Here is a 55,277-nt window from a genome sequence, read left to right as displayed (position 1 = left end):
TTTCCATCCAGATAGTTGGCCGCGCGAAACGGGTCGATGAACGCCATGGTTGCTGCCATATTGAAGCTGGGCGCAACTATCACCAGCACGCGCGTCGAAACCTGCATCTCCTGTGTCATCGATCCTGATTCCAAGCTTGCATCACCACATCCCAGAAAATGTCTTTTGATTGCGAGACACAAGGTTTCTTGGGACTTGGCTGAAGCTGATAAACTCGTCTCACCAGCGCGTGACATGGGATGTCAGGCAATTGCATGTTGGTTCAAGTCAGGTCACCTTGGATCTGAAAGGAGACCTGACATGACACGGACTGCTTACCTCGACACGCTTAAACCAGCCCTTCTGTTCACGCTGATCGGCTTGGCGGCGATGCTGCGCGCTTTGCCTGCGCCGGCGGCGGGAACAGAAACACTGACAGTAGCCGGAGGATGTTTCTGGTGCGTTGAATCTGATTTTGAGTCGGTCCCCGGGGTCATCGAGGCGATTTCAGGTTACACTGGTGGCAACTCAGAAAATCCCACATATGATCAGGTCACAAAAGGAGGAACCGGCCATTACGAGGCGGTTCAGATCACGTTCAATCCGGCTCAGGTCTCGCGTGAAACACTTTTGAACATGTTCTTCCGCTCAGTCGACCCCACAGATGCCGGGGGGCAATTCTGCGATCGCGGCGACAGTTACCGCACGGCAATTTTCGTCTCTAACACAGGGGAAAAAGCTTTGGCCGAAAAAGCAAAAGCAGATGCGCAGCGGGCTTTGGGCCAGACAGTTGTAACGCCCATCCTGAATGAAAGCACTTTTTACCCAGCCGAGGCGTATCATCAGGATTACTACAAGGGGAACAAACTGATCTTCACCCGCTTTGGGCCCAAGCGACAGCACAGCGCGTACAAAGCTTACCGCAAAGCTTGCGGCCGTGACGCACGCGTCAAACAGCTTTGGGGTTCCGACGCTCCGTTTGTCGGATCTTAATCGAAAGACGCGTCGCGCACCTCTTTCAGGTCAGGAATAACATCAGCCGTCCCGTGCCGCGTAACCATCAGGGCCGCGGCGCGGTTTGCTTGCAGAATAGCCTGTTCCATAGGCATCCCACGATCCATGCCCGCCAAAACATAGCCGGTGAAGGTATCGCCTGCCCCTGTGGTGTCGACAGCCTGCACCTTGTGCGCTTCAAACTCGACCGGATCACTGCCATTCTGCAAATACCGCGCGCCTTTTGAACCCAGCGTGACAATCACGTGCCGCACTGGCAGATCAGCCGCGCTTAACCCGGTTTCCTGACGCAGCTGTTCAGCCTCGATCTCGTTGAGGATCAGGAAGTCCAGATATGGCAGAACCGCCTTTACCGCCTGGGCCTGAAACGGTGCAGCGGCATAGCACACGGTTAATCCCATCCGGTGCCCCAACTGCGCGGCTTCAACCTGTGCGTTGGTTTCATTCTGCAGGATCAGCAGGTCACCCGTGCTTGCCGATGACAGCGCTTGTCCCAGATCGCTGACCTCTAACGCATGATTGGCACCGGGATACAGGATGATCAGGTTTTCGCCCTCAGCATCCACGGCAATAATTGCGTGCCCGGTCGGTACATCTGCCTCTGAAATGTAACGCGTATCCACGCCATATTCCGTCAATCGGTCTTTCGCCCAGCGCCCATCATGGCCGACAGCGCCGATATGGCTGACACGCGCCCCGGCCCGTGCCGCTGCCACCGACATATTGGCCCCCTTGCCGCCCAGAAACCGGTCCAGCCCAAGGGCGGCCAGAGTTTCCCCCGGCGCAGGCAAATGCGGCAGGTCATAAACCATATCCGCGTTGATCGAGCCGAGGTTCCAGATCGTCATGACTTATCCAATATCGCATGAGGCCAGAATGGCCATGTTGAGAATGTCGTTCGCGGTCGAAACGGTGGAACAGATCTGAATCGGCTTATCCACGCCCGACAGGATCGGGCCAATGACGGTCGCGCCGCCCATCTCCTGCATCAGCTTGGTCGAGATCGAGGCAGAGTGCCGCGCCGGAACGATCAAGATGTTCGCCGGACCTGTCAGACGCTGGAAAGGATAAGTGGCCTGCTGATCCACGTTCAGGGCCACATCAACCGTCATCTCGCCTTCATACTCGAAATCAACGCCGCGCTGGTCCAGAACTGCGGGCGCGCGGTGCATTTTCTCGGCGCGTTCCGAGACCGGATAGCCAAATGTCGAGAAACTGACAAACGCAACCCGAGGCTCCAGACCCATGTGTCGGGCGACGGCTGCAGAGCGCTCGGCGATATTGGCCAGATCGTTTTCGTCCGGCCATTCATGCACCAGAGTGTCCCCAATCAAGACAATCCGACCTTTGTGCAAAAGGGCCGTCACACCAGCAGCCCCATGCGCAGCATCGGCGTCAAAGACGTGATTGATCCGATCCAGCACATGAGCCGACTTGCGCGTCGCGCCCGTGACCAGCCCATCCCCGTGACCATGGGCCAGCATCAATGACGAGAACACGTGCCGATCCCGCGCAGCAAGGCGGTGAATGTCCTTGCGGTCAAAACCCTTACGTTGCAGGCGCTCATAAAGGAAGTTCGAATAAGTCTCGAGATGGGTGGTATTGGCGGCGTTCACAACTTCGATTTCTCGTACCGCATCCCCAAGACCCGTGGCTTCCAGCTTTTCTTTGACATCATCCGCGCGTCCGACCACAAGCGCTTTACCAAAGCCTGAACGCTGATACATGACCGCAGCGCGCAGCACCCGTGGATCATCGCCCTCGGCAAAGATCATCCGGCTTTGCGCCTGACGCGCACGGGCGTTCAAACCGCGCAGGATGCTTGCGGTCGGATCCATGCGGGATTTCAGGCTTAGTTCATACGCGTCCATATCAATGATCGGGCGACGTGCTGCACCAGTATCCATTCCGGCCTTGGCAACGGCTGGTGGAATACGGTGGATCAGCCGCGGGTCGAACGGTGTCGGGATGATATAATCGCGCCCGAAAGTCAGCGATTTGCCATAGGCCATCGCGACCTCATCCGGCACATCCTCGCGCGCCAGATTGGCCAGCGCGTGGGCGCAGGCAATCTTCATCTCGTCATTGATGGCGCGGGCATGGATGTCCAATGCACCCCGGAACAGGTAGGGGAAGCCAAGTACGTTATTGACCTGATTGGGATAATCGCTGCGCCCGGTGGCGACGATGGCATCAACGCGCACCTCATGTGCTTCTTCCGGCGTGATCTCGGGGTCAGGGTTCGCCATCGCAAAAATCACCGGGTTGTCCGCCATGCTTGCGACCATTTCTTGTGTGACCGCACCTTTGACCGACACGCCAAGAAACACATCCGCGTCCTTCATCGCATCTTCCAGCGTACGCAAATCCGTGGAGATGGCGTGGGCGGACTTCCACTGGTTCATACCTTCGGTCCGGCCCTGATAAATCACGCCTTTGGTGTCACAGACAATGCAATTCTCGTGCCGTGCGCCCATCGCTTTCAGCAATTCGATACAAGCGATCCCTGCCGCGCCCGCACCGTTCAACACGATCTTCACATCCTCGATCTTCTTACCCGAAATATGCAGCGCGTTCAGCAAACCCGCGGCACAGATCACCGCCGTCCCGTGCTGATCGTCGTGGAAGACAGGGATATCCATCTCTTCTTTCAGACGCTGTTCGATGATGAAACACTCGGGCGCTTTGATGTCTTCCAGATTGATGCCGCCAAAAGTCGGCCCCATAAGGCGTACAGCACGGCAGAACTCATCCGGGTCTTCGGTGTCCAATTCAATATCGATCGAGTTCACATCGGCGAACCGCTTGAACAGAACAGATTTCCCTTCCATCACAGGTTTTGAGCCCAGCGCGCCAAGGTTTCCCAAACCAAGTACCGCCGTCCCGTTCGAGATCACAGCCACCAGGTTGCCCTTGTTGGTGTAGTCATAAGCAGTCTCAGGCGCTTCGGCGATGGCTTCACACGGAACGGCCACGCCGGGGCTGTATGCCAGTGACAGGTCTCGCTGCGTGGTCATGGGAACAGTGGCTTGCACTTCCCATTTGCCGGGGGTGGGGTCCAGGTGAAAGGCCAGTGCCTCTTCTTTGGTGATCTTCGCTTTGGGCATGGGAAATGTCGTTTCTTTGCATCTGTTGGGCTGTTGCCTCATAACGCAGGCAACGGCGCGCCTCAACGACAATACGTTTTCGCCTTTCGTCGCAGGGGCCGGGTTTGTAAGGTCACGCCCGGAAACGCCAAAAGGGGGCCGCCTTTGTCCACAGTCACGCCGATGATGGCGCAATACCTCGAGATCAAAGAGGCCCACGCCGATGCATTGCTGTTTTATCGCATGGGCGATTTCTACGAAATGTTCTTCGAAGATGCTGTCAATGCCGCCGAAGCGCTGGATATCGCCCTGACCAAGCGCGGCAAGCACAATGGTAACGATATTCCCATGTGCGGTGTGCCAGTGCATTCGGCCGAAGGGTATTTGCTAACCCTGATCCGGAAAGGCTTTCGCGTCGCTGTTTGCGAACAAATGGAAAGCCCTGCCGAAGCGAAGAAAAGAGGCTCTAAATCGGTCGTAAAGCGCGATGTTGTGCGTCTGGTGACACCCGGAACACTGACCGAGGACGCCCTGCTTGAGGCCCGCCGTCACAACTTTCTGGCCGCCTATGCCGAGGTTCGGGATGAGGCCGCTCTGGCCTGGGCCGACATCTCGACCGGTGCGTTTCACGTGATGCCGTTGACCTCTGTGCGCCTCAGCCCGGAACTGGCCCGTCTGGCCCCGTCCGAGTTGATCGTGGCAGACGGGGCGCAAGACAGGTTGCACGAAACGGTTCGCGATCTTGGGATATCGCTGACGCCGGTGGGACGCGCCAGTTTTGACAGCACGGCAGCGGAAAAGCGCATCTGCGGTTTGTTTAACGTCGGCGCGCTGGACGCATTTGGAAGTTTCGGTCGTGCCGAAGTGTCGGCGATGGGTGCGCTGATCGACTATCTGGAAATCACGCAAAAGGGTAAACTGCCTCTGTTGCAAACCCCGCTCAGGGAATCTGAAGACCGCGTCGTTCAGATCGATGCTGCCACGCGTCGCAATCTTGAACTGACACGGTCGCTTTCTGGTGGACGCGCCGGTTCGCTTTTGTCCGTGGTGGATCGCACCGTCACTCCGGGCGGTGCGCGGTTGCTGGAGCAGCGCCTTTCCAGCGCGTCCCGAAACCTGGACATAATCCATGCGCGTCTGGATGCAGTCAGCTTTGCAGCCGCAGACAGCCTGATCACGACAGACTTGCGTGAAGCGCTGCGCAAAACACCGGATCTGGACCGCGCCCTGTCACGGTTGTCCCTCGAACGAGGAGGCCCGCGCGATCTGGCCGCCATTCGCAACGGACTGGCGCAAGCCGCTAAAATTGCAGAAATGTGCGAAACCCAAGATTTGCCAGTTTTATTGTCGACCGCAGTCCAAAACCTGACCGGGTTTGACGACCTTCTCAGCCTGCTTGACGAAGCGCTTGTCGCCGAACCACCCTTGCTGGCGCGCGATGGTGGTTTCATCGCCCCTGGCTTTGACACCGAATTGGATGAGGCCCGCACGCTACGCGATGAAGGCCGCTCGGTCATCGCCGGATTTCAGCAAAAATACGCGGAACACACGGGCATCACCTCGCTGAAGATCAAGCACAACAACGTGCTGGGGTATTTCATCGAAACCACCGCGACCCATGCCGAGAAGATGCTGAACCCGCCGTTCAGCGAAACCTATATTCACCGTCAGACTACCGCCAATCAGGTGCGATTCACCACCGTCGAACTCTCGGAAATCGAAACTCGCATCCTGAACGCCGGGAATCTGGCGCTTGAGATTGAAAAGCGGCTCTATCAAAGGCTTTCTGATGAAATTTTGGCCCTTGCCGCCCGACTTAACCAGGCCGCACGGGGGCTGGCTGAACTGGATTTAACAACGGCATTGGCCGATCTGGCACGTGGTGAAAACTGGTGCCGGCCACAGGTCGACAGCTCTCGCACCTTCGACATTCAAGGTGGCCGCCATCCGGTTGTAGAACACGCCCTGCGCCAGCAAAGCGGTGATGCCTTTGTCGCCAATGACTGCAACCTCAGCGCTGATCAGGGTGCGGCCATCTGGTTGTTAACCGGTCCAAACATGGCCGGTAAATCGACCTTCCTGCGCCAAAACGCCCTGATCGCTCTGCTCGCCCAAATGGGCAGCTACGTGCCTGCTGAACGGGCCCATATTGGCGTCGTCAGCCAACTCTTCAGTCGGGTCGGCGCGTCGGACGATCTGGCCCGCGGTCGATCAACCTTTATGGTTGAAATGGTCGAAACAGCTGCGATCCTGAACCAGGCCGACGACCGTGCGCTGGTTATTCTGGACGAAATCGGCCGCGGCACCGCCACTTATGACGGCCTCTCAATCGCGTGGGCCACACTGGAATATCTACACGCCTCCAACAAATGCCGCGCTCTTTTTGCCACGCACTATCATGAACTCACAGCTCTGGCTGGCAAACTTGAAGGTGTCGAAAACGCAACCGTTGCGGTCAAAGAATGGGAAGGTGAAGTGATCTTCCTGCACGAGGTTCACAAAGGTGCCGCCGACCGATCTTATGGTGTGCAAGTCGCCCAACTTGCTGGCCTGCCAGCATCGGTTGTCGAACGCGCCCGTGTCGTTCTGGATCAATTGGAGAAAACCGAACGCGAAGGTGGAAAGCAAAAAGCTCTGATCGACGATCTGCCATTGTTTTCAGCCGCGCCACTACCTCCGCCACCTGCCCCAATGACCTCGCCTGTCACGGATATTCTGGACGATGTCTTGCCGGACGAGCTTACCCCTCGTGAAGCACTCGACCTGATCTACAAACTGAAAGAGGCGGCCAGAACCTGACCGCCCCTTCATCTTTTCAAAAATACTCTCGCCGAAGGCTTGGCTTTGGAAAAGCCAATCAGCTTGCCGGCGTCGAAGACACGCCAACCTGCGCCGGGCGCAGCAAACGGTCGTGCAGCATGAACCCTTCGGCAGATACCTGAATGATGTCCCCCGCTTTGGTGCCCGGCACCGGCGCTTCGAACATCGCCTCGTGCACGTTTGGATCGAACCGGTCTCCGACCTCAGGTGTGATCACCTCAATCCCGTGCTTCTGGAACACATCCTTCAGCGCACGCATGGTTAGTTCGACGCCTTCCAGCAACCCAGCAGCCACTTCTTTCTGCTCATCGGTGGCGGCCTCAAGCGCACGCTTCATGTTGTCGTAAACCGGCAGCATGTCGCGGGCCAGCTTCGACCCGCCATACTGTTCCGCATCCCGGCGTGCCTTGTCGCCACGCTTACGCGCATTCTCAGCATCCGCGAGCGCGCGCATGAACTTGTCTTTATAGTCATCCCGCTCGGCGCGCAGCTCGTCGAGCTCCAGCGCTTCGTCGCTGATCTCTGCAAACTCTTCGGCCAGCTCTTCCGCTTCCGCAGCCATGATATCGTCCAGAAAATCTTCGTTCTTGGGCTCTGCCATCTCTTACCCTCTAGCTCCGGTCGGATATCAACTTGCCGACCAGTTGCGCCGTATAATCCACGATCGGCACGATCCGTCCATAATTCAGACGCGTGGGCCCGATGACCCCGACCGCACCGATTATCTTACGATCAGCGTTCATATATGGAGACACCACCAAAGAGGAACCCGAAAGTGAGAAAAGTTTGTTCTCAGACCCAATAAAAATGCGCACACCTTCGCCATCTTCGGTCAATTCAAGAAATTCCGCGATGTCACGTTTGCGTTCCAGATCGTCAAACAGGGTCCGAATCCGGTCAAGTTCTTCGGCCTGACCCGGTTCGTTCAACAGATTCGCCCGTCCACGCACGATCAAACGGGCCGAGTCGCTGCCATCTCCGTCCCAGGCGGCTATTCCACTTTCCACCATCTCACGCGCCAGAACGTCAATTTCCTGCTTGCGCGCGTCGATCTGCGTTTGCATCTGTCGACGCACTTCGCTCAGCGTCCGCCCCTCGATAAGCGCATTGAGGAAATTCGCAGCCTCGCGCATTGAACTGGGGGTTTGCCCCGGCGGCGGGGTAAACAGACGGTTTTCCACATGACCATCCGAGAAAACCAGAACCACCAATGCCCGGTCATGACCCAGTGAAACAAATTCAATGTGCTTGATTTCCGATTCATGCTTGGGCGTCAAAACCAGCGAGGCGCCTTGTGTCACGTGTGACAAAGCAGACCCCACACGGTCCAGCATTCCACCCACATCACCTGTGTTAGAGCCTAATGTCTGTTCCAGTTTCTGCCGATCATCGGCACCCAGATCGCCGACCTCAAGCAATCCATCCACAAACATCCGCAGGCCCTGCTGCGTTGGAATTCGACCGGCGCTGACATGGGGACTGTCCAGAAGGCCCAAAAATTCCAGATCCTGCATCACATTGCGAACGGTCGCGGCACTCACTTTTTCGGACAGGGTGCGCGTCAATGTACGGCTGCCAACGGGCTCACCGCTTTCCAGATAGCTTTCGACAATCAACCGGAATACTTCACGCGACCGGTCGTTCATCTCATCCAGAATTTTGCTCGCTTCGCTCATGCATCTTCCCCTGCTCGTTTGTCATTAAATCGCAGGCAAATGAAAGGTCAATCGGGGTTGCATCGTAACGCTGCGGGGCGTTATCCCCAACCCAGCAAACAAAGGAATTCCGATGCGACCCTCTGGAAGAGATTTAAGCGAAATGCGCGCCGTTTCAATCGAGACGGGGTTTACCAAACATGCCGAAGGTTCCTGCCTGATCAAAATGGGCGACACGCACGTTTTGTGCACTGCAACGATCGAAGATCGCGTGCCGCCCTTTATCAAAGGCTCGGGCCTGGGTTGGGTCACAGCCGAATACGGTATGCTGCCCCGCGCCACCAATACCCGGATGCGGCGTGAAGCTGCCAGCGGCAAGCAAGGCGGTCGCACCGTGGAAATCCAACGCCTGATCGGTCGCGCCCTGCGCGCGGGTGTGGATCGGGTCGCGCTGGGTGAGCGTCAGATCACCGTGGACTGCGATGTGATTCAGGCGGATGGCGGCACCCGCTGCGCCTCGATCACCGGCGGTTGGGTTGCCCTGCGTCTGGCCGTGAACAAGCTGATGAAAGCGGGCGACGTCATCTCGGACCCCTTGGTGGACCCAGTCGCTGCTGTGTCTTGCGGAATTTACGCCGGTCAACCGGTTCTTGATCTGGATTACCCGGAAGACAGCGAAGCCGGCGTCGACGGAAACTTCATCATGACCGGATCCGGCAAACTGATCGAAGTGCAGATGAGCGCCGAAGGCTCAGTCTTCAGCCGCGCGCAAATGGATCAACTGATGGATTTGGCCGAAAAAGGCGTCGGCGAACTGGCGGTTGCGCAAAAGGCCGCAACCGCATGACCCGCAAGTTCGATGGGGACAGGCTGCTGGTCGCCACCCATAACAAAGGCAAGCTCGAGGAGGTGGCGCATCTTCTCGAACCTTTTGGCGTCACTGTTGTGGGTGCGGGCGACATGAACCTGGCTGAGCCTGATGAGACCGAGGACACTTTCGTCGGTAACGCCCGGATTAAGGCCCATGCCGCCGCCAAAGCCACCGGCCTGCCTGCCCTGTCGGACGATTCCGGGATCACCATCGACGCGCTGGATGGTGCGCCGGGGGTTTACACGGCTGATTGGGCGGAAACGGGGAATGGTCGCGATTTCCTTATGGCGATGACTCGCGCCCACAATGAGCTAGAGGCTAAAAACGCCCCTCACCCGCGCACCGCGCAATTCCGTTGTACACTGGTTCTGGCCTGGCCCGACGGACATGATGAAGTGTTCGAAGGCATCGCCCCCGGCCACCTGGTCTGGCCGATCCGCGGCAAGGACGGCTTCGGCTACGACCCGATGTTTGTCCCCGATGGCCATGACATTACCTTTGCCGAAATGGATCGCTGGGAAAAGAACAAGATCAGCCACCGCGGCCGCGCGGTTGAGAAGTTCGTGAAAGGCTGCTTTGGCGGATGATTGGCGCAACGGGGGCTTTGGCCTGTATGTGCATTGGCCATTTTGCGAGGCCAAATGCCCCTATTGCGACTTCAACAGCCATGTTTCAAATAATATTAATCAAAAACAATGGCTTGCTGCTTATCTGAGCGAGCTGCGCCGCTCTGCCTCTGAAACGCCGGGTCGCGTCCTGAACACGATCTTTTTTGGCGGTGGCACCCCGTCTCTGATGGACCCGGAAACCGTTGCCGCCGTAATTGATGAGGCGCGCGCACTCTGGCATCCCTCCAACGACATGGAAATCACGCTCGAGGCTAACCCTGGCTCGGTTGAGGCTGGCCGGTTCGCGGCTTATCGGGATGCAGGCGTCAATCGAATCTCGATGGGCGTTCAGGCCCTGAATGACGAAGATCTGCGTCGACTGGGCCGTATCCATACGGTCGCCGAGGCGCGAGCCGCTTTTGACATTGCACGTGCCTGCTTTGATCGTGTGAGTTTTGACCTGATCTATGCCAGACAGCACCAAACACCCGAAGCCTGGCAGGCGGAACTGAACGAAGCCCTGTCAATGGCTGTAGATCACCTGTCGCTGTACCAATTGACGATTGAAGACGGAACGGCTTTTAGTGATCGCTATGCCGTTGGAAAACTGCGCGGCTTGCCCGAAGATGACAGCGCCGCCGACATGTATCTGATCACGCAGGACATTTGCGAAGCCCACGGTTTGCCTGCTTATGAAGTGTCCAACCATGCTCGCGCAGGTGCGGAGTCCCAGCACAACCTGACCTATTGGCGTTACGGAGACTATGTCGGCATCGGTCCCGGTGCGCATGGACGGGTTACTCTGAACGCCCAAAAATACGCAACCGAGACATACCTGAATCCGCAACGTTGGCTTGACGCAGCCGAGCGCGGCAGTGGAGAAAAAGGCAGAACCTTGTTATCCGAAGAAGATCAGGGGAACGAGTACCTTATGATGGGTATGAGGATCGCCGAGGGGCTAGATATAGATAGATGGGAGAAGTTGTCCGGTCGAAAACTTCCAAAGAACTCTGTTGATCATCTCTCTGAAATAAAAATGGTTGAACATGAAAACGGCAGGCTGCGCGCCACTGCGGCCGGTCGCGCCGTACTGAATGCCGTCATCCGGGAACTTTTGAGCTAACCATGCATTACCTTTGGGCCGGTCTGGGATTATTATGTGTTGCCCTGGCGATGGTTGGGATTGTGCTTCCCCTATTACCAACCGTGCCGTTCCTGTTGTTGGCAGCGTTTTTCTTTGCCAGATCATCCTCGCGGCTTCACACTTGGCTGCTGACCCATCGACTGTTCGGGCCGATGATACAGGATTGGCAAAGTTCGGGTGCTATTAGACCTGCAGCAAAAAAAGCGGCGACCGTTTCAATCGCCGCCGTTTTTGGCGTTTCGATTTGGATGTCCGCCCCGATTTTTGTTTTGGCCATTCAGGCCGTCGTTCTGGGCGGCGTTCTGATATTTATCTGGACACGGCCTAACGGCTGAGTTTGGCACACAGATCGTCTAGCTGGTCCAGATTCTCGTAAGTCAGAACAACTTGACCCGTTTCTGTTCCGGCCTTGTGATTGATCGCAACTTTCATAGCCAGAATCGCAGACAGGTCTTTTTCCAGCGCACGCGTATCAGCGTCTTTGCCCGCATCCAGATTTCTGGACCGGGATGAAGGCCGATCATCGCCACTTTGTTGTTGCTTCTTGACCAATGCTTCGGTTGCGCGCACCGACAATCCGTCTTTGACGACCTGTTTCGCCAGTTCTGACGGATTTTCGGCCGTAATTAAGGCGCGTGCATGCCCTGCGGATAATTTTCCTTCAATAACAAGGGTTTGCACATCAATTGGCAGGGATAACAGGCGCAAGAGGTTCGCAATGTGGCTACGGCTCTTGCCCAAAGCCTCAGCGAGCTTTTCCTGCGTATGGCCAAAACGATCCATCAGCTGCTTGTAACCAGCTGCCTCTTCCACTGCGTTCAGGTCCGCGCGCTGGATGTTTTCAATGATCGCAACTTCCAGAACTTCGGTGTCGTCAAAATCCCGCACAATGACCGGAATATCATGCAGCTGCGCCATTTGCGCCGCTCGCCAACGACGCTCCCCTGCAACGATTTCGTATTCATCCGCCCCGATCGACCGGACAATCAAAGGCTGGATAATGCCCTTTTCCTTAACCGAGGCGGCCAATTCGTCCAGCTGCTCGGGCAGGAACGTGCGGCGCGGCTGATTTGGGTTCGCTTTCAGCTTTTCGATTGGAACTTTCAGATCAGGTCGGCGCGCTTCGGCTGGCGCCCGTCCTTCTGCTTCGGGGTTCACATCCGCCATAAGGGCAGACAGACCGCGCCCCAACCCTCTGGATTTTGCCTTCTTGGCGCTCATGTCGCCCTCCTCATTTCCGCCTAAGCAGCGGTTTTATTGTTCTTGTGCATGATCTCGCGGGCCAGATGCCGGTAAGCCATCGCACCAAGCGAACCCGAGTCATATTGCAAGACCGGCAACGCATATGACGGAGCCTCACTGACCCGCACATTTCTGGGTATCTTTGTCTTAAAGACCATCTCACCCAGATTGTCACGCGCATCCTTTTCAACCTGACGGGACAAGTTGTTGCGGTTGTCATACATGGTCAACACAACACCTTCGATTCTCAGGTCGGGATTTGCGGTTTGGCGAACCTCCCGGATCGTCAACATCAACTGAGAAAGACCCTCGAGAGCAAAGAACTCACTTTGCAGCGGAACAAGCACGGAATGTGCCGCAACCATGGCGTTGACGGTCAACAAGTTCAACGAAGGTGGGCAATCTATAAGGATGAAATCCAGGTTAAAGGCGTCAACCGCAGTCTGCCGCAGCGCATCGTGCAATAAATAACTGCGCTTTTCATTCGAAATAAGTTCTATGTCAGCAGAGCTCAAATCCACTGTGGCAGGAACAACCAAAAGGTTTTCGATCTCTGTTTCCTGAACGACAGCCTCCAGCGGGGCATCATCAAGTATGAGGTCATAGGTTGTCCAATCCCGATCTTCGACACCCAATCCGGTGGACGCATTTCCCTGGGGATCCAAATCAACCACCAACACCCTGCAACCAGATTCAGCCAAACCGGCCGCCAGGTTGATTGCCGTTGTTGTCTTTCCCACTCCACCCTTCTGATTGGCGACCGCAATAATACGAGGTCCTGAAGGTCGGGACAGATCAACCACGTGATACTCCTTTAATTTTAAGGATAACGGCCTGAAGTTCAGTTAAACTTGTAATCGGCTCGGCGCAGAATTTCCATTCCTCTTGCGCCTCGGACAGTTCTTTTTTCCAGTTTACGCCTTTGGGCAACAAGGCCGTGCCACTCTTGCTTAAATGCCTGTCGCAAAAGGACAATAACGTTCGTAAATCTGCTAATGCGCGGGCGGAAAGGATATCCGCGCCCAAAGGATCAACACTTTCGATTCGTTTAGAAATCACTCGGCACGTTGTTCCACACTCCCGAGCAACACTGCGTAAGAAGGCAGATTTCCGTTGATCGCTTTCAACAAAAGTAAATTGCGACTTTGGTGATTGATCTGCGGCAATCAAGGCGCATACCATACCTGGAAATCCACCCCCACTGCCTAAATCCACCCAGCTCTGAAACTGTTCCGCGCAGCCATAAACTTGCACGGAGTCAAGGATGTGGCGCTCCCAAATGTGTTCAAGGCTATTGCGGGACACAAGATTGATCTTGGGATTCCAGCGCCGCACCATTTCCACGTAGACTTCCAAGCGCTCGAATGTTTCACGTGAAACATTCAATCGTTCAAATACAGAATAGTCGGGTGTCATGCCTGTCGAAGCCTTTGGTCCCGACGGAGTTTTGCAAGAACAAGGGTCAGCGCGGCAGGCGTAACACCTTCTACGCGACTCGCCTGAGCAATGTTTTCAGGTTTGGCCTGGGAGAGCTTTTGTTTCATTTCCGCGGACAGACCATCTAAGGCGAAATAGTCGAAATTCCGGGGAATTACGTAAGATTCATCTCGTTTCATTGCTTCCACATCACGCTTCTGGCGCGCTATGTAGTTTGCGTAAAGTGCGTCGCGTTCAATCTGCAGCCTGATTTTCTGGTCTACATTTTGCAGATCTGGGATCAATGGCAACAAATTATCGAAGGATACGTCCGGAAATGCCAAGATCGCCATTCCATCCCTGCGATTGCCATCCTGGTTGACGTTTATTCCAGCGGAAAGCACTTCTTTCGGTGTATAGGTGCGCTCTGTCAATTTGGTTTTTACAGCATCAAGCTGAGCCATCTTTTCTTCGAAGTGCACCCGCCGGTTGGATTCAACGCATCCAAGATCAATACCAATCGGCGTCAAACGCTGGTCTGCGTTGTCTGCGCGCAAGGAAAGACGGAATTCAGCTCGTGACGTAAACATACGATAGGGTTCAGCCACGCCGCGCGTGGTCAAATCATCTATCATCACACCGATGTAGCTGTCAGATCTGGTGAAGTGCACAGGATCACGGCCTTGCACCTCTAGCGCCGCGTTGAGGCCAGCGACCATTCCCTGCGCGGCCGCCTCCTCATAACCCGTAGTACCATTGATCTGGCCTGCCAAATACAATCCGGGAACATCGGGCAGCGACAGGGTTGCAGTCAAGACACGAGGATCGACGTAGTCGTACTCAATAGCATATCCGGGCTGTAGGATCTCTGCATTTTCAAGACCTTTAATGGATCGAACGTACTGCAGCTGCACATCTTGCGGCAATGAAGTCGAGATACCGTTCGGGTAGATCGTATGATCGTTGACGCCTTCTGGCTCCAGAAAAATCTGATGCGATTCCTTGTCAGCAAACCGCACAATTTTGTCCTCAATAGAAGGGCAATACCGAGGACCTATGCCATCAATATGACCGCCGTACATGCCGGATTTCGAAAGATTGGCCTCAATAATCTCGTGCGTTTTCGCGTTGGTATGCGTGATTCCACAAGAAATCTGAGGAGCAACCACGTCTGTCGATAGAAATGAAAACAGTGTTGGCTCTTCGTCCCCGTCTTGACGCTCGAGATCAGACCAATCGATTGTCCGCCCATCCAAACGCGGGGGCGTGCCTGTTTTCAACCGACCCAGTGGCAGATCATAACTGTCCAAACGTTCCGCAAGCTTGATGGAAGGGCGATCGCCCATGCGACCACCGGGGCGAGATACATCGCCGATATGGATGACACCGCGCAAAAACGTGCCAGAGGTCAGAATGACAGCGCGTGCAGAAATCTCTGAGCCGTCTGCAAGCGAAACTCCGGAAACGCGGGGGCCGTCCATAACAAAATCAACGACCTCTCCGACAATAACGGACAGGTTGGGCTGACTCTGTGTTTCTTTCTGCATTGCTGCCCGGTAAAAGGCCCGGTCTGCTTGTGTCCTGGGCCCCTGCACCGCAGGACCCTTTCGCCGATTCAGCAGACGGAACTGAATACCAGCTTGATCCGCAACACGTCCCATAACGCCATCCAGGGCGTCAATCTCGCGTACCAGATGGCCTTTTCCTAAACCACCAATTGCCGGATTGCAGGACATTACTCCGATATCTGATGCAGACAGCGTTACCAACGCGGTATCAGCCCCCATCCTGGCAGACGCGTGCGCAGCCTCGGTACCGGCGTGTCCAGCTCCAATAACGATCACATCAAACTTCGAATGTTTCACGTGAAACACTCCTTACTTTCCCAAACAGAAGCTAGAGAAGATTTCATCCAGCAGTGTTTCGACATCTATTCTACCAACCAGAGATTCAAGAGCTCGAATGGCAGTTCTCAGCTCTTCTGCCGCGATATCATACAGGTCCGGACCTGATTCCAGAACCGCGATTGCAGACTGAAGCGAATCCAATGCCCGGTTAATCGCTATGCGATGGCGTTCCCGCGTAGCGATACCATGGGTGGTAGTTCTTTCACTTAGAACACGCGATATCTGGTTTACAAGCGTATCAACTCCCTGCCCTGTCTTCCCGGATACTCCCAGACCTTCTTCACCTCGAAGATCAGCTTTTGGCAAAACATGAATGTCACCAGCTTGCATCTCAACACCCAATTCTTCCGGCTTTTCCGATAGAAAAACACGAAGGTCGGCAGCTTCCGCTCTGCCGCGTGCCAGCTCGATGCCCAGGTTTTCAACGTGATCTTCAGTTTCTCTCAACCCCGCCGTATCCAACAAGGTTACTGGCAATCCGGCCAGATCCATTCGCACTTCAATCACGTCCCGCGTGGTTCCCGCGTATTCCGAGGTAATGGCCGCCTTCCGACCAGCCAACGCGTTTAGAAGAGTGGACTTACCTGCATTCGGAAGACCAACAATAGCGACTTCAAACCCTGTCCGGATGCGTTCAGCGATTTTCACACCCTCTGCCTCACGGCGAAGATCGGACATGACACCGGTGATCAAGTCGCGAACTTCAGGTGTTACATCAGTTGGCACCTCTTCATCGGCAAAGTCGATGACAGCTTCCAACAAAGACGCAGCCCGTATCAAATCCCGGCGCCACCGTTCTGCCAGTGTACCCAGTTCGCCAGCCAGAATGGTTTGGGCCTGCTTACGCTGAGCTTCGGTTTCCGCGTCTATCAGATCCGCCAGGCCTTCAACCTGAGTCAGGTCCATCTTACCGTTTTCAAGCGCCCGGCGCGTAAACTCACCCGGTTCCGCAATGCGCAAGCCGTCCATATCCGACAAACACCGCAGCACAGCGTTCACAGATGCGGTGCTGCCATGAATCTGCAACTCCGCCACATCCTCTCCGGTGAAGCTGGCCGGGGCCTGGAATGTCAGAACCAACCCGTCATCCAGACGCGCACCACTCTCATCCCGCAACGTGCGCAGGACCATGCCACGTTTGGGAAGCGCATTTCCTGTAAGGCGCGCCGCTGCGAAATGAGAGTCAGGGCCAGAGAGGCGGATCACAGCCACTCCAGCTTTACCTTGCGCGCTGGCCAAGGCGAATATCGTATCCATTCGAAGGCCTCGCTTGGGTCAAAGACCAGTGTCAGGTGTTCATCGAATCGAAGAACTCGCCGTTTGTCTTGGTCTGTTTCAACTTGGACAGCAGGAACTCGATTGCGTCGGTGGTGCCCATCGGGTTGAGGATACGGCGCAGAACGAAGGTCTTGGCCAGATCGCCCTTGTCGACCAACAGGTCCTCTTTCCGGGTACCGGACTTGAGGATGTCGATGGCCGGGAACACGCGCTTGTCTGCGATCTTGCGATCCAGAACGATTTCCGAGTTACCGGTGCCTTTGAATTCTTCAAAGATCACCTCGTCCATCCGGCTACCAGTGTCGATCAGCGCGGTGGCGATGATGGTCAGCGATCCACCCTCTTCAATGTTCCGTGCCGCACCAAAGAACCGCTTGGGCCGTTGCAGAGCGTTTGCATCCACACCACCGGTCAGAACTTTACCCGAGGATGGGACCACAGTGTTAAAGGCCCTACCAAGTCTTGTGATCGAGTCGAGAAGAATAACAACATCTCGTTTATGTTCGACCAAACGCTTGGCTTTTTCGATCACCATTTCCGATACAGCCACGTGACGCGTTGCCGGTTCATCGAAGGTCGAGGATACAACCTCACCCTTCACCGAGCGCTGCATGTCGGTCACTTCTTCCGGGCGTTCATCGATCAGCAGAACGATCAGGTAACACTCCGGGTGGTTTTGTTCGATCGAGTGCGCGATGTTCTGCAGGATCACCGTCTTACCCGTCCGCGGCGGCGCCACGATCAGCGACCGCTGGCCTTTACCGATGGGCGACACAAGGTCGATCACTCGGGCCGACTTGTCCTTGATGGTGGGATCCTCGATCTCCATCTTAAGACGCTCATCCGGGTACAGCGGCGTCAGATTGTCGAACAGGATCTTGTGCTTGGCCTTTTCCGGATCTTCGAAGTTGATCTTGGTGACCTTGGTCAGCGCAAAGTAACGCTCGTTATCGTCGGGGGCTTTGATCTCACCTTCGACCGTGTCACCGGTCCGCAGCGAGTGCTGGCGGATCATGTCGGGCGATACATAGATGTCGTCCGGACCCGGCAGATAGTTCGCTTCGGGTGAACGCAGAAAGCCGAAGCCATCCTGCAGCACTTCAAGTACGCCGTCGCCACCAACGGTCCAGCCCTCATCCGCGCGTTCGCGCAGGATCTGGAACATCATCTCGCCTTTACGCATGGTCGAGGCGTTTTCGATTTCCAACTCTTCGGCCATCGCCAGAAGGTCTTTGGGGCTTTTGGCTTTCAGGTCGGCCAGATTCAGGGCTTCAGTTGTCATGATATATACCTTCACCGCGATCAGCGCGGCACGAAGTGGAATTTCAGTACGGAAGATACGCCGCCCGGACGGGCGTGTTGATCCCTACATAAGCGCGACTGCTTTCGGAGTCAAACGGGCCTTCAGAACTTCAGAATGACCGCCAGAACGATGATAACCATCAAAACGGTCGGAACCTCGTTCATCATGCGATATTGCCGCCCAGTGAGCTTATTTCGCCCTTCCAGGAAATCCTTGCGCCGGGCCATCAGCCAGTGATGGAACCAGGTCATGCCGATCACGGCTGCACCTTTGACCCAGGGCCAGGACCAATCCCATCCAACAATGCCCGGCGTGAACACCATGATCAGGCCGCATACCCAAGCCACGATCATCGCTGGGCGCATAATCACACGCAGCAGCTTTTCTTCCATTTCAAAGAAGATCTCTTGTGCCCCGTCGACAGCCTGAGCTTTTTCAACGTGATAGACAAACAAGCGTGGTAGATAGAACAGACCCGCCATCCAAGAGATCATAGCCATGATATGGAGAGACTTCACCCATGGGTACAGCGTGAAAAGAAGATCGGTCATCTTGACTCCGAGCGTTGTTCGGAACTCTCCCTAATAAAAAAATAAGAAAAGAAAAAGGAAGATGGTTTTGTAGGGTGTTCAAAAACCGTGGATTACTGTTTTACCCATTTGTTTTCCCCAAGGTGGACAGAACAATCTCAGCTTCCAATGATTCTGTTGAAATAAAAAATTTCACAATAAAAACAATTAATTATATATACATGACAGACGGGTGAACTGGGGATAAGTCTTTGGGTATCGTGGGATGATTCAGTTATCCCTGTGATCAGACTTATCCTTGTCCCGGCTGGATGGGATTTGAGCGACTCGGGGATCTTTGACGCGGTTTTCCCGGGGTTGCGTGTCAACCGGAAAACCATACAAAGCACCCCAGAACTCTCATCGACTTGCACACGGGGTTTTCCACATGTCTGTCCCCATTCTTCTGGCATCGGGATCTGCGATACGGGCGCAGCTGCTTGAGAATGCAGGTGTACCATTCACCGTTCAAACCGCGCGCGTGGATGAAGAAACAGCCAAGCGCGCCTTGCTGGCTGAAAACGCGTCACCACGGGATATTGCCGACACGCTTGCTGAAATGAAAGCCCGCAAGGTCAGCGACAAGAACCCAGGCGCTATGGTACTGGGGTGTGATCAGGTTCTGGATTTTGACGGTCAGCTGCTGTCAAAACCTGAAACCCCGGAACAGGCGTTGGCTCATTTAAAAGCGATGCGCGGCAAACGGCACATGCTTTTGTCTGCGGCCGTGATCTATCAGGATGGAGAGCCGATTTGGCGGCATGTGGGACAGGTACGGTTGCGGATGCGGGCCAGTTCTGATGCTTATCTGAAAGACTATGTCTCAAGGAACTGGGACAGTATCCGCCATGCGGTCGGAGCCTATAAGCTGGAAGAAGAAGGTGTCCGCCTGTTCGCCAGTATTGACGGGGACTATTTTAATGTTTTGGGTATGCCCTTGTTGGAGCTTCTCAATTTTCTGGCTGTCAAAGGGGTGATCGATCAATGACGGACTACCGGGTTCCACTGGCCGGGGTGATCGGACATCCCATCGGGCATTCACGTTCCCCGAAACTGCATGGCCATTGGCTGAAGACGTATGGCCTTGCCGGGCATTACATCCCGATGGATGTTGCCCCTGCCGATCTGGAAACCGTGCTACGTACGCTGCCCAAAGCGGGTTTTGTTGGGGCTAATGTGACTGTTCCACACAAGGAAGCAGCGTTGAAGATTGCGGATCACGTATCCGACCGCGCAACGGTGATCGGCGCTGCGAATACATTGGTGTTTCGTGAAGATGGCTCGATCCACGCGGACAATACTGATGGGTATGGTTTCATGGAAAACCTGCGCAGCGGCGCGCCGGACTGGAATGCCAAAGACGGCCCGGCTGTAGTGTTCGGGGCCGGCGGCGCAGCGCGTGCGGTTCTGCAAGCCTTGTCCGATGCAGGCGTACCCGAAATCCTGTTGACCAATCGAACGCGCGCCCGTGCGGATCATCTGAAGGAGGAATTTGGCCAGCGTATTCGCGTTGTAGATTGGGTTCAGGCCGGGAATGTCATCGAAAACGCAGAACTGGTGGTCAATACAACCTCGTTGGGGATGCAGGGCCAGCCTGAGTTGCGGGTTCCACTGGATGGGTTGCAACCCGGTGCCGTGGTCACCGATCTGGTCTATGCTCCGTTAAAGACAAACCTTCTGAAAACCGCGGAAGAGGCTGGCTGCACCACGGTTGATGGTTTGGGCATGCTATTGCACCAGGCGGTTCCTGGGTTTGAGCGGTGGTTTGGCGTGCGCCCCGAAGTGGATGCAGAGACGCGCGCGGCGGCTTTGGCATGAGTTTTGCCCTTGGCCTGACCGGTTCCATCGGCATGGGGAAAAGCACCACAGCACAGATGTTTGTCGAAGAAGGCTGTGCTTTGTGGGATGCGGACGCGGCAGTGCACCGGTTGTACACGTCCAGAGGTGCTGCGGTTGAACCAATGCGAGCAGCCTTCCCTGCCGCGATTGTCGACGGAGCTGTAAGCCGGGACGCGTTAAAGCAGATCATTGCGGCCGATCCCGAAGCGTTGAAAGCAATCGAAGCGATTGTGCATCCTCTGGTCGCGAAAGACCGTGCAGTATTTCGCGAAAACGCAACAAGCGACATTCTGGTGTTCGACATTCCACTTCTTTTTGAAACAGGTGGAGACGCAGCGATGGACGCCGTCGCTTGCGTTTCGATCCCCGCTGACGAACAAAAGCGCCGTGTTATGGAACGGGGAACCATGTCCGAGGCGCAGTTCAAACAGATCCGCGCCAAGCAGATGCCGAATGCAGAGAAATGTGCGCGGTCGGATTTTGTAATCGTAACAGACACGCTGGACCATGCCCGCCAGCAGGTGCAGGATGTGGTCAGGGAGATACGGGCGGGGATGAAAGATGCGTGAGATCGTACTCGATACCGAAACCACCGGGTTCGATCCCGAAAGCGGGGACCGGATTGTTGAGATTGGTGCCGTTGAGCTGTGGAACCACGTCGCGACGGGTGAAACCTATCACGTCTATATCAACCCTGAACGCGGTATGCCGGATGAGGCGTTTGGCGTGCATGGCATCGGCCCGGATCTGTTGGACAACCCGCGTCCCCCAGAAAAAGGTGAGGTGACGCTGAAAGACAAACCGGTGTTTGCCAAAGTGGGTCACGGGTTTCGTGAATTTGTGGGGGATGCCCGGTTGGTGATCCACAACGCGTCGTTCGACATGAAGTTCCTGAACGCGGAACTAAAATGGATGGGCGCACCGTTGATCCCGATGGAACAAGCGCTGGATACGCTGGCAATCGCCCGCAAGCGCTTTCCCGGTTCTCCGGCTTCCCTGGATGCGCTCTGCCGACGTTTCAACATCGATAACTCGAACCGCGTTCTGCACGGCGCTTTGCTCGACTCTGAAATCCTGGCCGAGGTTTATCTTGAACTGATCGGTGGGCGGCAGCCTGATTTTGGCCTGTCCACGTCCGCATCATCCGCATCCGGTGGCGGTGAAGACTGGCGACCGACACCGCGCAGCACACCGTTGCCATCCCGGATCACCGAAGATGAACGCGCTGCACATGAAGCGTTTGTAGAGAAGCTGGGTGAAAGCACCCTGTGGACCCGCGCCTGATCCTTTCAGGCACGGGTCAAAGCCTTAGGCGTCGGTTTTCTGGGCCTGCTCGGCCTGACGACGCATCAACTCGTTGCGATACAGCGCCACGAAATCGATATTGTCCAGATTCACCGGCGGGAAGCCGCCATCACGGGTGATGTCGCTGACAATGCGGCGCAGGAACGGGAACAGCATCCGCGGGCACTCGATCATCAGGAACGGGTGCATCTGATCTTCTGGCACGCCCTCAATGTGGAACAAACCACAATAGTCCAGTTCGCACATGAACAGGACATCATCCATGCCTTTGGCTTTGGATGTCAGGTTCAGCTTGATGGACACTTCGAACTGATGTTCAGCGCTGCGCTTTTTCGCGTCCAGGTTCACCTGAACCGCGATTTCCGGCTGCACGTCGCCTGATACACCCTTTTGCGCCATCACGTTTTCAAAGGACATGTCACGGATGAACTGCCCCAGAACCCGCATTTGAACCTGTGGGGTGGCTTGGGCCGCAGTGTTTTCTGCAGCGTTTTCTTCGGCCATGGATCTACTCCAAAAATGAATTTCGCCACTGCTTAGCAAGTTGGGCGCGGCACCTCAATGCTGGTGGGGGCCTTCCACCCATTTCGACGGCTTTGAAGGGTCTTTTTTCGGGCGAACTTCGCTGAATTCACCGTCAATGATGTCCCCCTGCTCGAAAGGATTGTGTCGCGACTGAAATCCTGTGCCCTGTCCCATCTGGAAATGTGCCACGGTGACTTTCGACTTCAGATAGCGAAAAACAGCGACACGAACACCCGGTACCAGCAATGCAAACCCTATGGCATCGGTGAAAAAACCCGGTGTCAGCAGCAATGCACCGGACAAAAGGATCATTGCACCATGGGCCAAAGGTTCAGTCGGGTCGTCCAGTTCAGCGAACGAACGCTGCAAATTTACCAATGCCATGCGACCTTGTGTCCTCACCAGAACTGTGCCCAGAACGGCGGTCAAAACGACGATGGCAAGAGTTGGCCAAAGTCCAATCAGACCACCTACCTGAATAAACAGGGCGATCTCGATGATGGGCACCAATAAAAATGCCAAGAACAGATACATTTGCGCTATCCTTTCCCTAAGGCCGGGCTGTGGACTTGCCACCCACGCTCACCTACATAGTGGCATGAGGCCGCGTATACAAAGTCGCGGTTCTGAAAAGAGGATGAAATGAACGAACCCATGATCCAGCTACTGGTCCTGGCCGGAATTGCCGTTTTCCTGATCCTGCGCCTCAAAAGCGTGTTGGGTACGCGTGAAGGTTTTGAGAAACCGCCTTTGCAGCAACAGCCTGAAGCGCATAAATCGCGTCGCGATTTCGAGGTGATCGAAGGCGGCCCGGATCATGACATCACTGACCATGTCGCCGAAGACAGCGAACAGGCGCAAACCCTGGCCGCGATGAAACGGGTTGAGCCCGGCTTTTCTGTCAACGAATTTGTTCAGGGCGCACGCGGCGCCTATGAAATGATTGTGATGGGGTTCGAAAAAGGCAATCTCGACGAGATCCAGCCGTTCCTGTCGGAAGAGGTGTTTGAAACATTCGTCTCGGTTGTGGCCGCGCGCGAAGATCAGGGCCTGACCATCGAGGCCGAATTTATCGGCGTGCGGGAAACCACCCTGTCGGATGTCAAGTTCGACAAAAACACCAACGAAGCCGAGATCACCATGAAGTTTGTGGGTGAACTGACCTCGGTCGTGCGGGATCGCGGCGGTGATATTGTCGAGGGCAACCCCAACACCGTGAAACGCCAAAAGGACAGCTGGACCTTTGCCCGTGTGATGGGCAAGGACGATCCGAACTGGCTGCTTGTTGCCACGGACGCATGATTGCCACGCTCCGGTCGCTTTTTCTGGCGGGTGCAATGACCGCCGCCAGCGCTGCCGGAGCCGAGGCAACGCGATCCATTCTGTCGTTTGACGACCTTCAGGGCTGGGCCGAAGATGACCACGGCGCGGCCCTTTCCGTTTTCCTGAACACCTGCGGTGATCTGAAGGACCCGGACTGGCGTGCGCTATGCGGAGTTGCGGGAACCTATGAAGCGGATGCCGCGCGGGCGTTTTTTGAGCTCTTTTTCCGCCCCGTCCTGGTCGAAGATGGCAAGGACGCCCTGTTCACGGGGTATTTTGAACCTGAACTTGATGGTGCGCGCAGCCGGACTGATCGTTTCAAGTACCCCATCTACAAAATGCCGCCTGAAGCGCGGGATGGGCCATGGCTTAGCCGTCGCGAAATTCTGACTGGTGATGTGATGCAGGGTCGCGGGCTTGAGATTGCCTGGGTCGATGACCCGGTCGAGCTGTTTTTCCTGCAAATCCAGGGTTCGGGACGTGTACGGTTGCCTGATGGTGGTGCCTTGCGTGTGGGATACGGGGGCGCAAATGGTCATCCTTACAGATCCATAGGTGTTGAACTGGTTCGGCGCGGAATTTTGGGCGCGCATGAAGTCAGTGCTCAGATGATCCGGGCGTGGGTCCGCAAGAACCCTGAGGCCGGAACCGAGCTGTTGTTCCACAACCCGTCCTATGTGTTCTTTCGTGAAGTCTCGCGCGTGGCGCCCGAACTTGGGCCATTGGGGGCCATGAACCGATCCATTACAACGATGCGCAGCATTGCGGCGGACCCGGCCTATACGCCATTGGGGGCGCCGGTCTGGGTTGAGAAGGACGGCAAAAACCCGATGCGTCGCCTGATGATCGCGCAGGACACTGGGGCCGCCATCAAGGGTGCCCAGCGGGCAGACATCTTTTTTGGAACGGGTGACGAAGCCGGGCAAGCTGCGGGCAGGTTAAAAGATCCGGGTCGGATGGTCGTTTTGTTGCCGATTCAGCGGGCCTATGCCCTGCTGCCGGACGAATTCTGATGACCCGGCGCAAACTGACGACTGAAGAGATCGAGCTTTGGCGCAAGGTCGCCAAACAAGCCGAACGGATGCATCCGGAAATTCCACAGACGGTGCATCCGACCTCATTGCCGAAACCCAAGCCGAAAAAAACGCCGAGACCTCGGTTCGAAGCGTTTGAAATTGGTGAGACTCATCAGACAAAACCAAAGCTAAATGATTTGAAGCCATCGGTCACAGATGCGCTGCGCCGGACGCCGGTTCAGATGGACAACAAAGCCTTTGGCCGGATGAAGCGCGGTAAGCTCAAACCGGAAAGCAAACTGGACTTGCACGGCATGCGGGTCGACACGGCGCATCCCGCGCTGATCCGTTTTGTCCTGACAGCGCAGGCACAAGGCAAACGTTTGGTTTTGGTTGTGACCGGCAAAGGAAAGGATCGGGACGAACCCGGCCCGATTCCGACCCCACGTGGTGTACTTCGCAATCAGGTGCCGCATTGGCTGACCATACCGCCACTGGCGCAGGCGGTGATGCAGGTTACACCTGCCCATATAAGCCATGGTGGGGACGGAGCTTATTACGTGTACTTACGGCGTCTTCGCTAAAGGGATCGCGCCGCTTGGGTGACGCCAACACGGACCAGCGTGCAGACCAGAACAAAAAACGCTCCGGTCCAAAGGAATTGTGTGTCTAACGAAACGCCCCAATCAATCAGAACTCCGGTCAGGCCCGGCCCGATTGCCGAGCCCAAAACCATAACCGCTGTTGCCATCGCTTTGATCGCACCGATATGCCGGGTCCCGTAGAACTCGGCCCAGAAGGCGCTGGGCAACGTGCTGTTTGCCCCAGCGGTGAGTGCCAGAAGAGCCAGCCCAAGCGTTGCCCCGGCAATCGAGGTCGTCAGGGCAAGAGTCACAAAACCCAGCGCTATCGGCAGCTGGTAATAGGGCATCATCCGCGCTGTGCCCCATTTGTCCAACGCCCAACCGGCTGTAAACATCGAAAGCAGCGAAACCCCGGTATAAACAGGAAACAAGGCGACCAACTGGATGTGAGCCCATCCTTTCACTTCGGCCAAATGGACCTGATGAAAGAAAAAGGCCGTGACAAAAGCCGATGGTCCAAGGACGGCGGGCGCCATAAACCAGAATAGCGGGTGTTTCAGCGCATCACCCCGCGTCCAGTGACGCCCTTGCATACCGGTGGCTGAATACTCACTGGCAAGGCTTTGCGGGGTGCGTTCTTCCCTGAGAAGGCGCATCAGAATTGGGATACCCAGTAAAACGATAATGGCAGCAAGCCCCCACAGCCACCGCCAATCCAGAAATACCATCGCAGTGACAAAAACCAGCGGCAGCAGCGCCTCTCCGACCGCGTACCCGACCGACGCAATGGACAAGGCCTTACCCCGTGTTGCAGTGAACCAACGGGCCATTGCGACCATCGCCAGATGGGTGCTCATACCCTGCCCAAACAGGCGCAAAAGGAAGATCACCGCCGGCAGCAGCAAAACCCAGCTGTTCAGCGACATGGCCAATGCCGCCAACGCCAACCCAGCCAGAACCACAGGCCCCAACATTCGGACGCGGAACACATCTGTCAGCCCGCCCGCCCAGATCATCACCAGTGCCGCTGCCAGCGTGCCCAGAGAATACAACATACCCCAGGCCCCGTGGCTGAGCCCGTAAGCCGCGCGGATTTCACCGGCAAAGACCGAGATAAAGAAGGTCTGCCCAAAGCTGGACAGGAAGGTCAGCAGAACTCCGGCGCCCAACCAGGCTGCATTGTCAGTAAGAAACCGACGCAGATTAAACTGCGTCACGGCGTCGTCACCTGCGCCTGCCCAGTTTCGGTCAATACAATTTCAGTGGCACCATCCGGGTTGCGTTCGCTGGGTGGCACGAGAATATCGATGGCCTGCCGATCTTCGCGCCCGAACGTACTATTGATACGCCGCAACGAGCTGAGGATCGATAGAAGTGCCGGAGAGGTCGCGGCAACGAAATGCGAGGACGCAGCATCGCTGTTGAAGGCGGTTGTATCGATCACGCTGATCGGGAACTCCTCAAGCGAGTCGATTGAGCTGATGTTGCCCAGCCTTTCACCTTCATTCGTTCCGCGCAAACGAGCCGAGATATTCAGGATTTTGTCCTTTTGGGACACCATAACAAGAAACGGATCGGGTGGGTTGTCGATGCGTTTCATCTGCGAGCGGAACAGATCCAGATCCAGATCCGGTGAGATCAGCACAACACCTTCGATATTTCTTTTCGCCCATCCGGGTTCTTGCAGTTCAGCTTGTCGCATCATTTCCATCGACAAGGCACCGCCCATGGAATGTGCGACCAGAATAACGCGTTTAACGCCCATGGCCTTGAGTTCACGGATGGTCTGCTCCAACCCGTCGCGGGCGAACAACATGCTGTCCAGATCGTAGGCATACCCATAGCCGGTTGCTCGGCTTGGCCATGAATACACCAGCGTAGATCCCGGAAGACCGATGTCATGGGTCAGTTGAGCGGCGCGGAAGATGGTTTCGGTCTGAGTCGAGTTATAGCCGTGTACAAAAATCGTAACGTCATCCTGACCGCGCAGGTGTTCTCGCAGACCGCGCGGGCCGTCCAACTCTGTCACGCCTGTCAGAACAAATTCTTTCTGCGGGTTGGGGTTTGCATATGAGAATTTGAGCGTACCCGGCGTATGTGTCGGCGGAATCGAAACCGTCGTTTCCAGAAACTGGAGCGACTCACCACGCCGGAATCCATAGGATCCGTCGACTTCACGCGCTCGGGTCGTACTGGCAAAAATCGTTTCAGGTGTACCAACACCCACAGCTGATGGAACAACCTCGGACACTGTCCGGTCGACACAGGCGCTCAGAGAAAGGGACAGAAGTAAAACAAAGAAATAGCGCAGCACGTGCCAGACCTCGGGTTGAATCGTGCACACGCTATCTTATTCTCGCTCTGGGTCCAGCGCCGATCGTCTGAAAGAGCGGCAAAAACGGCTGGCCCTGTTACAAAACGTAACGGCTCAGGTCTGTGGACTTGGTCAATTCACCAAGATTGTCGCTGACGAATTGCGCATCGACCGTGATTTCAGTTCCGGCCTTGTCCGGTGCAGCAAATGAGAGATCCTCGAAGACCCGCTCCATCACCGTGTAAAGCCGCCGCGCGCCGATGTTTTCAACGCTTTGGTTTACGTCTGCTGCAATCCTTGCCAGCGCGGCAATGCCGTCTTCGGTAAAGCTGACCGTGACCTCTTCGGTCCCCATCAGGGCGGTGTATTGCCGGGTAAGCGCGTTGTCGGTTTCGGTCAGAATACGCACGAAATCTTCTTCGGTGAGCGCACGCAGTTCAACGCGGATCGGCAGACGGCCCTGCAACTCTGGCAGCAGGTCCGATGGCTTGGCGATGTGGAATGCACCTGAGGCAATGAACAGGATATGGTCGGTTTTTACCGGGCCGTGTTTGGTGCTGACGGTGGTGCCTTCGATCAGAGGCAGGAGGTCGCGCTGCACCCCTTCGCGGCTGACATCGCCACCGCGCGCGTCTGAACGGGCGCAGACCTTGTCGATCTCATCCAGGAACACAATGCCATTTTGCTCGACCGCTTCGAGGGCCACCCGATTGACGGTTTCGTCATCCAGCAGCTTGTCGGCCTCTTCCCCGATCAGCGCGTCATAGCTTTCAGCGACCGTCATGCGTTTTTTGACGGTTCGTCCGCCAAACGCCTTGCCGAAAATGTCACCCAGATTCATCATGCCCATCTGACTGCCCGGCTGACCGGGAATATCGAACATCGGCATCGGGCTTGAAGTGTCGGAGAGTTCCAGCTCGATCACCGTGTCGTCCAGCTCCCCGGCTTTCAGTTTCTTGCGGAACATCTCACGCGTGCCTTCGCGGGCGTCTTCGCCCGCAATCGCGGCAATCACGCGATCTTCGGCGGCCTGATGGGCGCGCGCCTTAACATCCTCGCGCATGTATTCGCGCGTCTGGACAATGGCCGCGTCCGCCAGATCACGAACGATCTGTTCAACATCTCGACCGACATATCCAACCTCGGTGAACTTGGTGGCCTCGACCTTGATAAAGGGCGCACGGGCCAGTTTGGCCAGGCGGCGGCTGATCTCGGTCTTGCCGACACCGGTCGGGCCGATCATCAGGATATTCTTGGGGTAGACTTCGTCCCGAATGTCATCAGCCAGCTGTTTGCGCCGCCAACGATTGCGCAAGGCAACGGCCACCGCACGTTTGGCATCCTTCTGGCCAATAATGAAGCGGTCCAGTTCCGAGACAATCTCGCGCGGGGTCAGGTCGGTCATGTGTATTCTATCCGGTTGTTTCGCAACGGAACCTAATCATAAGACGGGAAAACACAAGCTGATCACGGAAAACTCACGCCAACTCACGGGCAGCACACGGAAATTCGTGCCGATGTGAATCGCCATGGGTGCAGCACGTACGGCATAGTTTTTGCGACGGGCAAACCTGCCTGCATCTATCAATGGAGATACCAAATCATGATGACTCGTCGTTCGCTTTTTGTGAAAGCTGCTGCCACGGGCGCGGTCCTGACACTGGCTGGCACCACCACTGCCCTGGCCGGCGGCGCCAAAAAGAAAGGCTCGTTCGAGGGTCGCTCGAACCACATCACCACCGGTTCGGTGAAACTGGTTAAGGATGGTGACCGTTACATCGTTGAGTTGGGCGAGGACTTCTCGCTGGATAACGGCCCTGATCCGCGTGTCGCGTTTGGTAAAGATGGCAAATATGCCCCGGACAGCAAACTGGGCGCGTTGCTGCACCTGACAGGCAAGCAATCTTACGCAGTTCCGCCGACAATGGATGTGTCGGGTTACAACGAAGTGTACATCTGGTGCGAAGTCGCCGGTGTGCCGCTGGGCGTTGCATCGCTGAAGTAACCACTCTGGTCAGAGGCCGTCCCTTCCGGCCTCTGACACATCGTTAGGTAACAGAGGAACTGTCTGTTACACTCGCCCCAAGCCATTGGAACCGGGGGCGTTTTTATGACCAAGATTGCCAAGATCACCTTGTTGTTCGTGGTTTTTGTCGACCTGATCGGGCAAGGTCTGGTCTTTCCGATCATCAATTCGCTCATCATGGAAACGAAGTCCGGGTTTTTGCCGGACAGCACACCAGTGGGGCGACGCCACTTTTATTATGGCCTCGTGATCGGCTGTTTCTTTTTGTCCTGGTTTCTTGGGGTTGTTTACGTCTCGAAGGTTTCGGATTCGATTGGACGCAAGAACGCGCTGCTGGTCTGTCTGGGTGGTGCATTGGTCGGCTATGCGCTGACCATCGCGGCGCTTTACATGAATAGCCTGTTGCTGTTGATCGTCGGGCGCTCGATCACCGGGTTCACGGCTGGCAACCAGCCCATCGCGCAAGCGGCGATGATTGACGGCAGCACCGATGCGGCTGACCGCGACCGCAACATGGGCTATATCGTGACCGGCGTCAGCTTTGGTCTGGTGGGCGGCCCCATTATCGGAGCAGTCCTGTCCGACGCCGCCCTGCTGGGCAGCTACGCAACCCTGAAAACCCCGTTTTATGGCGCTTTTGTTCTGGTTCTGATTGCCATCTTCCTGGTCACAACCTTTTTCAAGGATACCCGGACCGAGCGTGAACCCTTTGTGTTCCGTCCACGCGACATCACCGACAGTCTGATCGCCGTGCGTGGGCATCCGATGGTTCTGAAAATCCTGCCGGTCTATGCATTCTTCATGATCGCAAACGTGACCTTCTATGTTTTCGTCGACAACTTCCTGACGAGTGCCTTTGGGTACGGTGTGATTGGTGGCAGTATGGCTATGGTGGTGATCGGCTTCGCGTTGGCGTTCTCGAGCACGTTCCTCGTCAAGCCCGCGCAGGAACGATTTAGCAAACATCAAATCATCTACACGTCTCTCATCGTGATGGTGATTTGCGGCCTGGCCTTTGCCTTCAGCCCCAGCGGCGTGCTCAGCTATGTGCCGGTCTTCTTCTTCTACTTCCTGTTCGGTGTTGCATATCCAACCATGCTGGGCTTGTTTTCCTCCAGCGTTAGCGAGACGGACCAAGGCTGGGTCATGGGTGTGACCACGGCGGTCTTCTGTCTGGCCGGAGGCATCATGTCCCTGATCGGCGGCGGGTTGATGAGCATCGACATCCGCGTGCCTTACTACATCGTGGTCATCGCGGCGATCTTCGGGTTGATCGGAATGCACCGTCGCTGGAAAGGGAAAGAGATCAAGGCGCTGTTAGCCTGACAGGCGACCCGAGGCTGATTGAAAGCTAAGAGAACTTTTACTCTTGATCTTCTTCGATCTCTTCTTCGTCCAGTTTGCGCTGACTCTCTGGTAGTGGCGCTCTTTCGATCAGCGCCCAACCCTCTTTCTTTGATTTCTTCAAAACGGTGCCCCGGGCACCCAGCTCAATCAACAACGAGCGTGTTTCGTCTTCGGTGCAGCCAATCGTCCTGCTGAGCCTTTCCAAAGATTTGAACTTGTACTTTGAGTCCTTCAACATGGATTTCAGGAGCTTTTTGCGAGGCTCTTTCCACTCTTTGTTGTGCTTCCTGCTTCGATATTCTTCTAGGATAATTGGCCCAATAATGCCACCGATCAGGCCGCCGAATATGGCTGCGAGAACTGCGCTCATGACGCTATCGCCTCAACTGTCAGATTGCCGTTTGTATAGACGCAAATATCCGCAGCAATCGCCATTGCTTCGCGCGCGACCTGCTCGGCCTCTTTGTCGCTGTCCATCATCGCGCGGGCCGCGGCCAGTGCAAAGTTTCCGCCCGATCCGATGGCGGCCACGTTGTGCTCGGGCTCCAGCACATCCCCTGCCCCGGTGATGACCAGCAGATCCTTGCCATCTGTGACGATCAGCATTGCCTCTAGCTTTTGAAGGTACTTGTCTGTGCGCCAATCCTTGGCCAGTTCGACCGAGGCGCGGGCCAATTGGCCGGGTGTCGCCTCGAGCTTGGCTTCCAATCGTTCTAAAAGCGTGAAGGCATCTGCGGTCGATCCGGCAAAACCTGCCACAACCTCGAACCCACCGGGCGACAAACGGCGCACCTTGCGGGCTGTTCCCTTGATCACGGTCTGACCAAGGCTGACCTGACCATCACCGGCGATGACAACCTGACCGTTCTTTTTGACGCCAATGATCGTCGTGCCGTGCCAACCGGGAAAGTCGTTATCTGCCATGATCGTCTCCGTTTTCGCTGGCGGTATATATGGGCCGCGTTAGGTGTTGGCGCAACCCGTTCTTAAAGTGCTCAAAAGATATGCAGAAAATGCAATCCGGGGTTACCAGACCAGCAATTGTGAGTCCAAGCGCGCGGGACTACATGGGGCTTACAACCGACAACGGGTCGGCTGTTTCACATTTAAGGACTGCGCACATGGCAACCACAGCTAACATTCATGCGCCGCTCGGAGCAGCTACCATCCTGCACGTGGCGGACGCGTTCTCAAACGTCGTCAAATCTGTTGCGAAATGGAACGACGCACGTAAAACACGGAACCTTCTGTCGGAGCTCAGCGACGCACAGCTGGAAGACATCGGTCTGACCCGCGAAAGCATCGCAAATATCTGATCCTTCGTCTGGATTACCGAATTGGAACAGCCGCCCGGAGCCCCGAGCGGCTTTTTCTTTGTCAGCTTTGAACGTATTTCCCTGACAGGTCGGGCAGGAATGCTTCGACCGCAGCGGTTGCAATCACGTGTTTAGTGCCGGCCTCTTTATCCATCACGTCCAGACCGCCCTTGACCGCGCGCACTTCGGCGCGGCCCCGCGGCAGATCGGCAGCAACCAGATCACAATCCACCTGATCGGGCTCTTGGACGCCGATGGTCACGCCGACCCGCATCTGGGAATGATCAATGCCCAGCTTGGAAAACAGTGTGATTGATGAGTGATGCAACGCGTCCTGCACCGCACGGCGCGCCGCTTTGGTATAGTCCTGACCGTACAGGTCGTTGCCCGTTCCCATCTCCAGAATGATGCGTTTTTCGCTCATTGCGCGGGCTCCATATCAAAGGAAACGATCACGGCGGCGTTTGCGATGACCGTGTGCCCGTCATTATGTGGTTTCTCGATATCCAGCCCACCTTTGGTGACAGTAATATTCGGCTGTCCATAAGGGAAGATTGCCTTCAAAGCGTCGGTATCAACCTGATCTGGCTGCTGCACACCGATTTCAGCATCAATGATCATCGCCTCTTTTGGGAACCCAAACAGTTCGGCCATATTGACGGAGTTATGCCACAGCGCATCCTTAATCGCCCGTAATGATGCCTCGGTATAATCCATCCGACGTAGGGATGTACCCATCCCAAATTCAACAAGAACCCGCGTTTTTGCCATTGGTTTCTCCGACATATGCAACAAAAAAGGCGCCCCGATCTGAGGCGCCTTTGGAACGTTCTGCTAGGACCAGATCAGATGGATTCGTCGATCCAGCTTTGCAGCGCAGCTTTGGGGGCCGCACCCGCACGGTTGGATACAACCTGACCGTCCTTGAAGATGAACAGCGCGGGGATACCGCGTACGCCCATTGCAGCAGCAGAGTTCGGGTTGCTGTCCACATCCACCTTGGCGATTTTCACCTTGTCGCCATACTCGGCGGCCAGTTCTTCCAGTGCGGGGCCAATTTGCTTACAGGGGCCGCACCATTCTGCCCAGAAGTCCACGACCACGGGAACGGTCGAGTTCTTGACTTCGGCATCAAAGGTGTCGTCGGTAACGGCTACGGTCGACATATTCTGTCTCCTGAATGGGGTAAACTCGGGAACAGAACGTAGGTGCCGCGTCGGGTAAGGTCAAGGTATCCGAGCGCGGGCCAGGGCATCCGTCACAAGATCGTGTGGCAACCACATGAGGTTCGCGGTTCGGGTCCACAGAATGGCGGTTCTAATGCTGCGGTCGGGATAGATTTGAGCAAGCGCCTGCGCGTAAGCCCCCATTTGACGCATCAGCCCTTCGGGGCAATCTTCGACTTGGTTTGGGACAGTCGCATTTGTTTTGAAATCAATCACTTGCACGTCTGTTTCTGAAAGGATCAACCGGTCGATGACCCCATGCATGCGCAGCCCGTTCAAATCCGCGGTTACTGGAACCTCGGCCAGAGTCTCAGGTGTAAAAATATTCTTCAGTGGTTCTGCCGTCAGAACTTGTGTGACTTCGGTCAAAAGCTCATGCCGGTCTATGTCTTGCATATCCGGTAGCAGTCGGGCGCAAAGCTCGGGCCACATGTCCGGTTCAGCTATCGGCAAGTGCTCCAACAGCAGATGCAGACGTGTTCCGCGCAGTTTTGCAGCGTCTTCATCCAAACCGGCGTCACCGGGTAAAGCCTTGGCACCGCCCAAATCCGAAGGGCTGAGCGCGCTTGCTGGTTCAATGGGTTCGGGTGCAGGATGGCGAAATATGTCTGGTAACTCTGATCGTTCAGTCGCCATTTGCCGCTGATCGACCAAAGGAAGCGCGTCCCAATCCGCATGAGACAGGCGGCGAATGTTGGAATTCGGCAGCGGCGCGGCCCCGGCCCTTTCCATCGCGGCCTCGACCATTTGGTACCAGCTGTTACCATCTTTCCCTAAGTCACCTGCCGCTGCTACAATTAACCACTTTTCGGCCCGTGTTAGAGCCACATAGAGTAGCCGGAGCCGTTCATTTTCCTCGCGCGCACGGGCCTCCTCCCGTGCCTGTGCGATCAGTCCGGGCGATGCATCGGCCGACACTTTCCACAGTGGAATGTCTTTGGTCACCATGATCTCGGCATCGCGCGGCGCCTGGCGTTTGCCGGTATCCGGCAGGATCACGATCGGAGCCTCAAGACCTTTTGAGCCATGCACGGTCATCACCCGGATCATGTTGCCAACACCGCTCATCTGCCGTTTGATTTCCAGATCGTCGGTCTGCATCCAGACCAAAAACCCGGTCAAACTGGGGATATCGGTGCGTTCATAGGCCAGTGCCTGAGACAAGAGTGCGTTGATGCCGTCTTCAGCTTCGGCCCCCAGACGGCCTAGCAATTTGCGCCGCCCGTCATGGCGGGTCAGAATGCGTTCGATCAGGTCATAGGGGCGCAGAAAGTCGATCTGACTGCGCAGATCATTCAAAATGGCGAGCGTTTCGGGAAATTCCTCAGCCCGGTTGCGCAGCGCGGCCCAAAGAAATTGTTCTTGTCGCCGGTGCGCCAGATCGAAAAGCTGCTGCTCGGACCATCCGAACAACGGGGATTTCAAAACCGTTGCCAGCGACAGGCTGTCTTCGGGCGTGGCCAGAAAACTCAGCAGCGCGGCGAGGTCTTTGACTGCCAGTTCAGCGCCCACCTTAAGACGGTCGGCCCCGGCGATGGGCAGACCGGCAGATTTGCAGGCGCGGATGATTTCGGCAAAAAGATCCGAGCGGCGCTGCACGAGGATCAGGAAATCCCCCGGTTCCACCTTTCGTCTTACAAACGTGCCGCTCTTGTCATCCTCAGGGATCGTCTCACCCCGCTCGATCATGGCCTTGATCGACTGTGCAACCTGTTCGGCCAGAATGACGGTATGGTGTCGCGCACCAGGGCGATCCACCGGATCGGTCCAGTCACCTTCTTCGGCCTCTTCGACCTTTTCCACGACAGGCCAAAGATCAACCCGGCCCGGTAGGTCAGCTTTGAAAGCGCGGTGCAGGCTGTCCTTGTGAAACCCAGCTTCGATCCGGTTTTCAAACAGAATATCGACCAAAGACAGGATCGCGCTGGAGGATCGGAACGAATATTCCAGCGTCATATCCCACAGTTTAGAGTCTGATTCAGCCAGTTTTCGGCCAAACTCTTCCTGCATTCTGTCAAACGCCTGCGGGTCCGCGCCCTGAAAGGAATAGATCGACTGTTTCTTGTCGCCGACGACAAAGATCGTGCGCTCAACCCCGGATCGGGCCCCTTCCCCGCTGGTGAATTCCTGCGCCAGTTTTTCGACCACGTCCCACTGATCGGGGCTGGTGTCCTGGGCTTCGTCCACCAGAATATGGTCGATGCCGCCGTCCAAGCGATACAGCACCCATTCGGCTACCGCCGGGTCATTCAGCACCTGCCGCGCGCGCAGGATGAGATCATCGAAATCCAGCCAGCCGCGCAATTGCTTGCGTAGCTCGTATTCCGGTAGAAACGCAGCAGCAAAGCGGTGCAGGACGGCGGTTTTCTGAGCCGCGACCAAGGCTAGGCGCTGTTCACGCGCGGCCTCGACCCGCAGCATGAAGGATTCCAATTGTGGCATCCGATCGGCCAGTTCGCCCTCACGCAGGGGTTTGGTTGGAAAACCATTGATCTTGGCGGTGAATGGTTCCTTAGCTTTTGCTCCAGTTAGGAATACGCTCTCCAACATCGGCAGATGCATCAATCGCGCTTCGGTGAAACTGGCCAGCTTGGCCGCTGCCTTGGCATTGTTTCCGCCGCTTTCAGTCAACACGGGCAGCATGGACTGGATCAGTTCGACCTCTCCACCCAGAAACACCCTCTCTGCCAGGGCGGTTTCGTCAAAGCCTTCCGGAAGATCGAACCGATTCAACAACTCGGACCAGCCCAGTGGCTGTGCAAACAGGTTGCGCCTGTGCGTGATCGCGGCGGTCAACTTGTCAAAACCCGTATCGGTTACAAACCGCGCCACATCTTCAATCAACCCGGCCTGTGAACCTTCTGCGAAATCCTCGACGATCTCTTCCCGCAACAGGGCGGCTGCACGGTCTTCCATTTCGGAGAACTGAGGGCTGACCCCGGCCTCCAGCGGGAACCGCCGCAGCAACGAGGCGCAGAACGAGTGAATGGTTTGGATTTTCAGACCACCCGGCGTTTCTATGGCACGCGCAAACAGGGTTCGTGCTTGCGCCAATCTGTCCGAGTCGATGTCGCCGGGCACGCCCAGATCGGTCAGTTGCTCTAACAGACAACCATCATCCAGCATTGCCCACTCACCAAGTCGCTTGAACAATCTGTTCTGCATCTCGCTTGCGGCTGCCTTGGTGTAGGTCAGGCACAAGATGTGCTGTGGTTGAACCCCGCCCAGCAGCAGACGCGCCACGCGGTCGGTCAGAACCCGCGTTTTACCGGACCCCGCATTGGCCGCCAGCCAGGTCGAAGCGTCAGGGCGCGCGGCCTGCACTTGCCGTTCGGTTGCATCGTTGCGCTGGCTCATTTCAGGTCCTCGGGGCAGGTTTCAGCAGTACGGTCCCATTCGCCGAACCGCGCCAGGTGATCATAGTCACCGATATCCGTATCCTTGTGCAGCATCCGACGGGATGAGAATCCTTGATCAGGCTCTAAATATGCCGAAACCAGCTCTTTCAACTCAGCCAGAACTTTGTCGGTCGGCTCTTTGACTAAGGGCGCTGCGACCTCTTTGTAACTGCCGCCCATTCCGATGAAGATGGCTTCGGCTACAGCCATTGGGTCAATGCCTTCAATCCCGCCTTGCTCGGCCATTGCCGCCTCGATCAACAGTTGTTTGTCGAATTTTGATTGCTGACTTTCCGTGGGCGGCGCGCCGGTTTTGTAATCGATGATCCGCAGCGCGCCCCGGCTGTTGCGATCAATCCGGTCCGCACGTCCGACGATGGTGAAATCCAGAGGGTTCAGCACCAGTTTCATCGTGGCTTCAAACGCAATTGGGCCGCCGTCACCTCGACGCGATAGTTCAGCGCCTAGGAAGTCATCCGCGATCCGCTCCAACCGAGCCAGCCAGAGTTTACGGGCGGTGGGCCAGGCCACATGCTGTTCCAGAAGGCTGTGCGCCCGTTTCAAGAAATTCTCACGTGTCAGCAAAGCACTGTCGAGAACGCTGTCTTTAACGAAATGCTCAAGGATTTCATGGATCACGATGCCCCGAAGCAAGGCATCGGGGGCCTGCACCAAGGGGTCCAATGGCTTCAGGCGCAGCACATGTTTGGCATAGACAGCATAAGGATCGCGGATGAGCCGTTTGATTTCGGTCACCGACAAACGCCGTGGGCGCGCGGTGACCGGCGGTCGTGGCGATGGGCGTGGCGCGGGGTCAATGCGCGGCGCTTCTTCCAGAACTTCGGACCAGCCCAACCAGCGCTGACCACGCGCACGCATTCCTTCCAGAGCCTTACGACCACCCTGCCCCGGCAACCCTTGCATCAGGTTTGTTAGCCGGTTCAACCACCGAGACGGCACTGTCTCTGCGTCATCCGAACGGGTCGCGCGGGTCAGCCAAACCTCGGGTGCGCCGATGGCTTGCTGGAAGTCATGTGCTGACAAACCGATCCGGCGTTCGGGCAGCAGCAACCCGGCCTTGTCGCGCATCTGGCGGTTCAGCCATGGATCTGGCGCCGGGGCCTCGGGCCAGCTTCCTTCATTCAGCCCGCCCAGGATCAGCAGATCGGCACCCTGCACCCGCGCCTCGAGCGTTCCCCAAATCATGATATGCGGATGCGGGGCGTCCCGGTCGCGCACTTCTTCGCCCGCCAATAAAGCACCCAGCAGATCGGCAAAATCATGGGCGGTCATCATGCCGCCATGTTGCGCCTCCTCTCTGAGAGAGTTCACAACCGCCAGGGCCTTTTGGCCCGCGTTTTTGTCCCAAAGCGTGCCGGTTTCACCTGTACTTCCAGCCGAGATCGCTTCGGCCAATTCGGTTAGGCGATCCACCCAATCCAAAAGATGTTGCTGGCCACTGATCTGTTGATCGCAGAAATGATGGACAACCCAATTAACCCAGCTTTCCGGCGCTTCTTTGCGGACAGCAAATGCGGTCAGGCTGATACTGTCGGGGAAAGGCGGCCCATGGCGGCGCAGGTCCAGTTCCAGATCACGTGTATGCAACAGATGAGCGCCACGCTCACCCCCGTCATGACACAGCGGGTGTTTCAGCAGCGTCAGCAACGTCTCGCCTTCAAGGCGGCGCGTGAAAAGGTTGGCCACATGGCGCAGAAAACGACCAGGGGGCGAGAGTTGCAGAGGTAGGCCCGCACTGTCATCCGGCAGGATGTTCCATCGATCCAGTGCGGCGCTGACCTGACGGGTCAACATGCGATCCGGTGTGATCAGGGCAGCGGTTTGACCGTCTTCAGCGGCTTGTCGCAGGCGCAAGGCGATGGCCAAAGCTTCGGCGCGGGGCGATTGCGCTTCGACCAGGGTCAGGTCCTTGGTTGCGCCTTCCAGGTCGGTAAGTTCAGGCCCTTCGGTCATCCAGGCGTCAGTTACCGGTGCCGGGCGTAAAGCGAGCGAAACCAAACGGTTGCGTGCGGGTGAGGGCGAGGACAAGTCGGTCCATGCAGCAACCTGATCAGGTGCAATATCCAGCGCACGCATGAGTTTGCGGAACCGGTACTGCGGATGGTCTTCCGATGTCAGCGCATCATCCAACCCGTTCCAAACGTGATTGGGTTGGTCGAAATCGTATCCCGGCAGGACCAAGGCTCCTTGAGGCAGACGCGCGATGGCCTCCATCAACATAAGCGTCGTTCCACGTGACCCGGTGGAGCCCGCCAGAATGACCGGGTGCTGCGGAGGATTCTCCTTCCAGCGCGCGATCAGGTTTTCGACAACGCGGCGTTGGCGGGCTTGCGCATCCATCGCATTTGCGCCGGTATCGATGAAATGATCGGCAATACCGATGAAAGCCTGCGCCCGTGCCCAATGCCCGGACATGTCGCTGACATCCAACTGCCGGATGGCCTCGGGCGATACACCTTCGCCCTGCATTTCATCAATAAGCGCCGCCAAACTGTCCGAGAGGTCGAAGACCGAAGAGCGCGCCGCCAGATCCGGCTGTTGTTCCAGCAGTTTAGCCACCAGCTGCGTGAGTTCCAGACGACGTCGCAGGGGCGGAATGGCTGGAGGAACCTGCGCTAAATCAACGCTTTCCCCCAAATCCGTGACCAAAGAAAGACGTGGCAGCAGGCAGGGCGGCCCTTGATTGAACAGCTCGCGCACGCGCCGTTCCATACGCCGTGTGTTCAACACCAATTCCACCCGCGCCAAGGCTTCCGGCGGGCCGGAGCAGCGCTGCCGTAGGCCATCCACCAGTGCTTTCGGGAAATCTGTGCCGGGCGGCACAGCAAAGACGCGGGGCAGGGTGCCGGGTTCAAACATCAGCCAGCAAACCTTCGGCCAGGGCGATCCCTTCAGGGCGACCGACGTCACACCACCGCCCCGGATACTCAATGGCAAACAGGCGGTTTTGATCGTGCATCTTGTTCCAAAGCAGGTTTAGCGAGAACGCGGATTGCGGGAACGCGTGCAGTCCATCCGTTTTGAGAATCTGCGCGCCCCCATAGACCAAACCCGGTCCGCGTGTGATACGACCGTCCGCGTCGGCCGAGAAATCTCCGTCCCCCGTGTGACCAGCGGTTTGTGCAATTGGAACACACATCAAAAGCGCATCCATACGGGTCGGATCCCAAGCTTTTTGCAACAGGGACAAGGGGTTAGGTCCAGCCCAGATGGCGTCGGTGTTCAGCGTGAAAACGGGATCGGTGCCCAACAAGGGCAGGGCGGCTCGTAATCCGCCGCCCGTTTCCAGAATCTCCGGCTCTTCGTGTGAGAGTATTACCCCTTTGGGGTCGAGGTGCGCATGCAGCTGATTGGCATGGTAATGCACGTTTGCCACGATGCGCACAGGGTCAAGGTCATGAACAAGTTCCAGCGCGTGATCGATCAAGGGGCGCCCGCACACATCGATCAACGGCTTGGGGCGGTCTTTGGTCAAAGCGCCCATGCGCGTGCCAAACCCTGCTGCAAACAGCATCACTGCAAAGGGTGAACCGGTCATTGTGACCTCAGCTTGTTCAGGTTTTCGGGCGTTGGGCTGGGCAAAGCCTCGTGCAGCAAAGGGGCAATCGACACCAGGGCCGGATGATCCAGGTCACGCATCAGATGGTCCCAGACCGCCGGTATCATGTCCACGTAATGCGGTTTGCCATAGTCGGTCGCAAGGCGTGCAAAAACGCCGAGTATCCGCAGGTTCCGTTGTGCACCCAGCACGCTGTAAGCGGTTCGAAAATCGTGGTCGTCCATGCCAGAGGCCGCAATATACCGGTTGATCATCTGCATCTCGACTCCGGGAGAAACCTTGCGGCGAATGTCCTGCAAAAGGGAGACCAGATCATAGGCGGGATGCGCCAGAACGGCGGATTGGAAGTCCAGAAGACCAACGCGCTTTAACCCGTCGCGATCCGGTAGCCAAATCAGGTTTTCCGCGTGATAATCTCTGAGCGCGACCACTTTCACACCTGACGTTTCACGGTGCAAAACATCCGCAAATCGGTGTTCAAACCGGCTTTGCGCACGCGTATCGCAGGTTCCCAAAATTCCAGCCGCATAGCTTGTAAAGGCCAGTGTGCAGAGTTCTGTCATCAGCGGCGGGTCAAAGGAGGTCAAAGACAAAGAAGGTGCCTGATGCAGGTGCAGCAAAACGTCTGTTGCTGCTTCATACAAAACACGTTCTTTCGAAGGATCCTTTGCCAACACCCGGCTAAAAAGATCGTCACCTAGATCTTCCAGCAACAGAAAGCCGTATTGCGCATCTTCTGCGTAGATCTCGGGCGCGCTCAGGCCCACCGAACGCAGGTAATTCCCGATGCGCACAAAATCCTCGACGTCCTCGCATTTTTCAGGCGGTGCATCCATCAGAACAGCCGTTTGTCCGCTAGTCTGGTCGGTCAGCCGTTCGTAACGGCGGTCCGAAGCGTCGCCCGCCAGCGGGGCACGGTTGGCGTTGGCCCACTGGGTCTGAGCAATCAGGGCCTCGGCAAGGACCGTCCTGTTTGTCATCCGAAAGTCTCCAGTTTTTTTGCCCATTTCGGATCAAGCCATGACAGGGTCAAATGGCGCAGATTTTCAGTGTTAGGGTCTGTTTCAAAGGTCAGTTTCAAAGCTGCATCTGGGGTAAGTGGCCCAAGTTTGTCAGGCCATTCGACTAGGCAGATGGCGGTTTCGAAGGCGTCAATCAGGCCCAGTTCCTCAACCTCGTCCACGGCACTCAGACGATAGAGGTCGCTGTGCCAGATTTCACCAATCGGCGTATCGTAGACTTGCACCAAGGTAAACGTGGGCGAAGGGACATCTTCGGGCTCGGACATGAGCGACTGAATAAGCGCGCGCGCAAAATGTGTCTTGCCGCTGCCGATCTCACCTTCCAACAACACAACATCGCCCGATTGCAGGTTTGCGCCAATGTGCATGGCGAAATCGGCGGTTTCTTCGGGGGACTGAAACGTCAGGGATCGCGGCTGTGTCGTCATGGCGCCACAATGGCCTTGCGCCTGACGGGCTGCAACCCGGTTCAGGCGCTGATCTGTTCTATCTGCAGGATTTTCGGCGGGACTTCAGAAACAGAAAAACGAACTATGGTTGCACCGTTGTGAAGCGGGGTGATTGTGCATTCAATAGCGGAACCTGATCTCAGATGTATTTGAGCCGTCCATTCCGCCCGATCATCACGCATTTCTACAAAGTCCCGGATTTCTCCCAGAATTGGGGTTGCAAGACACAGATCCTGCCAGCGCCGTGTGACATCTGTGGCCGTATCTGTCTGAAACCCGGCCTCTTCCGATTCACCCCAAAGCTTTTGATACGCGAAATTGGTAAACGCCAGAGTGCCGTCATCGGCAAAGACGGCAATTGCGTCTGCAAGCTTGTCCAAGATGGACTGCATAAGGTCCATTTCAGACCGAAAGCGGCGCGTCAGGGTGATCTCGGCCGTGATGTCCTCAAACAAGAACGCCACGGCCCCGTCAGGATGTGGTCGACCACTGACCGAATAGACCGAACCAGATGGGAGCGACCATGTCTCGTGATAGTTTCCATCTTCTGCGGCTTCGAGAAGGTCATTCATCTGGCGCCGCCAACTGCGATAATTCTTGGGCTCGGGCATCATGTGTTGATCCCGAAGGCGGTCGAAGAAGCTGCTCAGACTCGGGCGGCAGCTTAGGAAATCCGGTGGCAAGGTGGTCAGGTCGATCAAGGCAGGGTTGAACAGTGCCAGTTGCCGGTTGCGATCGAAAATGGCCAAACCGATAGAAAGCTGTGCAAAGGTCTTGGTCATCGTCTGGACGAATTTGCGCTGGGCGGTTTCTGCCTGGACGATGGCGTTGATGTCGACGGCATAACACAGGTGGCCGGACGCGTGCTCGACCTGCGTCAGATCAAACCAAAGCTTGTTACTGCTGCCTGATACTTCGACAGATACTCTGGTTTTTCCAACGGATCGTTCCTCGGGCGTTGAAGGAAACAGAGGGTCGGTCAGGTCGGTATCCTGATCGCGTGCTTTGCGGACCAGTGTAACATACGCGGCGTTGCACCATTGCACACGGTTGTTCTGGCCCAGCAACCACACCGGGTAAGGGGCCTGATCCATAGCCAACCGGGACGGGTCGTTCTGCGCTTCTGACGCTGCGGGCTTGGCTCTGGCAGCTTCACGCAGACAGACCCGAACAATCCCGTCTATCCATTCGCAGAGAACATCGCGCTCGACGGTGCAATCAATCGGAGACACCACAACATACCCTTTATCGCGCACTGCGTCCGGAGATTCCGGAAAGGTCGGGAAATCCCTTTGCAGCAATCGGCGCAGGTCGGTCCAGTTCCTTACGTGTTCGAAACCGGCAAGGGCGATGTCGGAATGGCTGATCAACCGCTCGTCGTCGAACAGAAATACCGCATCAAACAAAGAGGTGTTTGAAAACAGCCCAAACGCATGGTCCCGTTGTGCGCGTCGCGGCAAGAGCCACTGAACGGCAAAACAGCCCGAGACAATACTGATCGCGGCCAGAATGATCCAATCGGCCATTATGTTCCCCAAAAAGCAGCCTCAATCCTGCTTGGACTATGGGCGCGATTGGTTAATGGTCTCTTAATTCACACCTGGATGCGTTCGTTCAGGCCCGATGGGACAGGCGTATCGCCTTTTTGTGCGTCAATCAGCTTGCGCGGCCAGGACACTTTGACAATGGCACCTTTGCGGGCGGGGTCGTCCGTCAGGCGTTGATAGGGATCAGCGCCATTGGCGAACTCCAATTCGGCACCGCTGCGTTCCAGCAAGGTTTTGGCGATGAACAGGCCAAGGCCCATGCCCTCATATTCCGGGCGGGCCTTCTGATCCGTTTCAGCCCGCCTGCGCCGCACAAAGGGGTCACCGATGCGGCCGATCATGTGGGACGGGTATCCGCGCCCGTCGTCCATAATGCTGACAGTGATTCTGTTGTCGGTCCATTCAGCCTCGACCCAGACATTAGCCCGCGCAAAATCCACCGCGTTTTGAATCAGGTTACGCAACCCGTGAATGATTTCGGGCTTTCGCAGGATCGAGGGCTGTTGCACATCCCCATCCTGCGCCGGCCCTTCGGAAAAATGAACTTCCTTTCCGCGGCCCACATGTGGTTCTGCGGCCTCATTCACCACGGTCGACAGCGGTGCCTGCCGCAGATGCAGGTCGTCCTTACCGGCCCGGCCCATGTCCCTCAAAATATCTCGGCACCGGTCGGCTTGTTCGCGGATCAAAGCGGCGTCTTCCTTGAGGTCCGGGTGGTCGTCCAGCTCCTCGATCAGTTCTGCGCTGGTCAGTTTGATTGTGGCCAGCGGCGTGCCCAGTTCATGCGCGGCGGCGGCAACAACGCCCCCCAGATCTGTCAGCTTCTGTTCACGCGCCAGGGCCATATGCGTTGCGGCCAAGGCTTCGGACATGGACTGAACTTCCGAGCTGACGCGGTGGGAATAGGCACCGATGAAGACGATGGCGATGATGATCGCGGCCCAATTTCCAAACAGCAGAATATCAGGAATATCCAGAACCAGCCCCAAGCTTGTGCGCAGTGGCAGATGGAACTCGGCCAGCAGGGTTGTCAGCACGATTGCAACCGCCCCGACGATCAGAGTTGACCTTGTACTCATTACATTGGCGGAAATTGTGACCGGCCCCAGCAGCAGAAGGGCAAACGGATTGTTTAGCCCACCGGTCAGGTACAGCAATATGGACAGCTGCAAGAGGTCAAACAGAACCATCAAAAAGTTTTCAAACTCGGTCAGACGCTTGTTCTGTGGGAACAACATGATGGCTGTCAGGTTGCTCATGACCGAAATGCCGATCGCCAGATAGCACAGGCCCAGATGCAACTGCACATCGTAATATTGCTGCGCAACGGTAATGGCTGTGAACTGGCCAACGATTGCAACCCATCGCAACAGGATCAGGGTGCGCAGGCGAATCCAGCTGCTCCGTTCCTGGCCGCGCCAAAAAGTCTGGTTGGATTCTGCCATCGGTTCCTTATGTCCTGTTGCAAAGGCTGATCATCTTGATAGGTGTCCCGGCCGAAACGATCAACAACCCCCTTGCGACCGGAACACTGAAATGACCCGTCTTTACGCAATTCTTGCAGCTGTTGTATTGGCAATTGGCCTTGGGGCCATGTGGATTCTGACGCGTGGCAGCGGTTCTGACGACCAGTTTGCGCAGTGCCGGTCCAGCCAGATCGCAGGGGGATCAGCGACCATCGGCGGACCGTTTGAGTTGGTCAACGGCAAGGGTGAGACGGTCACTGACGCAGATGTGATCACCGAACCGACCCTGGTTTATTTCGGCTATACGTTCTGCCCGGATGTCTGCCCGTTTGACATGTCGCGCAATGCCGACGCCGTGGATATCTTGGCCGAGCGCGGATATTCCACGACGCCGCTGTTCATTTCAATCGACCCAGAGCGTGACACGCCTGAGGTGGTGGATGACTATGCTTTCAACCTTGGCGGCAAGACCATCGCACTGACCGGCTCGCCGGAACAAGTGAAGGCGGCCAGCAAGGCTTACAAGACCTATTACAAGGCGCATGACAAAAGCGACGAGTATTATCTGGTAGACCATTCCACCTTTACCTATCTGGTGACGCCCGAACATGGTTTCCTTGAGTTTTTCAAGCGCGATGACACGGCCGAGCAAATGGCAGACAAGGTTGGATGCTTTTTGGATCAGGCCGCTTCGTAACAAGGTTGTTTGACCTTTGTTCCCGCGCTGCTATTACTCATGTTCAAGCCAACGGCATGAAATAGCAGAAAGACCCAAGTATGGCAGACAGTTCTCAGCTTGATATCGGCCCTGATAAATCCCTGCTTCTGGTGGATGATGACGAGCCGTTTCTGAGACGTTTGGCCAAGGCCATGGAAAAGCGTGGGTTCGAAGTTGAAACCGCCGGGTCCGTCGCTGCAGGCCGTGCTATTTCCACTGCACGCCCACCGGCGTATGCCGTGGTTGATCTGCGGCTTGAGGATGGCAACGGCCTGGACGTGGTTGAAGTGCTGCGTGAAAAACGCCCGGACAGCCGGGTTGTGGTTCTGACCGGATACGGCGCAATCGCAACTGCCGTGGCCGCCGTGAAGATCGGTGCGACGGATTATCTGTCCAAACCCGCCGATGCCACTGACATTACCAATGCGCTGCTGGCCAAGGGCGATGAGCTGCCGCCGCCGCCGGAAAACCCCATGAGCGCGGACCGCGTGCGGTGGGAGCATATCCAGCGGGTTTATGAGCTTTGTGACCGGAATGTCTCGGAGACGGCGCGACGGTTGAACATGCACCGCCGGACATTGCAGCGGATTCTGGCAAAGCGCAGTCCCAGATAGGGAAAAGCCGTCAGGTTCGATCCGATCAGGGTCCTCTTCGGAGGATCCGAATTAGGGTTGACCGTCGGGATTCGGATAAATGAACCCGTTTACTGGGTACAAGCTGCCATATTGGCCCGGAAGGCTTTCGACCCGAACCAGCGTCCAGTCATTGTTTTTGGACACGTCTCTGACGCCCATCTTCAATGACACTTTGTTGCGGTGCCAGTTGGCGTGGTTCACGATGACTTCCCGCTCGGTGACAACATCGGACACGACAGCCACATGACCAAGTGGCATCCCGGGTGTTGCCCGAAACGACATGACTGAACCAACAACCGGCTCGTTGCCCCGATCAAACGCACTTCGCGCCTTGCCCCACCAGTCCTTAGCGTTTCCACGAATTTCGATGCCGCTCAGGTTGCGCGCGTAGGGTACGCACCACACCCTTTGCCCTCGGGACTGCTTTTGCGAGACCTCGCGTAGCGCCATCAACTGGCGGTCCGGGTCGAGCTGCGCATCGGTCGGGCCATGGGCGCACGCAGAGATCAGACTCAAGAACCCCACCGCAATCGCGGCTCGGGTTGTGCCGGACAAGCGCGGCCAATTCGTGTCTGTTTTGCGTATACCTGTGTTCAAGAATCTTCACTGCCCATTCGAAGATATGTGACTTTTAGGGGTAACGTACGGGCTGTGAAAAGAGGCCTGCCAGCACGCGGCAAGATTTCGCCGGTTGTCTGTTGCACCGTTCAGACAACAGCGGGTCCGGAAGAGGGCTTAGAAACCGAAGTGCTAGATACTGGCTTGAGCAATTTTTGTCCGAGACGGCACGCTGCCTGAACATGCGCCGCCGGACCTTGCAGTGGATTTTGGCAAAGCGCAGCCCGCATTAAGCGCGTCTCTGTCTGAGCGCAAAGACCAAGGCGCCGATTGATCTTTGTCACGGTAGATTTGATTGGCACGGAACGTGAGCACAGAGCTGTTGGGCGAGATGCGCGTACCCGAGTGCGTTGGGATGCAACCCGTCTGATGTCCAGTCGCTGATGTTTTCACCATATTCAAGCGGCGGTGCGAGAAAGGTACAGGTCTTCATGTCTGCACATGCTTGTTGCGCAGCGGCGTTGAAAGCGGATCGGAATGCTTCGTTCTCGGGCGTCCAGGTTGCGCCTTTGACGGGTAGAACAGCGCGCCAGATCAACGTGTTGGCGGGTGCAAAAACGTCCGCAAGCTGCGCGACATAGCCCGGCACCTCTTCCACGGGTGTGTCGGTCATTGCATCATTGACCCCGATCCCCAGATACCAGACCGGAATATGCGCAATGAGTTCTGGGTTAACCCTTGCAATCAGACCCGGTGTAGTGTCACGGCTGATCCCCAAATTCAGAGAGTTTTTGACCACGTTACTGGTCAGCCACCCTTCAATGATTGAATCGCCGATAAAAGCGATTTGAATATCGGGTGAAGCCAATGCCTGAGAAATTGGCCGTTCGTGCAACCAGACCATGCGCTTGTAGTGATCGGTTTCAGTTACGGGAACGGATGTCCCGCTGAAATTGCGGACCTTTTCTGAAAGGTACCCGGTTTTGATCAAAATGGCAGCAAGAGCCAGAAACAGAACCAGATTGGCAAGCAGTAGAAGCCGGTTTCCCATCTGTTTCTTCATCTCTTCACCACCACCTTTTTTTGTCGCTCGCACGGCCTGCTACAGATGTGACAGCAGGTCGTTATGCCGCGCGGTATAGGCTTGCCGCACCTCGATTGGCGGGCGCAAGGTAATCGTCAACCCCTCCATAACCGCTTTGTCCGGACGACCAAAAAACTTGGTGGCCTCGGTTTCTGAAAATCCGGCGATCTGTGTCGCCTCCATCCAGGCGCTGATCTTATCGGCTCTCTTGATCTGCCGCTTCACCGTTTTTGGGATCTCCGCAGGCAGGCCAAAACGAATATGTATCGCCGCCGCCAAGCGGTCATCCAGCGCGCCATAATCCGGGCCGACGGCGGATTTGACGGGTGAAATCATATCTCCGATCACATATTCCGGCGCGTCGTGTAACAGGGCCGCCAACCGCCATTTGACGGGGGCTTTGGGCGCAATTCGACCGAAAATCTCTTCGACCAACAGGGAATGTTCGGCCACGGAATAGGCAAAATCACCATTTGTTTGCCCATTCCAGCGCGCCACAAAGGCCAGTCCGTGCGCGATATCTTCGATCTCGATATCCACTGGGGTCGGGTCCAGCAGGTCCAGCCTGCGGCCTGACAGCATCCTCTGCCATGCTCGGGGTTGTGTTGCCATTTTGCCATGCCTTGTGAAGTCGGACACATAAAAATCGTATTTTTCTGCTATGATGTACCTGTCAGGATCACTTGCTGCCAACGTTTTCTTGAGCGTTCGTGCTTTGAAACATCACCACTCGATCCCGACATTAAAACCGAGGGGGGCACACGCTTCTCCCGGTGTGCTCCTCTCACAAGCGAAACGCGAAAATGAAAGGAGTTTGCCATGTTCAAGCGTTTATTCGCCATAGCATTGACTTTTGGTATGGCTGCCACAGCCCCACCTGCTTTTGCCCAAAACTGCGCAGAGCGCGAAGCGATCATCACAAAATTGCAGGATAGCTACGCCGAGGAATTGGCCTTTGGCGGTCTGCAAAAGACGCGCGGGGCGCAATCGGTGATGGAGGTTTGGACCTCAAAAGAAACCGGTAGTTATACCGTTCTGGTCACCAATGCGAATGGCATCAGCTGTATTGTTGCCGTTGGTACGGATTTTTTTGAAGCAATACCCAAGATCAAAATTGATGGTACCCCAAGCTGACACCGGCCCATACCCTTCGGTTTCAACTCATCAACATTGCCACCTGCCCCAATGAATGCTAGGGGCAGCCGGGACTGAGTAAAACCGGAAAAAATGGAGCGCCTGATGGCCGGGGACTATATCGTTAAGGACATTTCACTGGCCGGATTCGGCCGCAAGGAATTGGACATTGCTGAAACCGAAATGCCGGGGCTGATGTCCCTGCGTGCGGAATACGGCGAAAGCAAGCCACTGAAAGGTGCACGCATCGTTGGATCGCTGCACATGACCATCCAGACAGCTGTTCTGATCGAAACTCTGGTTGCGCTGGGCGCGGATGTGCGCTGGGCCTCGTGCAACATCTTCTCGACCCAGGACCACGCGGCAGCGGCAATTGCCGAGGCCGGTATTCCGGTCTTTGCGATCAAGGGCCAGACGCTGGAAGAGCATTGGGACTACCTGGATAAGTCTTTCCTGTTCGACGAAGGTCCGAACATGATCCTGGACGATGGCGGCGACGCAACGCTGTACATCCTGCTGGGTGCCCGCGCCGAAGCAGGGGAAGACATCATCCCTGTTCCGGGTTCGGAAGAGGAAGAGGTGATCAAGAAGCAGATCGCCAAGCGTATGGCAGCAAGCCCCGGTTGGTTCACCAAGATGCGCGACCAGATTCAAGGCGTATCCGAGGAAACCACCACCGGTGTGAACCGCCTGTATCAGTTGGTAAAAGACGGCCACCTGCCGTTCCCGGCGATCAATGTGAACGACTCGGTCACCAAGTCGAAGTTTGATAACAAATACGGTTGTAAGGAATCGCTGGTCGACGGCATCCGCCGCGCCACCGACACCATGATGGCCGGTAAGGTTGCTGTTGTGTGCGGTTACGGCGACGTGGGCAAAGGCTCGGCTGCCTCGCTGCGCGGGGCCGGTGCCCGTGTGAAAGTCACCGAAGTTGACCCAATCTGCGCGCTGCAAGCGGCGATGGACGGGTTTGAAGTGACCCTGCTGGAAGACGAAGTTGCCAACGCGGATATCTTTATCACCACCACCGGCAACAAAGACGTGATCCGCATCGAGCATATGCGCGCGATGAAGGACATGGCGATCGTCGGCAATATTGGTCACTTCGACAACGAAATTCAGGTTGCCAGCCTGAAGAACCACAAATGGACCAACATCAAGGAACAGGTGGACATGATCGAGATGCCCTCGGGCAACCGCATCATCCTGCTGTCCGAAGGCCGTCTGCTGAACCTCGGCAACGCCACCGGCCACCCTTCGTTCGTGATGTCGGCATCCTTCACCAACCAGGTTCTGGCACAGATCGAGCTGTTCACCAAAGGCGATCAGTACGAGAACAAGGTCTACATCCTGCCCAAGCATCTGGATGAGAAAGTGGCCCGCCTGCACCTGGACCGCATCGGTGTGAAGCTGACCCAGATGGACGCAGATCAGGCTGCCTATATCGGTGTGAAACCGGAAGGCCCATACAAGCCGGAACACTACCGCTACTAATCGCTGTCTGACGATGACGCAGACTTCTGGACGCCGCCGGTTTTTGTATTCGGCGGCGTCTTTCATTTTCAGACTGGCGGTTGTGGTGATTCTGCTGGGCGGAGGGGGATGGTGGCTGTTGGCGCACCCTGAGACGCCAGTGCCATCCCATTGGAATCCATTGCGTGATCTGAAAATCAGTGCGCCGGTGACGCCGGTAACAAAATGGCAACTGAACCGCGCATTGGCGCATGAGGCACAGTGCCGTGCTGCTTTGGCAGAGGCGGGTGTGCGATTTCATGCGATGGAGGATCTGATCGTCGATCAGAATTGTGGAATCTCCGGACGGGGGTTGCTGTCGCAGCTGATGACAGCCCAGATCGAACCAGTTGAAACACGTTGCGCCACAACCTTGCGATTGGCCATGTGGGAAACCCACGTTGTGCAACCCGCTGCGCGCGACCTGTTGGGGACCGAAATAACCCGACTGCGCCATATCGGCAGCTATAACTGTCGTCGCATGCGCACCGCGCAAGGAGAGAATAGCGGGTGGAGCAGTCACGCCCGCGCGGACTCGATCGACATTATTGGTATGGATACTGCGGACGGTCGGACGCTGACTCTATTGTCTGACTGGCAAGGTACAGAACCGGAATCCGCTTTTCTGCGCGAGGTCTGGCGCGGGGCTTGCGGGTGGTTTCGCGTCGTTCTTGGCCCTGATTTCAATCGTTTGCACGCGGACCATTTCCACCTGCAAGGTCCCGGTTGGGGGTACTGCCGTTAGACCCTTCGGCGATTAGCGTTCTGCCTGTGAATTTGGGGGGAGAAATCGCAAGTTTTTTTCCTTTTGGAAAATCCGTGGACGCGGCTACTCTTCCGGTCATCGGTGAGGATTGCCGGATTAATGGATTAAGGAGACTGGGATATGGGCAAGCGCGACGAGCTGATCGCCAAATACGCAGAAGATTTGAAAAGCAAATGTGGGATGGACCCCGATATGGATCTGTTGACCAAGGTCACCATCGGTTGTGGTCCGGCGATCTATGACGCAGATGCGGCAACAGTTGCAGCAAGCCAGGACTCCGAACTGGAAACAGTAAAGAACAATTTCCTGATCAAGAAGCTGGGTTTGTCCGATGGGCCCGAGTTGATGGAAGGTATCAACAAAGCCATGGAAACCTATGGCATGTCCGAGCGCAACAAATACCGCGCGGTGGTCTATTACATGCTGACCAAGCATTTTGGCAAAGAAGCTGTTTACGGCTGATTATTCAGAAAATTCATGCAACGCCCGTCTTTTTCGGCGGGCGTTTCGTATTTGACTTGTAGTTTAAATATTTGGTGTTTGAACCGCAGCCAGCGGTTAGGCTAAGTTCAAACTGTGACCAGGACGGTCAGAACCAGACATTTCCATACGCGTGTGGTGAGTAGGGAGCACGCGGGGGTAGGGAAGGTTCTGCATCGTCGGAACCTTCCCTCATTTATTGCCTTAGCTCATTGAGGATACGGTCTATGAAGGTCTCAAAATTTGTCGGCTGTCTGTCGGAGTTGCGGTTTGCGCCTCCACCTGCGCCAGCCAGATAAACTTCAATGCGTCCCGGGCGCGTTTTGCTGCCCGAACCTGTGAAGTCCCGCGCAACACCACCCAAAGCCTTTGCAGCGAGATTGGCGTTTTCGGCGTCAGCGGAGTGATAATACCGCACCTGAGTTTCTCTGATCCGATACCCCACGCGCGCCGTCGCGACCACGTTCGCTTGACTTTGATTCAAGAGCTCGAATGCCCGGTCGCTGGTGTCCTGTGAGACCCGTGCCGGAACGAACAAGGACACTTCAAGATTGATCGGAGGTTTAGAGGGTTGAAGTGGTTTTACTTCCGTATAGCTCGGCGTCGCTGACAGCGTGATCTCTTTGGGCAGCGGGTCGAAGACGGCTTGGGTCGGTTGCAAAGAAGTACGTTTTCTTAGCGGGCTGGATTCAGGGTTTTGCGGTGCAACTGGGATCGTAAATGATACCTGTGTCGCAAGTGCTGCAGGGTTTTCCGAAACAGGCTCAAGTGAGGCGGGAAGAAACACAGTTGGCGGCGTAATTGGCACCTCTGTCTCTTGCGCTGACGTTTGATCAGTATCTTCGCCAGGGGAAACCGGTTTGCTCTCAACAATCGGAGTCTGGGTTGCTTCCTCAAGACCGGGCGCAACCGGATCCTCAGGAATTTGCTCGGTCGATGCAGATGCAGGTAAAAGCGGTTCTTCCAGTGCAGGTTCGTCGACGGGATCACTTGATTGCACAACGGCGGTTTCGGATGTGGATTGCCGGGTCTCAAACACCTTTGCTCCGGCCCAGTGCAACAAAGCCCCACAAAACAGAGCCGCCACAATGATTGGGATCCGGCTTTTCGCAGGCGGTTTGCTGACTGGTTCATCCAAATGGAGTGAGCGCACCCGCTCGGACACGATATCGTCGATCTCAGCGTCATCTGCTGGCGGTAGAAGATCTGTTTCGGCTGGTTTCAAACGTGGTGGTTCACGCGCTTCAACATTGCCGTCAGCCAGCACATCTGCACGCTTTTTGCGCGCCTCTTTCAGGCGCGCTTCCCAGGTTTTTGTGTTCTTCGCAGCAACGGCGTCTTCGAGTATCCCACTGCCGCCTTTAACGTCAGACATGGGGTCATACTTTCAAGAAAGACCGAATTTTAGTCGAACACCACCAAGCGTCTGCGGTTGCCAAATAAACCGCAGTTGGCAAGCCCCCACCCGGCGAAGCCCAGAGAAACATAGCATTTTGTCGGGCGCTTGAGAAGTTTTACGCCAGACACAGGTTTACACGTCAATCAGGCTGCGTGTCGCCCAGTGCGCAAATCACCTTCCACTCGTCTTCCGTCACCGGCTGCACCGACAAGCGCGAGTTCTTGACCAGCACCATTTCGGCCAGACGTTCGTCCGCCTTGATCTGGTCCAGCGTCACCGGTTTGGCAAAGGACCGCACCGCCTTGATATCCACGCATTCCCATCGATCATCATCAGTGGTGCTATCTGGATGAGCTTCGGCGCAAACCTCGACGATGCCCACCACTGATTTGTCTTTCTGCGAGTGGTAAAAGAACCCGCGATCCCCAACGGCCATCTGCCGCATGAAATTGCGCGCCTGATAGTTTCGCACGCCATCCCATTCTTCGCCTGCGTCCCCTTTGGCGGTCTGCTGATCCCAGCTCCAGGTTGAAGGTTCGGACTTGAACAGCCAATACGCCATCAGCCGATCACTTTCTTCCATGGAATAAGTTCAACCGACTGAAACAATCCCGCCCTGGCGTAGGGGTCATTGTCAGCCCAGGCCTGCGCGGCGGCCGTGTCGGCGACGTCCAAAATGACCAGCGAACCGATCATAGCATCACCATCCAGCAAGGGGCCCGCCTGAGACACCACGCCCGTCTCTTCGATATACGCCAGATGGGCCGCGCGGTTGTCCAGCCTGGTTTGCAAAGCGTCAGGCTTGTCCTTGGCGATGAGAGCGATCAGCATTTATTCCTCCTTGAGGGGTCGACTGAGCAAGGTTTGAATGGCCTCAGGCACACTGTATGCACCATGGCTCAGATCCGCCACCGTTGTGCTGATCGGCATGTCCAACCCTTCCTTTTTGGCGATGTCCGACATGGCGCGCGCTGTGGCGACACCTTCGACTGTCGTTTGGCTGTCAAAGCTTTGGTTTAGACCCAAACTCAGGCCAAAACGATAATTTCGGGACAAGTCGGACGAACATGTCAGAACAAGGTCGCCCAATCCCGACAAGCCCATCAGAGTGTCAGGACGCGCGCCTCGGGCGGTGGCGAATCGCTGCATTTCGACGAAGCCGCGGGTCAGTAATGCCGCGCGCGCACTGTCGCCCAATCCGGCCCCCATTGTCGCGCCGCATGCGATGGCCATAACGTTTTTGAGCGCACCGCCCAGCTCGGCCCCAACCGTGTCGGTCGTGCGATAAAGACGAAGATTTGTCGTTGTTAGTTCGGCTTGCAGCGTTTTGCCGATCTGGGCATCTGCACATGCCAGTGTCAGCGCAGTTGGCAGGCCGCGTGCGATGTCGTCAGCAAAGCTGGGACCTGTCAGCAACGCGACATTGGCCTCAGTTACGACGCTTTCAATCACTGCAATTGGCCCAAGACCCGAGGACAATTCGATCCCTTTACAGCAGGCAACCAGTGTTTTGCCCTGCAACAAGGGTGCATGATCCGTCAAAGTCTGTCGCAGTTTCTGCATAGGAACGGCCAACAAAAGCGTATCTGCTTCGCAAGCTTTTTCGATATCTGCTGTTGCGGTGATGTTTGATGGCAATGCGACACCGGGCAGGCGGGCCTCGTTTCTTCGTGCCTCTTGCATTTGTCGCGCCTGATCCGCGTTCCGCGCCCAAAGCGAAACCTGCCCATTGCTCGCCAATGAGATCGCCAGCGCGGTTCCAAATGCACCAGAGCCCAGGACAGAAACGCTCATGCCTTGGCCCCTTTCTTGCCAC

The 55,277-nt window shown here is 56.2% G+C and carries 57 protein-coding genes and 2 pseudogenes (1 of these 59 running past the window's edge); 23 read left to right on the top strand and 36 right to left on the bottom strand.

Features of this window, described 5'->3' with window-relative positions; all coding sequences use genetic code 11:
* On the bottom strand, positions 1–119 hold the 5' end (the start) of the coding sequence (locus AC2FNU_RS05545; RefSeq protein ID WP_496785793.1) for a GlxA family transcriptional regulator. 898 nt of this gene lie to the left of the window's left edge; 119 of the gene's 1,017 nt are visible here — the first part of the coding sequence; the start codon lies at positions 117–119; its stop codon lies beyond the left edge, outside the window.
* Positions 120–300: 181 nt separating this feature from the next.
* On the opposite strand from AC2FNU_RS05545, the gene msrA reads away from it, so the two are divergent.
* Complete coding sequence (msrA, locus tag AC2FNU_RS05540) at positions 301–972, top strand: peptide-methionine (S)-S-oxide reductase MsrA (protein ID WP_496785791.1); 672 nt, start codon at positions 301–303, stop codon at positions 970–972.
* On the opposite strand, the gene AC2FNU_RS05535 is transcribed toward msrA, so the two are convergent.
* Together AC2FNU_RS05535 and AC2FNU_RS05530 are read right to left on the bottom strand one after the other, a co-directional pair.
* A complete protein-coding gene (locus tag AC2FNU_RS05535; protein ID WP_496785787.1) occupies positions 969–1,841 on the bottom strand; it encodes a ribokinase in 873 nt (290 codons plus the stop codon). The two genes, msrA and AC2FNU_RS05535, sit on opposite strands and share 4 nt — an antisense overlap.
* Before the next feature lie 3 nt (positions 1,842–1,844).
* Positions 1,845–4,100 carry an NADP-dependent malic enzyme gene (locus AC2FNU_RS05530; protein WP_496785785.1) on the bottom strand — a complete coding sequence of 752 codons (2,256 nt, stop codon included), beginning with the start codon at positions 4,098–4,100 and terminating at the stop codon, positions 1,845–1,847.
* Between the two features lie 162 nt (positions 4,101–4,262).
* On the opposite strand from AC2FNU_RS05530, the gene mutS reads away from it, so the two are divergent.
* Complete coding sequence (gene mutS / locus AC2FNU_RS05525; protein ID WP_496785809.1) at positions 4,263–6,878, top strand: DNA mismatch repair protein MutS; 2,616 nt, start codon at positions 4,263–4,265, stop codon at positions 6,876–6,878.
* Positions 6,879–6,936: 58 nt separating this feature from the next.
* Here the strand turns inward: mutS and AC2FNU_RS05520 are convergent, their stop codons facing one another.
* Both AC2FNU_RS05520 and hrcA read right to left on the bottom strand, forming a co-directional pair.
* Positions 6,937–7,500, bottom strand: a complete 564-nt coding sequence (locus tag AC2FNU_RS05520; protein ID WP_496785782.1) for a nucleotide exchange factor GrpE — start codon at positions 7,498–7,500, stop codon at positions 6,937–6,939.
* A 10-nt stretch (positions 7,501–7,510) separates the two neighbouring features.
* Complete coding sequence (gene hrcA, locus AC2FNU_RS05515) at positions 7,511–8,575, bottom strand: heat-inducible transcriptional repressor HrcA (RefSeq protein ID WP_496785780.1); 1,065 nt, start codon at positions 8,573–8,575, stop codon at positions 7,511–7,513.
* A gap of 112 nt (positions 8,576–8,687) precedes the next feature.
* Between hrcA and rph the strand changes: the two genes are divergently transcribed.
* From rph to AC2FNU_RS05495, 4 genes are read left to right on the top strand one after another with little or no spacing between them, the layout of a single operon-like run.
* Complete coding sequence (gene rph, locus AC2FNU_RS05510; protein WP_496785778.1) at positions 8,688–9,401, top strand: ribonuclease PH; 714 nt, start codon at positions 8,688–8,690, stop codon at positions 9,399–9,401.
* The gene (gene rdgB / locus AC2FNU_RS05505; RefSeq protein ID WP_496785776.1) at positions 9,398–10,012 is read left to right on the top strand and encodes an RdgB/HAM1 family non-canonical purine NTP pyrophosphatase; all 615 of its coding nucleotides are present in this window, start codon (positions 9,398–9,400) and stop codon (positions 10,010–10,012) included. The genes rph and rdgB overlap by 4 nt, the downstream gene beginning before the upstream one ends.
* The gene (hemW, locus tag AC2FNU_RS05500; protein ID WP_496785775.1) at positions 10,002–11,156 is read left to right on the top strand and encodes a radical SAM family heme chaperone HemW; all 1,155 of its coding nucleotides are present in this window, start codon (positions 10,002–10,004) and stop codon (positions 11,154–11,156) included. The genes rdgB and hemW overlap by 11 nt, the downstream gene beginning before the upstream one ends.
* Before the next feature lie 2 nt (positions 11,157–11,158).
* Positions 11,159–11,512 carry a YbaN family protein gene (locus AC2FNU_RS05495; protein ID WP_496785774.1) on the top strand — a complete coding sequence of 118 codons (354 nt, stop codon included), beginning with the start codon at positions 11,159–11,161 and terminating at the stop codon, positions 11,510–11,512.
* On the opposite strand, the gene AC2FNU_RS05490 is transcribed toward AC2FNU_RS05495, so the two are convergent.
* The 7 genes from AC2FNU_RS05490 to AC2FNU_RS05460 form a co-directional block, all read right to left on the bottom strand.
* Positions 11,502–12,398, bottom strand: coding sequence for a ParB/RepB/Spo0J family partition protein (locus AC2FNU_RS05490; protein WP_496785773.1), 897 nt, complete (start codon positions 12,396–12,398; stop codon positions 11,502–11,504). The two genes, AC2FNU_RS05495 and AC2FNU_RS05490, sit on opposite strands and share 11 nt — an antisense overlap.
* A 20-nt stretch (positions 12,399–12,418) precedes the next feature.
* Positions 12,419–13,222 carry a ParA family protein gene (locus AC2FNU_RS05485; RefSeq protein ID WP_171184679.1) on the bottom strand — a complete coding sequence of 268 codons (804 nt, stop codon included), beginning with the start codon at positions 13,220–13,222 and terminating at the stop codon, positions 12,419–12,421.
* The gene (gene rsmG, locus AC2FNU_RS05480) at positions 13,215–13,835 is read right to left on the bottom strand and encodes a 16S rRNA (guanine(527)-N(7))-methyltransferase RsmG (RefSeq protein WP_496785771.1); all 621 of its coding nucleotides are present in this window, start codon (positions 13,833–13,835) and stop codon (positions 13,215–13,217) included. Before rsmG ends, AC2FNU_RS05485 begins: the two co-directional genes overlap by 8 nt.
* Positions 13,832–15,700 carry a tRNA uridine-5-carboxymethylaminomethyl(34) synthesis enzyme MnmG gene (gene mnmG, locus AC2FNU_RS05475; RefSeq protein ID WP_496785769.1) on the bottom strand — a complete coding sequence of 623 codons (1,869 nt, stop codon included), beginning with the start codon at positions 15,698–15,700 and terminating at the stop codon, positions 13,832–13,834. Before mnmG ends, rsmG begins: the two co-directional genes overlap by 4 nt.
* Before the next feature lie 12 nt (positions 15,701–15,712).
* Entirely contained in the window at positions 15,713–16,999 is a 1,287-nt protein-coding gene (gene mnmE / locus AC2FNU_RS05470; RefSeq protein ID WP_496785767.1) for a tRNA uridine-5-carboxymethylaminomethyl(34) synthesis GTPase MnmE, read from the bottom strand.
* A gap of 31 nt (positions 17,000–17,030) precedes the next feature.
* The gene (gene rho / locus AC2FNU_RS05465) at positions 17,031–18,302 is read right to left on the bottom strand and encodes a transcription termination factor Rho (protein ID WP_496785765.1); all 1,272 of its coding nucleotides are present in this window, start codon (positions 18,300–18,302) and stop codon (positions 17,031–17,033) included.
* A 122-nt stretch (positions 18,303–18,424) separates the two neighbouring features.
* Positions 18,425–18,874 (bottom strand): CopD family protein, encoded by a 450-nt coding sequence (locus AC2FNU_RS05460; RefSeq protein ID WP_496785763.1) that lies wholly within the window; start codon positions 18,872–18,874, stop codon positions 18,425–18,427.
* 406 nt (positions 18,875–19,280) lie between these two features.
* Between AC2FNU_RS05460 and AC2FNU_RS05455 the strand changes: the two genes are divergently transcribed.
* The 4 genes from AC2FNU_RS05455 to dnaQ are packed head-to-tail and all read left to right on the top strand — an operon-like array spanning position 19,281 to position 22,015.
* Positions 19,281–19,880, top strand: coding sequence for a Maf family protein (locus tag AC2FNU_RS05455; protein WP_496785762.1), 600 nt, complete (start codon positions 19,281–19,283; stop codon positions 19,878–19,880).
* Entirely contained in the window at positions 19,877–20,710 is an 834-nt protein-coding gene (locus AC2FNU_RS05450; RefSeq protein ID WP_171184691.1) for a shikimate dehydrogenase, read from the top strand. The genes AC2FNU_RS05455 and AC2FNU_RS05450 overlap by 4 nt, the downstream gene beginning before the upstream one ends.
* Positions 20,707–21,300, top strand: coding sequence for a dephospho-CoA kinase (coaE, locus tag AC2FNU_RS05445; protein ID WP_496785761.1), 594 nt, complete (start codon positions 20,707–20,709; stop codon positions 21,298–21,300). Before AC2FNU_RS05450 ends, coaE begins: the two co-directional genes overlap by 4 nt.
* Positions 21,293–22,015 (top strand): DNA polymerase III subunit epsilon, encoded by a 723-nt coding sequence (dnaQ, locus tag AC2FNU_RS05440; protein ID WP_496785759.1) that lies wholly within the window; start codon positions 21,293–21,295, stop codon positions 22,013–22,015. The genes coaE and dnaQ overlap by 8 nt, the downstream gene beginning before the upstream one ends.
* A gap of 24 nt (positions 22,016–22,039) precedes the next feature.
* On the opposite strand, the gene secB is transcribed toward dnaQ, so the two are convergent.
* Both secB and AC2FNU_RS05430 read right to left on the bottom strand, forming a co-directional pair.
* Positions 22,040–22,540 (bottom strand): protein-export chaperone SecB, encoded by a 501-nt coding sequence (gene secB / locus AC2FNU_RS05435; protein ID WP_496785757.1) that lies wholly within the window; start codon positions 22,538–22,540, stop codon positions 22,040–22,042.
* Positions 22,541–22,594: 54 nt separating this feature from the next.
* Entirely contained in the window at positions 22,595–23,095 is a 501-nt protein-coding gene (locus AC2FNU_RS05430) for an FxsA family protein (RefSeq protein ID WP_496785755.1), read from the bottom strand.
* Between the two features lie 108 nt (positions 23,096–23,203).
* Between AC2FNU_RS05430 and AC2FNU_RS05425 the strand changes: the two genes are divergently transcribed.
* From AC2FNU_RS05425 to AC2FNU_RS05415, 3 genes are read left to right on the top strand one after another with little or no spacing between them, the layout of a single operon-like run.
* Positions 23,204–23,863 carry a Tim44/TimA family putative adaptor protein gene (locus AC2FNU_RS05425; RefSeq protein WP_496785753.1) on the top strand — a complete coding sequence of 220 codons (660 nt, stop codon included), beginning with the start codon at positions 23,204–23,206 and terminating at the stop codon, positions 23,861–23,863.
* Positions 23,860–24,897, top strand: a complete 1,038-nt coding sequence (gene mltA, locus AC2FNU_RS05420) for a murein transglycosylase A (RefSeq protein ID WP_496785751.1) — start codon at positions 23,860–23,862, stop codon at positions 24,895–24,897. Before AC2FNU_RS05425 ends, mltA begins: the two co-directional genes overlap by 4 nt.
* Entirely contained in the window at positions 24,897–25,484 is a 588-nt protein-coding gene (locus AC2FNU_RS05415; protein ID WP_496785749.1) for a Smr/MutS family protein, read from the top strand. Before mltA ends, AC2FNU_RS05415 begins: the two co-directional genes overlap by 1 nt.
* On the opposite strand, the gene AC2FNU_RS05410 is transcribed toward AC2FNU_RS05415, so the two are convergent.
* From AC2FNU_RS05410 to hslU, 3 genes are all read right to left on the bottom strand, one after another.
* Positions 25,481–26,701 carry an MFS transporter gene (locus AC2FNU_RS05410; protein WP_496785747.1) on the bottom strand — a complete coding sequence of 407 codons (1,221 nt, stop codon included), beginning with the start codon at positions 26,699–26,701 and terminating at the stop codon, positions 25,481–25,483. The two genes, AC2FNU_RS05415 and AC2FNU_RS05410, sit on opposite strands and share 4 nt — an antisense overlap.
* Entirely contained in the window at positions 26,698–27,819 is a 1,122-nt protein-coding gene (locus AC2FNU_RS05405; RefSeq protein WP_496785807.1) for an alpha/beta hydrolase, read from the bottom strand. The genes AC2FNU_RS05410 and AC2FNU_RS05405 overlap by 4 nt, the downstream gene beginning before the upstream one ends.
* 76 nt (positions 27,820–27,895) lie before the next feature.
* Positions 27,896–29,203: an ATP-dependent protease ATPase subunit HslU gene (gene hslU, locus AC2FNU_RS05400; protein ID WP_496785745.1), complete on the bottom strand. Its 1,308-nt coding sequence runs from the start codon at positions 29,201–29,203 to the stop codon at positions 27,896–27,898.
* Between the two features lie 198 nt (positions 29,204–29,401).
* Here hslU and AC2FNU_RS05395 point away from each other — a divergent pair, with 198 nt between their 5' ends.
* Both AC2FNU_RS05395 and AC2FNU_RS05390 read left to right on the top strand, forming a co-directional pair.
* Complete coding sequence (locus AC2FNU_RS05395; protein WP_496785743.1) at positions 29,402–29,803, top strand: DM13 domain-containing protein; 402 nt, start codon at positions 29,402–29,404, stop codon at positions 29,801–29,803.
* A gap of 105 nt (positions 29,804–29,908) precedes the next feature.
* Positions 29,909–31,150 carry an MFS transporter gene (locus AC2FNU_RS05390; protein WP_171105754.1) on the top strand — a complete coding sequence of 414 codons (1,242 nt, stop codon included), beginning with the start codon at positions 29,909–29,911 and terminating at the stop codon, positions 31,148–31,150.
* A 37-nt stretch (positions 31,151–31,187) separates the two neighbouring features.
* Here AC2FNU_RS05390 and AC2FNU_RS05385 read toward each other — a convergent pair whose 3' ends face one another.
* Positions 31,188–31,541 (bottom strand): hypothetical protein, encoded by a 354-nt coding sequence (locus AC2FNU_RS05385; protein ID WP_496785741.1) that lies wholly within the window; start codon positions 31,539–31,541, stop codon positions 31,188–31,190.
* Entirely contained in the window at positions 31,538–32,095 is a 558-nt protein-coding gene (gene hslV, locus AC2FNU_RS05380; protein WP_496785739.1) for an ATP-dependent protease subunit HslV, read from the bottom strand. The genes AC2FNU_RS05385 and hslV overlap by 4 nt, the downstream gene beginning before the upstream one ends.
* A gap of 197 nt (positions 32,096–32,292) precedes the next feature.
* Here hslV and AC2FNU_RS05375 point away from each other — a divergent pair, with 197 nt between their 5' ends.
* Positions 32,293–32,487 carry a DUF1127 domain-containing protein gene (locus tag AC2FNU_RS05375; protein WP_171092756.1) on the top strand — a complete coding sequence of 65 codons (195 nt, stop codon included), beginning with the start codon at positions 32,293–32,295 and terminating at the stop codon, positions 32,485–32,487.
* Positions 32,488–32,548: 61 nt separating this feature from the next.
* Here AC2FNU_RS05375 and AC2FNU_RS05370 read toward each other — a convergent pair whose 3' ends face one another.
* The 10 genes and pseudogenes from AC2FNU_RS05370 to regB form a co-directional block, all read right to left on the bottom strand.
* Positions 32,549–32,911: a Lin0512 family protein gene (locus AC2FNU_RS05370; RefSeq protein WP_496785737.1), complete on the bottom strand. Its 363-nt coding sequence runs from the start codon at positions 32,909–32,911 to the stop codon at positions 32,549–32,551.
* A complete protein-coding gene (locus AC2FNU_RS05365) occupies positions 32,908–33,258 on the bottom strand; it encodes a Lin0512 family protein (protein ID WP_496785735.1) in 351 nt (116 codons plus the stop codon). The genes AC2FNU_RS05370 and AC2FNU_RS05365 overlap by 4 nt, the downstream gene beginning before the upstream one ends.
* A 74-nt stretch (positions 33,259–33,332) precedes the next feature.
* A pseudogene (trxA, locus tag AC2FNU_RS05360) lies at positions 33,333–33,671 on the bottom strand (thioredoxin); the annotation flags it as partial.
* A 42-nt stretch (positions 33,672–33,713) separates the two neighbouring features.
* Positions 33,714–37,070, bottom strand: a complete 3,357-nt coding sequence (addA, locus tag AC2FNU_RS05355; protein ID WP_496785733.1) for a double-strand break repair helicase AddA — start codon at positions 37,068–37,070, stop codon at positions 33,714–33,716.
* Entirely contained in the window at positions 37,067–39,991 is a 2,925-nt protein-coding gene (gene addB, locus AC2FNU_RS05350) for a double-strand break repair protein AddB (RefSeq protein WP_496785731.1), read from the bottom strand. The genes addA and addB overlap by 4 nt, the downstream gene beginning before the upstream one ends.
* Positions 39,984–40,670 (bottom strand): nucleotidyltransferase family protein, encoded by a 687-nt coding sequence (locus AC2FNU_RS05345; protein WP_496785729.1) that lies wholly within the window; start codon positions 40,668–40,670, stop codon positions 39,984–39,986. The genes addB and AC2FNU_RS05345 overlap by 8 nt, the downstream gene beginning before the upstream one ends.
* Positions 40,667–41,671 (bottom strand): aminoglycoside phosphotransferase family protein, encoded by a 1,005-nt coding sequence (locus AC2FNU_RS05340; RefSeq protein ID WP_496785728.1) that lies wholly within the window; start codon positions 41,669–41,671, stop codon positions 40,667–40,669. Before AC2FNU_RS05340 ends, AC2FNU_RS05345 begins: the two co-directional genes overlap by 4 nt.
* Positions 41,668–42,141: a tRNA (adenosine(37)-N6)-threonylcarbamoyltransferase complex ATPase subunit type 1 TsaE gene (tsaE, locus tag AC2FNU_RS05335; protein WP_496785727.1), complete on the bottom strand. Its 474-nt coding sequence runs from the start codon at positions 42,139–42,141 to the stop codon at positions 41,668–41,670. The genes AC2FNU_RS05340 and tsaE overlap by 4 nt, the downstream gene beginning before the upstream one ends.
* A 41-nt stretch (positions 42,142–42,182) precedes the next feature.
* Positions 42,183–43,688 carry a PAS-domain containing protein gene (locus AC2FNU_RS05330; RefSeq protein ID WP_496785725.1) on the bottom strand — a complete coding sequence of 502 codons (1,506 nt, stop codon included), beginning with the start codon at positions 43,686–43,688 and terminating at the stop codon, positions 42,183–42,185.
* Positions 43,689–43,756: 68 nt separating this feature from the next.
* Positions 43,757–45,154: a sensor histidine kinase RegB gene (regB, locus tag AC2FNU_RS05325; RefSeq protein WP_496785723.1), complete on the bottom strand. Its 1,398-nt coding sequence runs from the start codon at positions 45,152–45,154 to the stop codon at positions 43,757–43,759.
* A gap of 91 nt (positions 45,155–45,245) precedes the next feature.
* Between regB and AC2FNU_RS05320 the strand changes: the two genes are divergently transcribed.
* Together AC2FNU_RS05320 and AC2FNU_RS05315 are read left to right on the top strand one after the other, a co-directional pair.
* Positions 45,246–45,872, top strand: a complete 627-nt coding sequence (locus tag AC2FNU_RS05320; RefSeq protein ID WP_496785721.1) for an SCO family protein — start codon at positions 45,246–45,248, stop codon at positions 45,870–45,872.
* Between the two features lie 80 nt (positions 45,873–45,952).
* Positions 45,953–46,507, top strand: coding sequence for an ActR/PrrA/RegA family redox response regulator transcription factor (locus AC2FNU_RS05315; RefSeq protein WP_050604676.1), 555 nt, complete (start codon positions 45,953–45,955; stop codon positions 46,505–46,507).
* Positions 46,508–46,558: 51 nt separating this feature from the next.
* Here the strand turns inward: AC2FNU_RS05315 and AC2FNU_RS05310 are convergent, their stop codons facing one another.
* Complete coding sequence (locus AC2FNU_RS05310) at positions 46,559–47,044, bottom strand: CHAP domain-containing protein (protein ID WP_496785719.1); 486 nt, start codon at positions 47,042–47,044, stop codon at positions 46,559–46,561.
* A 257-nt stretch (positions 47,045–47,301) separates the two neighbouring features.
* Between AC2FNU_RS05310 and AC2FNU_RS05305 the strand changes: the two are divergent.
* Positions 47,302–47,379 (top strand): annotated as a pseudogene (locus tag AC2FNU_RS05305) (two-component system response regulator); the annotation flags it as partial.
* Positions 47,380–47,426: 47 nt separating this feature from the next.
* Here the strand turns inward: AC2FNU_RS05305 and AC2FNU_RS05300 are convergent.
* On the bottom strand, positions 47,427–48,149 hold the full coding sequence (locus tag AC2FNU_RS05300; protein ID WP_496785717.1) for an SGNH/GDSL hydrolase family protein: 723 nt from the start codon (positions 48,147–48,149) through the stop codon (positions 47,427–47,429).
* Between the two features lie 39 nt (positions 48,150–48,188).
* Positions 48,189–48,782, bottom strand: coding sequence for an HD domain-containing protein (locus AC2FNU_RS05295; protein ID WP_496785715.1), 594 nt, complete (start codon positions 48,780–48,782; stop codon positions 48,189–48,191).
* Positions 48,783–48,989: 207 nt separating this feature from the next.
* Here AC2FNU_RS05295 and AC2FNU_RS05290 point away from each other — a divergent pair, with 207 nt between their 5' ends.
* From AC2FNU_RS05290 to AC2FNU_RS05275, 4 genes are all read left to right on the top strand, one after another.
* Positions 48,990–49,304 carry a hypothetical protein gene (locus AC2FNU_RS05290; RefSeq protein ID WP_480800674.1) on the top strand — a complete coding sequence of 105 codons (315 nt, stop codon included), beginning with the start codon at positions 48,990–48,992 and terminating at the stop codon, positions 49,302–49,304.
* Between the two features lie 105 nt (positions 49,305–49,409).
* On the top strand, positions 49,410–50,798 hold the full coding sequence (ahcY, locus tag AC2FNU_RS05285; RefSeq protein ID WP_496785713.1) for an adenosylhomocysteinase: 1,389 nt from the start codon (positions 49,410–49,412) through the stop codon (positions 50,796–50,798).
* A 13-nt stretch (positions 50,799–50,811) separates the two neighbouring features.
* On the top strand, positions 50,812–51,561 hold the full coding sequence (locus AC2FNU_RS05280) for an extensin-like domain-containing protein (RefSeq protein ID WP_496785711.1): 750 nt from the start codon (positions 50,812–50,814) through the stop codon (positions 51,559–51,561).
* Positions 51,562–51,702: 141 nt separating this feature from the next.
* Positions 51,703–52,044 carry a DUF2853 family protein gene (locus tag AC2FNU_RS05275; RefSeq protein ID WP_480800677.1) on the top strand — a complete coding sequence of 114 codons (342 nt, stop codon included), beginning with the start codon at positions 51,703–51,705 and terminating at the stop codon, positions 52,042–52,044.
* A gap of 214 nt (positions 52,045–52,258) precedes the next feature.
* Here the strand turns inward: AC2FNU_RS05275 and AC2FNU_RS05270 are convergent, their stop codons facing one another.
* The 4 genes from AC2FNU_RS05270 to AC2FNU_RS05255 all read right to left on the bottom strand — a co-directional run bounded on the left by AC2FNU_RS05270 (position 52,259) and on the right by AC2FNU_RS05255 (position 55,255).
* Complete coding sequence (locus AC2FNU_RS05270; protein ID WP_496785709.1) at positions 52,259–53,437, bottom strand: hypothetical protein; 1,179 nt, start codon at positions 53,435–53,437, stop codon at positions 52,259–52,261.
* A gap of 163 nt (positions 53,438–53,600) precedes the next feature.
* Complete coding sequence (locus tag AC2FNU_RS05265) at positions 53,601–54,023, bottom strand: EVE domain-containing protein (protein WP_496785708.1); 423 nt, start codon at positions 54,021–54,023, stop codon at positions 53,601–53,603.
* Complete coding sequence (locus tag AC2FNU_RS05260) at positions 54,023–54,292, bottom strand: YciI family protein (protein WP_496785706.1); 270 nt, start codon at positions 54,290–54,292, stop codon at positions 54,023–54,025. Before AC2FNU_RS05260 ends, AC2FNU_RS05265 begins: the two co-directional genes overlap by 1 nt.
* On the bottom strand, positions 54,293–55,255 hold the full coding sequence (locus AC2FNU_RS05255; RefSeq protein ID WP_496785704.1) for an NAD(P)H-dependent glycerol-3-phosphate dehydrogenase: 963 nt from the start codon (positions 55,253–55,255) through the stop codon (positions 54,293–54,295).
* Positions 55,256–55,277 lie beyond the last annotated feature (22 nt).

This window comes from Ruegeria sp. BHSB064 (assembly GCF_059613205.1).
Note: the sequence above shows the minus strand (reverse complement) of the source record. Positions and strands in the feature narration are given on the sequence as shown.

Excerpts from the sequence above, each read along its gene's own strand:
- coaE (WP_496785761.1), top strand. The coding sequence starts at position 20,707 with ATGAGTTTTGCCCTTGGCCTGACCGGTTCCATCGGCATGGGGAAAAGC.
- ahcY (WP_496785713.1), top strand. The coding sequence starts at position 49,410 with ATGGCCGGGGACTATATCGTTAAGGACATTTCACTGGCCGGATTCGGC.
- AC2FNU_RS05370 (WP_496785737.1), bottom strand. The coding sequence starts at position 32,911 with ATGAGCGAAAAACGCATCATTCTGGAGATGGGAACGGGCAACGACCTG.
- AC2FNU_RS05455 (WP_496785762.1), top strand. The coding sequence starts at position 19,281 with ATGTCTGTCCCCATTCTTCTGGCATCGGGATCTGCGATACGGGCGCAG.
- AC2FNU_RS05390 (WP_171105754.1), top strand. The coding sequence starts at position 29,909 with ATGACCAAGATTGCCAAGATCACCTTGTTGTTCGTGGTTTTTGTCGAC.
- AC2FNU_RS05365 (WP_496785735.1), bottom strand. The coding sequence starts at position 33,258 with ATGGCAAAAACGCGGGTTCTTGTTGAATTTGGGATGGGTACATCCCTA.
- AC2FNU_RS05300 (WP_496785717.1), bottom strand. The coding sequence starts at position 48,149 with ATGAAGAAACAGATGGGAAACCGGCTTCTACTGCTTGCCAATCTGGTT.
- dnaQ (WP_496785759.1), top strand. The coding sequence starts at position 21,293 with ATGCGTGAGATCGTACTCGATACCGAAACCACCGGGTTCGATCCCGAA.
- AC2FNU_RS05275 (WP_480800677.1), top strand. The coding sequence starts at position 51,703 with ATGGGCAAGCGCGACGAGCTGATCGCCAAATACGCAGAAGATTTGAAA.
- addB (WP_496785731.1), bottom strand. The coding sequence starts at position 39,991 with ATGTTTGAACCCGGCACCCTGCCCCGCGTCTTTGCTGTGCCGCCCGGC.
- addA (WP_496785733.1), bottom strand. The coding sequence starts at position 37,070 with ATGAGCCAGCGCAACGATGCAACCGAACGGCAAGTGCAGGCCGCGCGC.
- rsmG (WP_496785771.1), bottom strand. The coding sequence starts at position 13,835 with ATGACACCCGACTATTCTGTATTTGAACGATTGAATGTTTCACGTGAA.
- AC2FNU_RS05490 (WP_496785773.1), bottom strand. The coding sequence starts at position 12,398 with ATGAGCGCCAAGAAGGCAAAATCCAGAGGGTTGGGGCGCGGTCTGTCT.
- msrA (WP_496785791.1), top strand. The coding sequence starts at position 301 with ATGACACGGACTGCTTACCTCGACACGCTTAAACCAGCCCTTCTGTTC.
- hslV (WP_496785739.1), bottom strand. The coding sequence starts at position 32,095 with ATGGCAGATAACGACTTTCCCGGTTGGCACGGCACGACGATCATTGGC.
- AC2FNU_RS05340 (WP_496785728.1), bottom strand. The coding sequence starts at position 41,671 with ATGACAAACAGGACGGTCCTTGCCGAGGCCCTGATTGCTCAGACCCAG.
- AC2FNU_RS05280 (WP_496785711.1), top strand. The coding sequence starts at position 50,812 with ATGACGCAGACTTCTGGACGCCGCCGGTTTTTGTATTCGGCGGCGTCT.
- mltA (WP_496785751.1), top strand. The coding sequence starts at position 23,860 with ATGATTGCCACGCTCCGGTCGCTTTTTCTGGCGGGTGCAATGACCGCC.
- AC2FNU_RS05260 (WP_496785706.1), bottom strand. The coding sequence starts at position 54,292 with ATGCTGATCGCTCTCATCGCCAAGGACAAGCCTGACGCTTTGCAAACC.
- AC2FNU_RS05395 (WP_496785743.1), top strand. The coding sequence starts at position 29,402 with ATGATGACTCGTCGTTCGCTTTTTGTGAAAGCTGCTGCCACGGGCGCG.
- rph (WP_496785778.1), top strand. The coding sequence starts at position 8,688 with ATGCGACCCTCTGGAAGAGATTTAAGCGAAATGCGCGCCGTTTCAATC.
- AC2FNU_RS05415 (WP_496785749.1), top strand. The coding sequence starts at position 24,897 with ATGACCCGGCGCAAACTGACGACTGAAGAGATCGAGCTTTGGCGCAAG.
- AC2FNU_RS05385 (WP_496785741.1), bottom strand. The coding sequence starts at position 31,541 with ATGAGCGCAGTTCTCGCAGCCATATTCGGCGGCCTGATCGGTGGCATT.
- regB (WP_496785723.1), bottom strand. The coding sequence starts at position 45,154 with ATGGCAGAATCCAACCAGACTTTTTGGCGCGGCCAGGAACGGAGCAGC.
- AC2FNU_RS05530 (WP_496785785.1), bottom strand. The coding sequence starts at position 4,100 with ATGCCCAAAGCGAAGATCACCAAAGAAGAGGCACTGGCCTTTCACCTG.
- AC2FNU_RS05270 (WP_496785709.1), bottom strand. The coding sequence starts at position 53,437 with ATGTCTGACGTTAAAGGCGGCAGTGGGATACTCGAAGACGCCGTTGCT.
- AC2FNU_RS05345 (WP_496785729.1), bottom strand. The coding sequence starts at position 40,670 with ATGACCGGTTCACCCTTTGCAGTGATGCTGTTTGCAGCAGGGTTTGGC.
- secB (WP_496785757.1), bottom strand. The coding sequence starts at position 22,540 with ATGGCCGAAGAAAACGCTGCAGAAAACACTGCGGCCCAAGCCACCCCA.
- AC2FNU_RS05330 (WP_496785725.1), bottom strand. The coding sequence starts at position 43,688 with ATGGCCGATTGGATCATTCTGGCCGCGATCAGTATTGTCTCGGGCTGT.
- AC2FNU_RS05290 (WP_480800674.1), top strand. The coding sequence starts at position 48,990 with ATGTTCAAGCGTTTATTCGCCATAGCATTGACTTTTGGTATGGCTGCC.
- AC2FNU_RS05375 (WP_171092756.1), top strand. The coding sequence starts at position 32,293 with ATGGCAACCACAGCTAACATTCATGCGCCGCTCGGAGCAGCTACCATC.
- AC2FNU_RS05430 (WP_496785755.1), bottom strand. The coding sequence starts at position 23,095 with ATGTATCTGTTCTTGGCATTTTTATTGGTGCCCATCATCGAGATCGCC.
- AC2FNU_RS05255 (WP_496785704.1), bottom strand. The coding sequence starts at position 55,255 with ATGAGCGTTTCTGTCCTGGGCTCTGGTGCATTTGGAACCGCGCTGGCG.
- mnmE (WP_496785767.1), bottom strand. The coding sequence starts at position 16,999 with ATGGATACGATATTCGCCTTGGCCAGCGCGCAAGGTAAAGCTGGAGTG.
- AC2FNU_RS05460 (WP_496785763.1), bottom strand. The coding sequence starts at position 18,874 with ATGACCGATCTTCTTTTCACGCTGTACCCATGGGTGAAGTCTCTCCAT.
- AC2FNU_RS05315 (WP_050604676.1), top strand. The coding sequence starts at position 45,953 with ATGGCAGACAGTTCTCAGCTTGATATCGGCCCTGATAAATCCCTGCTT.
- rdgB (WP_496785776.1), top strand. The coding sequence starts at position 9,398 with ATGACCCGCAAGTTCGATGGGGACAGGCTGCTGGTCGCCACCCATAAC.
- AC2FNU_RS05535 (WP_496785787.1), bottom strand. The coding sequence starts at position 1,841 with ATGACGATCTGGAACCTCGGCTCGATCAACGCGGATATGGTTTATGAC.
- AC2FNU_RS05265 (WP_496785708.1), bottom strand. The coding sequence starts at position 54,023 with ATGGCGTATTGGCTGTTCAAGTCCGAACCTTCAACCTGGAGCTGGGAT.
- mutS (WP_496785809.1), top strand. The coding sequence starts at position 4,263 with ATGATGGCGCAATACCTCGAGATCAAAGAGGCCCACGCCGATGCATTG.
- AC2FNU_RS05495 (WP_496785774.1), top strand. The coding sequence starts at position 11,159 with ATGCATTACCTTTGGGCCGGTCTGGGATTATTATGTGTTGCCCTGGCG.
- AC2FNU_RS05295 (WP_496785715.1), bottom strand. The coding sequence starts at position 48,782 with ATGGCAACACAACCCCGAGCATGGCAGAGGATGCTGTCAGGCCGCAGG.
- tsaE (WP_496785727.1), bottom strand. The coding sequence starts at position 42,141 with ATGACGACACAGCCGCGATCCCTGACGTTTCAGTCCCCCGAAGAAACC.
- AC2FNU_RS05320 (WP_496785721.1), top strand. The coding sequence starts at position 45,246 with ATGACCCGTCTTTACGCAATTCTTGCAGCTGTTGTATTGGCAATTGGC.
- AC2FNU_RS05425 (WP_496785753.1), top strand. The coding sequence starts at position 23,204 with ATGAACGAACCCATGATCCAGCTACTGGTCCTGGCCGGAATTGCCGTT.
- AC2FNU_RS05450 (WP_171184691.1), top strand. The coding sequence starts at position 19,877 with ATGACGGACTACCGGGTTCCACTGGCCGGGGTGATCGGACATCCCATC.
- hslU (WP_496785745.1), bottom strand. The coding sequence starts at position 29,203 with ATGACCGACCTGACCCCGCGCGAGATTGTCTCGGAACTGGACCGCTTC.
- hrcA (WP_496785780.1), bottom strand. The coding sequence starts at position 8,575 with ATGAGCGAAGCGAGCAAAATTCTGGATGAGATGAACGACCGGTCGCGT.
- AC2FNU_RS05520 (WP_496785782.1), bottom strand. The coding sequence starts at position 7,500 with ATGGCAGAGCCCAAGAACGAAGATTTTCTGGACGATATCATGGCTGCG.
- rho (WP_496785765.1), bottom strand. The coding sequence starts at position 18,302 with ATGACAACTGAAGCCCTGAATCTGGCCGACCTGAAAGCCAAAAGCCCC.